Below are 57,671 nucleotides of genomic sequence, written 5' to 3' on the forward strand. Positions count from 1 at the left end.
TCGTTGCCGAACGAGCCCCAGATCACCCGCCGCGCGCGCCGCCGGCGGCTGGCCCGCCGCGGCCTGGTCGCCGCCGCCGCGGTCGGCACCGTCGGCCTCGGCGCGCTGGCGCTGCAGCGGATCGGGATCGACAGCATCGCCAACAGCTTCGTCCGCTCGTCGCCGGCCTGGGTGCTGATGGCGCTGGCCGTGTTCGCGATCTCGATGGCCTTCCGCGGGATCTCGTGGCACGCGATCCTGCGGGCCGCGATCCCCGACGCCGCGCTGCGCCAGCGCGACACCTTCCGCGCGACCGCGATCGGCGTGCTGATGTCGGCGACGCTGCCGGCCCGCCTCGGCGAGCCGTCGCGAGCGCTGATCATCGCCCGCCGCGCCGGCCGCCCGCGCGAGCGATTGCCGGTCGTGCTCGGCACCCTCGTCTCGCAGACGCTGATCAACGTCGCCGCGCTGGTGCTGCTGGGGACGGTGATGATCGGCTCGATCCGGCTCTTCAAGGACGGCGACGGGGCGCTGCTGACGCTGACGATCGCCCCGGTCGTGGTGCTGCTGCTGCTGCTCGTCGGGCCGCTGCTGCTGCGCCGCCACCGGCCGCGCTCGCCGAAGCTGCGCGAGCTGCAGGCGAAGGTCCGCGGCCTGGCGCACGCGCTCCGCAGCGGCCTGCGGGTCTTCACCAAGCCGCGCCACGCGGTGGTCGCGATCGGCGCCCAGCTGTTCGCCTGGGCGCTCCAGTGGCTCGGCTGCTACCTGCTGCTGAAGGCGTTCGGGATCCACGAGGGGATGGGCGCCGCGGCGGCCGTCCTGTTCGCGGTCAACGTGACCGCGGTGCTGCCGGCGACGCCGTCGAACCTGGGCGTCTTCCAGGCCGCCTGCGTGACGGTCCTCGGGCTCGGCTACGGGGTCAGCAACGCCGACGCGCTCGGCTACGGGATCGTCCTCCAGGCGGTCGAGATCGCCACCGCGCTGGCGCTCGGGATGCCGGCGATGCTGGCCGAGGGCGTCACCTGGCGCGACGTCCGGATGCGGGCCCTGCACGCCAGTCCGGTCGACCTGCCGCCGCTTCCCGCCGGCGCCCTCGCGGGCTCGCGGGTCGGCGCGGAGGCCGAGTCCTGACCGGACGCCGGGCGCCGCTGGCGCTCGCGGCGCTGGTCGCCGCGTCGGCGCTGGCCGGCTGCGCGACCGAGGTGATCGACGGCGGACGGGCCGGGGAGCAGGTGGCGACGGTCGTCGCCGACCGCACCGGCCGGCCGGCGCAGGCCCGCTGCAAGGGCGGGCAGGAGCTGCACGTCGGCACCCGCTTCCCCTGCGCCGTCCGCTACGACGACGGCCGCACGACGGTCGTCCAGGTGCGGGTGACGAGCGACGACGGCCGCTTCGAGGTCGTCGCCGGGCTGCCCGGCCAGCCGCCCGCCCCGACCGACGGCGCGCCCGATCCGCCGCGCCCGGCGGCCGGCACCCCCCGGTCGGGGGCCGCGGACGGCGGCGGCTGAGGGCCCCGCGCGGGACCTGCTCTACCGTCCAGGGGGATGCCCCCGCCCACCGTCGTCGCTGCCGATCGCGAGCCCCCGCGGGGGACCGACCAGCCCGACGGCGCGGCCCGGCTGCTGGGGCCGGCCGCGGCGACCGCGATCGAGCTGGCCGACGGCACCACCCGGACGGTGCTGCGGCACGGCGACGGCGTGCCGACGCTGCTGATCCAGGGGATGGCCGCCAGCCACGGCCACTGGGGTCGCTGGTTCCTGGACGGGCTGCTGGCCGCCGGCCGCCAGATCATCAGCGTCAACCACGTCGGCGTCGCCGGCTCGTCGCGGGCGACCGGGCCGTACGCGATCGCCGACCTCGCCGACGACCAGGCGGCGGCGCTCGACGTGCTCGGGATCGCCGGGCCGATCGACGTCTTCGGGATCTCGATGGGCGGCATGACCGCCCAGGAGCTGGCCCTCCGCCACCCCGAGCGGGTCCGGTCGCTGGTGCTCGGCTGCACCTCGCCGGGCCACGTCCTCGGCACCTGGACCGAGCCGCTGGTGATGCAGGGCCTGGTCGAGGCGCTGCAGAGCGGCGACGGCGCCCGTGCGCTCCGTGCCAGCTGGGAGATCAACGTCTCGGCCGGCTTCGCGGCCGACGAGCGGGCCTTCGCCGAGTTCGTCGCGATCACGACCGAGAACCGCGTCTCGCTGCGGGTGATCTCCCAGCAGATGCAGGCGATCGGCGAGCACGACACCGCCGGTCGGCTGGCCTCGATCGACGTCCCGGTGGCGGTCGTCCACGGCACCGAGGACCAGATGCTGCCCTACCCGAACGCGCCCGCGCTGGCGGCCGAGATCCCGGGTGCGCGGCTGGAGACCCTGTCCGACACCGGCCACCTGTTCTTCTGGGAGCACCCCGAGGTCGCCGTCCGCGTGGCGCTGGAGACGGCCGCCCGCGCCGGCTGACGGCGCGCGGTCGCGACTGGACGACGGACGACGAGCGCGAGACGATCGATCGGTGCGGATCCTCTCGATCGACGGCGGCGGCATCCGCGGCCTGATCCCGGCGCTGGTGCTGGCCGAGATCGAGCGTCGCACCCGGCGGCCGATCGCCGAGTGCTTCGACCTGATCGCCGGCACCTCGACCGGCGGGATCCTGGCCTGCGGGCTGACGACGCCGGACCCGATCGCCGGCGACCGCCCGCGCTACGCCGCCGCCGAGCTGGTCGGCCTCTACGAGGTCGAGGGGCCGGAGATCTTCGCCCGCACGCTCCTGCGCCGGGTCCGCACCGCCTGGGGCGCGCTCGACGAGCGCTACGCCGACACCGGCCTCCGCGAGGCGCTGCAGCGGCGGCTCGGCGACGTGCCCCTGAGCGGGATCGTGCCGGGGACGGAGGTCCTGCTGACCGCCTACGACCTGGAGCGGCGCAAGGCGACGCTGCTGCGGTCGGCCCGCGCCCGCCGCGATCCCGCCCACGACTTCCGGCTGCGCGACGTGGCCCAGGCGACCTCGGCCGCGCCGACCTACTTCGAGCCGGCGCTGATCCGCGACGTCGAGGGCCGCTCGACCTACGCCCTGATCGACGGCGGCGTCTTCGCCACCAACCCGGCGCTGGTGGCGCTGACCGACCAGCTGCGCGACGACCGCGGCCGCCGCACGGGCGGGGCGGGCGAGCCGCCCGAGCGGCCGGTCGACCTGGCCGACGTCGGCGTCGAGCTGCTGCTGTCGCTCGGCACCGGCAGCTCGACGCGGCCGATCGGCTACGAGGACGCCAAGGACTGGGGCGCGCTGGAGTGGGCGCCGCGGATCGTCGACGTCGTCTTCGACGGGATCTCCGACACCACCGAGTTCCACTGCCAGCGGCTGCTCGGCCAGCGCTACGTGCGGCTGCAGACCACGCTCCAGGAGGCGTCGCCGGGGATGGACGACGCCTCGCCGGAGAACCGCGCCGCGCTCCGCCGCGAGGCCGAGCGGCTGCTCGACGAGCGGTCGGACGAGATCGACCGGGTGGTCGCGGCGCTGACCGGCTGAGGGCCGGCCGGCGCCGCCCGCCCGTTCAGCGGGCCCCGGCCAGCGACGCCTCGAGCGCCAGGGCGAGGTCGGCCGAGGCGGTCGTTCCCGCGTCCGCCAGCTGCTCCAGCTCCTCGACCGCGCGGTCCCGCACCAGGTCGCTGCGGATCGCGGCGCCGATCCGCTGGGCGGCGGCGTGGATCCCGGGATCCTGGAGCACCCGCCGGACCGCCTGCGCGATCCGCTGCGGGGAGGCATCGGCCGGCAGCCGCAGGCCGGCCCCGGCGACCTGCACCCGGGCCGCGACGTCGTGCTGGTCGCGGCCCATCGGCAGGCAGACGACCGGGATCCCGTGGGCGAGCGCCTTGATCACGGTCCCGTGGCCGCCGTGGGTGACGACCGCCCCGGCGGCCGGCATCACGCGGCCGTGCGGGGCCGACTCGAGCACCGTCACGTTCGGCGGGGCGGCGACGTCGCCGGGCGCGAACGCCGGTCCGGTCGTGATCAGCCCGCGGACCGGCAGCGTGCCGAGCCCGGCTGCGATCCGGTCCAGCAGCGGCCCCTGGTCCATGAAGGTCGAGCTGAGGCTGGCCAGGATCAGCGGCCCCTCGCCCTCGGGGGCCGACCAGTCGGCGGCCCAGGTCGGGTCCATCAGCCGCGGCCCGACGTAGCGGAACGACGGCGGCAGCTGGGGGCTGGGGAAGTCGAACGCGCGGGTGGTGGCGACGAGGATCCGGTCGGCGCGGTGGATCTGGTCGACGACGTGGCGCAGCGGCGCCAGGCCGACGCCGGCGCGGGCGGCGTTGAGGGTCTCCAGGCCGCTGTCCCACATCCGCTCGGCGATCCCGGCGACGACCCGGTCGCGGAGCCGCCCGAGCGGTCCGCGGGCGGGCAGGAAGCCACGGCCGGTCGGCGGGATCCCGGGGGCGCCGAGCACGTTGACCGTCGGCAGCAGCACCGCCGAGCGGGCCGACGACGCCTCGGCCGCGATCAGGCTGCCGGCGACCATCGGCGGGCTGACGACCACGTCGGCGGGCCGCCGCGCCAGCTCGGCCAGGACGTCGGCGGCGTAGCGGCCGGCGGGACCGATCGTGACCGCGTCGCGGGCGCGGGAGAACGACTTGGCGCCGCTCTTCAGCTCCCAGTCGCGGACCAGGTCGCCGTCGCGGCCGCGGTCGGTGCGGCGCGGGGCGGTGGTCCAGGGCACGAACTCGATCCCGGCCGCCCGCACCTCCTGGGCCAGGCAGGGATCGCCGATCGCGCGGACGCCGTGGCCGCGGTCGCGCAGCGCCACGGCGACGCTGAGGGTCGGCGGCACGTCGCCGCCGACGTCGAAGAGGGTCAAGAGGAACTCGGACACGTCGCTGCTCCGGGTGGAGGGTGTGGAGGCCGGCGGCCTGGTACCCGACCGGAGCAGTTGTACGGCGGACCCCGCCGCGGCGCGACGGGGTCGGGGCCCGAGATCGACCCCAACGTTTGCCGCCGAAGCGCGCTCCCGGCGTTGGGGTGCCGGGGCGCGCGGGGCGGCTCGACCTCAGGCGGTGGCGCCCTCGGTCTGGACCGACTCGCCCTCCTCGACCTCCTGCTCCAGGAAGTCGGCCTCGATCCGGGTCGCGTCTCGCGAGGTCCCGCGGATCACCTCGTCGGGCGAGCCGTTCTCCAGGAAGCGGCCGTTGCGCATCCCGTAGTAGACCGCCTGCGGGTGGTGGAGGACCATCGCCAGCGTCGACTGCTCGGGCGTGGGGGAGTAGCCGTCGGTCAGGTCGACGCCGATCCGCGACAGGTCGAGCAGGTCGCGGACCTTCTCGTGCTCGGACTGGTCGGGGATCGCGGGGTAGCCCCACGAGAGCCGGCGGCCCTGGGTCTCGGGGATCCCGAACCAGTTGCGGACCTTCCAGTGCAGCCACTCCGACAGGCCCTCGGCGGTCTGCACGCCGAGGCCGTGGACGAACAGCTGCTCGGCGTACTCGCCCTCGGCCTCCAGCTTCGCCATCAGCTGCGTGACCTCGTCGCCGACGGTCAGCGCCTGGACCGCGATCACGTCCAGCTCCTCCGGCGCGACGACCGTCCCGTCCTCCTGGCGGACGCCCGGGCGGAAGAAGTCGGCGGTCGCCATCCGGTCGCCCTTCTGCTGGCGCGGAGTGACGAAGCGGTTGATCTCGGTCGTGCGGTCCTCGGGGTCGAGGACGACGATCTCGTTGCCGTCGGCGTAGCAGGGGAAGAAGCCGATCAGCGCCCGCGGGTGCAGGTAGGTCTGCTCCTTCCACATCCGCTCGAGCTTGTGGCGGAAGCCCTCGCCGGCGTCGGGATCGGAGGGGTCGCCCTCGACGAGCTTGCGCCAGGCCTCGCCCTTGATCCCCTTGCCGCCCCAGTGGAGCTTGAAGAGGACGTGGGTGTCGAGGTGGTGGTACAGCTCGTCCATGTCGACCGGGACCTCCTGGACGCCCCAGAACGGCGGCTCCGGGACCGGCGCGTCGGTCGCGACCGGCGAGCGCACGGAGTCGTCGTCGGTCGGCGGCAGGCTCTCCTCCTCCTTGGCCGCGTCGCGGAGCTTGATCGCGCCGGCCTTGATCTCCTCCAGCATCTGCGGATGGGCCTGGTCGTCGACCATCCGGTCCATCACGCCGAGGCCCTCGAAGGCGTCCTTGCAGTAGAAGACGCCGCCCTCGTAGACCGTGTCGTCGTCGAGCCCGTTGGGGTGCAGGGCGCGGTAGGAGAAGTTGCGGTTGATCGCCGCGCCGCCCACCAGGACCGGGTACTTCAGGCCCTCGCGGTGCAGCTCCTGGACGGCCAACGGCATCTGCTTCGAGGTCGAGACCAGCAGCGCCGAGAGCCCGATCGCGGTCGCGTCGTGCTCCTTGGCGGCCTCCAGGATCGTGCCGACCGGGACCTGCTTGCCGAGGTCGACGACCGTGTAGCCGTTGTTCGACAGGATCGTGTTGACCAGCGACTTGCCGATGTCGTGGACGTCGCCGAAGACGGTCGCCAGGACGACGGTGCCCTTGGTGTAGTCGGCCGTCCGCTCGAGGTAGTTCTCCAGCTGCTTGACGGCCTTCTTCATCACCTCGGCCGACTGCAGCACGAACGGCAGGATCAGCTCGCCGGCGCCGAACTTGTCGCCGACCTCCTTCATCGCCGGCAGCAGCACGTCGTTGAGGGTCGGGACCGCGCCGATCTTCTCGACCGCGCGGTCGATGTCGGCCTCGACGCCGTCCTTCTTGCGCTTGAGGATCCGGAAGTGCAGCGCCTCCTCCGGCTCCATCTCGGCGGTCGGATCAGAACCCGGCCCGCCCGCCCCGGCGTCGGCCTCGGGGCCCTTCGACTCGAAGTGGTTGATGAACTTCTCGAGCGCGTCCTCGCTCTTGTTCCAGACCAGGTTCTCGGCCAGCTCGCGCTCGACCGGGTCGATCTCCCCGATCGGGATGATGTGGGCGGGGTTGACCATCGCCAGGTCGAGCCCGGCCTCGACCGCGTGGAAGAGGAAGACCGAGTTGAGGACCGAGCGGGCGGCCAGGCCGACGCCGAAGCTGACGTTCGAGACGCCGAGCGAGGTCTTGACGCCGGGCAGCCGGTCGCGGATCCCGCGGATCGCCTCGATCGTCTGGATCGCCGAGTCGCGCCACTCCTCGTCGCCGGTGGTCAGCGTGAAGGTCAGCAGGTCGAAGATCAGCGCCTCGGGCTCCAGCCCGTGCTCGTCGCAGGCGATCTGCTTGATCCGCTCGGCGATCTCCAGCTTGCGCTCGACGGTCTTGCCCATCCCGATCTCGTCGATCGTCAGGGCGATCACCGCGGCGCCGTGCTCGATCGCCAGCGGCACGACCGTGTCCATCTTGTCGCGGCCGGCCTCGAGGTTGACCGAGTTGACGATCGCGCGGCCGGGGATCTGCTCGAGCGCGATCTTGATCACGTCGGGCTCGGTCGAGTCGATCTGGATCGGCGCCGGCTGGGTCAGCGAGATCTTCTTGACGACCTGCCGCATCTGCTCGGCCTCGTCGGAGCGCTCGGTCAGCGCGACGCAGACGTCGAGCACGTGGGCGCCGCCCTCGACCTGGCCCTCGGCGATCGTGACCAGCGAGTCGTAGTCGTCGGCCAGCAGCAGCTCCTTGGCCTTGCGCGAGCCCTGCGAGTTGACGCGCTCGCCGACGATCGTCGGCCGCGGCTCCTGGACCAGGTCGGCGGCCCCGATCATCGACGAGACCTGGATGTTGCGCTTGACGGTCCCGGCAGCGTGCGCGGTGGCGCCGGCCGGCTTGCCCGCGACCCGCTCGGCGATCGCCGAGATGTGCTCGGGGGTGGTGCCGCAGCAGCCGCCGACGATCGCCACGCCGTAGTCGTCGACGAACTCGCCGAGCGCGTCGGCCAGCGGCTGCGGCTTCTCGGGGAAGACCGTCTCGCCGTTGACGCCCTGCTGCGGGATGCCGGCGTTGGGGATGCAGTGCACCGGGACCGACGCGTTCTCGCCCAGGTAGCGGATCGCGTCGCGCATGTCCTCCGGGCCGGTCGAGCAGTTGAGGCCGATCACGTCGACCTTCAGCGCCTCGAGCGTGGTGACGACCGACGCGATGTCGGTGCCGAGCAGCATCTTGCCGCCGTTCGGCAGCAGCGAGACGGAGATCTGGAGCGGGACCCGGCGGCCGGTCGCCTTGAACGCCTCGCGGGCGCCGAAGATCGCGGCCTTGACCTCGAGGATGTCCTGCGCGGTCTCGATGATCAGGAGGTCGGCACCACCCTGGATCAGGCCCCGCGACTGCTCCTCGAAGACGGTGACCAGCTCGGGGAAGAGGATGTTGCCGAGGGTCGGGTCGTCGGAGGAGGGGAGGAACCCGGTCGGGCCGATCGAGCCGGCCACGAAGCGGTCGGGACCGGCGGCCTTGCGGGCGATCTCGGCCGCGCGCTGGTTGATCTCCAGCGTGTGGTCGGCCAGGCCCCACTCGTCGAGCTTCAAGCGCGAGGCCTGGAAGGAGTCAGTCTCCAGCACCACGGCGCCCGCGTCGAGCATCGTGGTGTGCAGCTCCTCGATGACGTCGGGACGGTTGAGGACCAGGACCTCGTGCGCGCGCCCGGGAAGACGGTAGTCGTCCTCCAGGGAGAGGTTCTTGTCCTCCAGCAGCGCCCCCATCGACCCGTCGAAGACGACGACCCCATCGCGCACGGCTGCCAGGTAGTCACGCTCGGCCATGGGGCGAAGGCTAGCAGCGATCGGACCAACCTTGCCACAGCTTTGTCAAGGTTGGGACGTGCCGGCGGGCTCCGCCGTTCGTCGACCGCGGGACGCTCCGCGGGGTGGGGGAGGGCGTTCGCGCCGATGGGACGGACGATGCTCGCCCGGACGCTCCGCTGGCTGGCCCCGGGCCGGCTGCACCCGCTGCTGGCCCTGCTGGCCGGCTTCGTGACGGTGCTGCTCGCCCACCGGCTCTGGATCGAGGATCCGGGGGTCGAGTACGGCGGCGGCCCGATCGGCGCCCTGGCCCAGCTGGCGCACACCGTGAACCTGCTCTTCCACGAGGCCGGCCACCTGCTGCTGATGGCGACCGGCTGGCGCCCGGCGATCCTGCTGGCGGGGACGGCGATGCAGCTGGCGGTGCCGGCCCTGATGCTGTTCCTCGCCGTCCGCGAGCGGCGGACGGGAGCGGTGGTCGTGGTCCTGAACCTGCTGTCCGCCTCCTGCTACTCGGCGGCCGTCTACGTCGCGGACGCGCGCGAGCGGGCGCTGCCGCTGCTGACCGGCGACAGCGACCACCACGACTGGGGCCAGCTGCTCTACGAGGTCTGGGACCTGCCCGGCGCCGAGGACCCGATCGCGCTGGTCCTGCGGGTGGCCGGGATCGCCGCCTTCGTCGCCGCGCTGGCCGCCTGCGTCGTGGGTGCTCGCCGCTGGAGCGGGGCCGCGGCCGCGCCCGGGGCGGGCGGCCGGCCGCCGGCGACCGGGCCGTACGGGCGTTGAGGGTGGCGGACGGGCAGCGCCTCGGCCAGCTCCAGCACCTGCTCCAGGCGGGTCGCACGCTCCGCGAGCTGGGCGGGGGTGGGCTGTGGCATCGGGGCGGCCTCCAGGCGCCAGCCCGCGGCGCGGAGCAGGCGGTCGAGCGTCGCGGCCGAGGGGTCCTTGCGGGCGCGCTCGTAGAGCGAGACCGTGGCCTGCGAGGTGCCCGCGCGCGCGGCCAGCTCGGCCTGGGTGAGGCCGGCGGCGGTGCGGGCGCGGCGGATCAGCGTCGCGGCGGTCACCCTTCGATGATATCCGAACGGATATCGTCCCGGCCACCCTGGTTTGGCCCGCCGCCCACCCGCCTACTTGAAGAACATTGTCTTTACGCGTCTTGCACTAGAGCAAGGTAGGGTGGTCGAATAGGAGCGGGAAGGGCCACGAGCGCCGTCCCGCCAGAGTCCCCATCGCCACCCGGAGAGAGCATCCGTGTCCGAGACCCCTGACGCCGTCGTCGGCGAGATGAACGAGGAGCACCCGACCGGCTGCCCGGTCGCCCACGGCGGTCGCGCCCCGCACCCGACCCAGGGCGGCGGCAACCGCGGCTGGTGGCCGGAGCGGCTGAACCTGAAGATCCTGGCGAAGAACCCGGCGGTCGCGAACCCGCACGGGGCCGACTTCGACTACGCGAAGGCGTTCGAGTCGCTCGACCTGGCCGCGGTCAAGCAGGACATCGAGCAGGTCATCACCACCTCGCAGGACTGGTGGCCCGCCGACTTCGGGCACTACGGCGGCCTGATGGTCCGGATGGCCTGGCACAGCGCCGGCACCTACCGGATCAGCGACGGCCGCGGCGGCGCCGGCGCCGGCCAGCAGCGGTTCGCTCCGCTCAACAGCTGGCCCGACAACGGCAACCTCGACAAGGCCCGCCGGCTGCTCTGGCCGGTCAAGCAGAAGTACGGCCGCAACCTCTCGTGGGCCGACCTGATGGTCCTGGCCGGCAACGTCGCGCTCGAGTCGATGGGCTTCAAGACCTTCGGCTTCGCCGGCGGTCGCGAGGACGTCTGGGAGCCCGACGAGGACGTCTACTGGGGCCCGGAGCAGGAGTGGCTCGGCGACGAGCGCTACACCGGCGACCGTCAGCTGGAGGAGCCGCTCGGCGCCGTCCAGATGGGCCTGATCTACGTCAACCCGGAGGGCCCGAACGGCAACCCGGACCCGATCGCCGCCGCCCGCGACATCCGCGAGACCTTCCGCCGGATGGCGATGAACGACGAGGAGACCGTCGCGCTGATCGCCGGCGGCCACACCTTCGGCAAGACCCACGGCGCCGCCGATCCCGACCAGTACGTCGGCCCCGAGCCCGAGGGCGCCCCGCTCGAGGAGCAGGGCCTGGGCTGGAAGAACAGCTTCAACAGCGGCAGCGGCCCGGACGCGATCACCAGCGGCCTGGAGGTCACCTGGACCTACCACCCGACCCGCTGGGACAACGAGTTCTTCCACATCCTCTTCGCCTACGAGTGGGAGCTGACGAAGTCGCCCGCCGGGGCGAACCAGTGGCGGCCGAAGAACGACGGCGGCGCCGACCTGGTGCCCGAGGCGTTCGGCGAGGGCAAGCGCGAGCCGCGGATGCTCACCACCGACCTGGCGCTGCGCTTCGATCCGGCCTACGAGAAGATCTCGCGCCGCTTCAAGGACGACCAGGAGGCGTTCTCGGACGCCTTCGCCCGCGCCTGGTTCAAGCTGACCCACCGCGACATGGGCCCGGTCGCCCGCTACCGCGGCCCCGAGGTCCCGAGCGAGACGCTGCTCTGGCAGGACCCGCTGCCCGAGGCGCCCGCCGGCGGCATCGGCGACGCCGAGATCGCGACGCTGAAGGAGCAGATCCTCGCCTCCGGCCTGAGCGTCTCGCAGCTGGTCTCGGCGGCGTGGGCCTCGGCCTCGTCGTTCCGCGGCAGCGACAAGCGCGGCGGGGCCAACGGCGCCCGCGTGCGGCTCGCTCCCCAGAAGGACTGGGAGGTCAACGACCCGCAGCAACTGGCGACGGTGCTGGCGGCGCTCGAGCAGGTCCAGCAGGGCTTCAACGAGGCCGGCGGCCCGCAGGTCTCGCTGGCCGACGTGATCGTGCTCGCCGGCACGGCCGCGATCGAGCAGGCGGCGGCCGACGCCGGGGTCGACGTCGTGGTGCCCTTCACCCCGGGTCGCGTCGACGCCACGCAGGAGCAGACCGACGTCGAGTCGTTCGAGGCGCTGGAGCCGGTCGCCGACGGGTTCCGCAACTACCTGTCGGGCAAGCAGCGGCTGACCGCCGAGTACCTGCTGATCGACCGCGCCAACCTGCTGAACCTGAGCGCGCCCGAGATGACCGTCCTCGTCGGCGGCCTCCGCGTGCTCGGCGTCAACACCGGTGGCTCGAAGGACGGCGTCCTGACCAACCGCCCGGGCCTGCTGACGAACGACTTCTTCGTCAACCTGCTCGACATGGCGACCGAGTGGAAGCCGCTGTCCGACGACGCCGGCCGCTTCGAGGGCCGCGACCGCGCGACCGGCGAGGTCCGCTGGACCGGCACCCGCGTCGACCTGGTGTTCGGCTCGAACTCCGAGCTGCGCGCCCTGGCCGAGGTCTACGCCAGCGACGACGCCAAGGAGACGTTCGTCCGCGAGTTCGCCGCCGCCTGGGCGAAGGTGATGGACGCGGACCGCTTCGAGCTGCGCCGCTAGCTCGACCTGCCCGCCGCCCGTCGGCGGTGACGTTCCGGTCGTCTGGAGACCGGAACGTCACATCCGACGGGCGCCGCGGGGCGAGCATCGGGTGGTCCCCGTCCCCCATCCGGAGACCACCATGCCCCGCAGCACCCGGCGCGTCCGCGCCACCCTCCTGCTGACCACGGCCGTCGCGACCGGCGGCCTGGCCGCGACCGCGGCCCCCGGAGCGTCGGCGGCCACGGTCACCACCACGCTGAGCGCGGCCACCGCCGCCCTGCCGGTGGCGGCCGAGAACCGCAGCGGCTACTCCCGCGACAAGTTCCGTCACTGGATCGACGCCGACGGCGACGGCTGCAGCACCCGCAACGAGGTCCTGCTCGCCGAGGCGACCACCCGGCCGACGGTCGGCAGCGGCTGCGCCCTCAGCGGCGGCCGCTGGACGTCCTACTACGACGGCGCCGCCTGGACCAGCCCCTCCGACCTCGACATCGACCACCTGGTGCCGCTGGCCGAGGCCTGGGACTCCGGCGCCTCGGCCTGGACGGCGAGCGACCGCGAGCGCTTCGCCAACGACCTCGGCGACCCCCGCTCGCTGGTCGCGGTCACCGACGACGTCAACCAGGCCAAGGGCGACCAGGACCCGCGCGAGTGGCTGCCCCCGCTCGCCAGCGTCCGCTGCCGCTACGTGACCGAGTGGGTCGCGGTCAAGACCCGCTGGCGGCTGAAGGTCGACAGCGGCGAGAAGTCGACCCTCGGGTCCTGGGCCAGCAGCTGCCCGTCGACCTCGATCACGGTGACGACGGCGCGCTGAGGGCCGGGGCCGGGCGGGCGCTCACGAGCTGGAGGGCACGACGGTGATCCGGCTCCAGCGCCCGTCCCGCAGGTCGCGACGCGCGATCACGAAGCTGACGTCGCCGGCGTCGAGGAAGTCGCCGCCGACGGTGTAGGGGATCGCGGTCAGCAGGCTCAGCTGGTCGCGGTCGCGCGGGTCGTCCTGGCTCGTCATCGGGATCCCGAGGATCTGGTTCATGCTCAGCTCGGCCGCCGCCTGCTGGGCCTCGGACTCGTCGTCGAACCCGTCGCCCTTGGGCCACGGCGGGACGCCCCAGCGGCGGTCCCACGCCAGCGACGCCCGGTCGTAGGCCCGGCTGTCGCGCGGGCCGAGGCCGATCCGCCGGTCGTAGCGGGCCGACCAGCTGTCGAGCAGCGTCAGCTTCGGCCGGAAGGCGAGCGGCACCGACCGCATCCCGACCGGCGAGGCGTCGGCCGGTGCCGGTCGCGTCGGCTTCGGCGGCCGAGCCCGGTCGAGCGGCGTCGTCGCCGGCACGTGGAGCACCCGCAGCGGTCCGCCGGGCCGGTTGCCCGAGACCGGCTCCCACAGCTTCTCCATCGCGGCGAAGAAGAGCAGCGTGCCGCTCGCCGGGAGCAGCCCGCGGTCGGGGAAGCCGGGCAGCTCGGCGAGCGCGATCGCCGCGACGAAGGTCAGCGGTCGCCCGCGGCGGACCGGCCACGCCGTTCCACGGGGGAGCAGCGCCGGGCCGCCGATCCGGCTGACGCCCGGGCCCTCGCGCCGGAGGGCGAACAGCCCCCACTCGGCCCGGGGCACCAGCCGCCGCCGTCCGCGCTGCGAGACGCCGTGGCGGCGCAGCACGCTGGCGAGCTCGCGACGGGCGGTGGCGTCGTCCGGGACGGCGGCCGGGGGCGGGACGGCGGCGGCTGACGCGGCCCGTGCGGTCGCGGCCGGCCGGTCGGGCGCCGCGATCGGGTCGGCCGTCGCGACGACAGCTGCGCCGCCGGCGGTGAGCAGGACGCCGAGCAGCGCGAGCAGGGAGCGGCGAGCGGTCATCGCCGGCTTCTACCACCTGCTCGGCCGCGCCACCGCCCGGCTCGACGTCCGCCCGATGCGACGTTTCGGTCCCGCAGCGACCGGAACGTCACATCCGGCGGCCCACCGCCTACTTGATGAACAGCATCTCCTGGTAGTGCGGCAGCGGCCAGAGGTCGTCGGCGACGATCTTCTCCAGCTTGTCCGCCACCTCGCGGACCGCGGCCATCGCCGGGATCACCTGGTCGCGCAGGAAGCGGACGTGCTCGAGGTCGCCGAGCTCGCCCTCCTTGGCGTTGAGCTTCTCCAGCTCCAGGATCCGGGTGTAGAGGTCGTCGGCCAGGCCCTTGGCCTCGGCCGCCGGCGCCTCGAGACCGGCCTCCTGCAGCCGCCGCAGGTGGGCGACGGCCGCCGGCAGGATCAGGGTGCGGGCGATCGAGGCGGCGGTCTCGGCCTCGATGTTCAGCTTCACGCCGTACTGCTCGAGCAGGACCTCGTAGCGGGCCTCGACCTCGCGGGCGCTGAGGACCTCGTACTTCTCGAAGACCGAGATCACCTCGGGGGCGACGATCTCCGGCAGCGCGTCCGGGGTCGTGCGCAGGTTCTTGAGGCCGCGCTGGGCCGCCTCGTCCTGCCACTCCTGGGCGTAGCCGTCGCCGCCGAAGACGACCTGCTTGTTCGCCCCGTAGACGTCGCGGACGACCTCGGTGACCGCGGCGGCCAGCTCGGCGCCGGCCTCGATCTTCGCCTCGAGCTGGTCGGAGAGGGCGTCGATCGCCTCGGCGGTGATCGTGTTCAGCACCGTGTTGGTGAAGCCCAGCGACTGCGACGAGCCGAGCGCGCGGAACTCGAACTTGTTGCCCGTGAACGCGAACGGCGAGGTCCGGTTGCGGTCGCCGCCGTGGCGCGGCAGCGGCGGCAGGACCGGCGTCCCCAGGCCCAGGAACGAGCCGGGGGAGGAGGGATCGCCCTCGCCGGACTCGATCGCCTCGAAGACCGACTCCAGCTCGGCGCCGAGGAAGATCGAGATGATCGCCGGCGGCGCCTCGTTGGCGCCCAGGCGGTGGTCCTGGCCGACGTTGGCGGCGGTCGCCCGCAGCAGGCCGGCGTGCTCGTTGACGGCCTTGATCACGGCCGCGCAGAAGAACAGGAAGACCAGGTTCTCGTGCGGGGTGTCGCCCGGATCGAGCAGGTTGCCGCCGAGGTCGGTGCCCATCGACCAGTTGTTGTGCTTGCCCGAGCCGTTGACGCCGGCGAACGGCTTCTCGTGCAGCAGCGCCACCAGGCCGTAGCGGGGCGCCGTCTGCTCCATCACCTGCATCACCAGGTGCTGGTGGTCGGCGGCGACGTTCGAGGTCTCGAACAGCGGGGCCAGCTCGTACTGGCCCGGCGCGACCTCGTTGTGGCGGGTCTTGACCGGCACGCCGAGCTTGTTCAGCTGGCGCTCCGTGTCCATCATGTACGCCAGCACGCGCTCGGGGATCGAGCCGAAGTAGTGGTCGTCCAGCTCGTGGCCCTTGGGCGGCTGGGCGCCGAACAGCGTCCGGCCCGTGATCTGCAGGTCGGGGCGCTCGTAGTAGTACTGCTCGTCGATCAGGAAGTACTCCTGCTCGGCGCCGATCGTGGTGAAGACCCGCTGCGGATCGGTGTCGCCCAGCAGCCGCAGGCCGCGGATCGCCGCCTTCGACAGCGCGTCCATCGAGCGCAGCAGCGGGATCTTCGTGTCCAGCGCCTCGCCCGTCCACGAGGTGAACGCGGTGGGGATGCAGAGCAGCGCGCCGTTCGGGTTCTCGAGGATGAACGCCGGCGAGGTCGGGTCCCAGGCGGTGTAGCCGCGGGCCTCGAAGGTCGCGCGGATGCCGCCGGTCGGGAACGACGAGGCGTCCGGCTCGCCCTGGATCAGCTCCTTGCCGGAGAACTCGGCGATCGCGTTGCCGTCGCCGGTCGGGCTGAAGAAGCTGTCGTGCTTCTCGGCTGTCGACCCCGTCAGCGGCTGGAACCAGTGCGTGTAGTGGCTCGCGCCCTTCTCCAGCGCCCACTCCTTCATCGCCGAGGCGACGGCGTCGGCGAGCGTGACGTCGAGGGCCTCGCCCCGCTCCAGCGTCCGCTGCAGGCGCTTGTAGACGTCCTTCGGAAGCCGCTGCCGCTGCACGGCAGGGCTGAAGACGTCCACGCCGAAGATGAGGTTCTGCGGCCGGGTCAGGTTCTCGGCGCCGAACGCGACGTCATCGGCGGTCCAGCGCGCGGCGGACACGTTCCTCTGGCGGGACTGGGTCATGGGGTGCGAGAGCTCCTCGGATTCGGTGACCGATCGACGCGGGCGAGCACGAGCGTGCCCGCGAACGCGGACCGGGTGGCGAGCGTAGGTCCGTTCCGCCGCCGCAGACCTTATCCCGATGTCCAAACGGCCGGTGGTCCCGTACGCCACGGCGGACGGGTGGCGCCCGGGTGGAGCATCCGCCCGACCGGGCTTTCGCCAACCGGACAGCATTCGCCGAGCCGCCGGCCCGCACGATCGATGGCGTCCGATTCAAGGAGGAACACGGATGTCACGGACCCTACGCAGCCGGAGCGGCGCCGCCGCACCACCCGAACGATCCACCCGCGCCCATCGCGCGCCGACCCGCTGGAGCCTGCCGTCGCGCGGCAAGCTGCTGCTGGCCGCCTTCACCTCGTTGCTGACGAGCGCGATCGCACTGCCGTCGGTCTCGTCGGCGCTCTACCCGCCGGAGGCCTACAAGGGCAACACCGGCGACGGCGCCGGGCAGATCGGCGGCGACCTGCTGTCGCTGGTGAACGAGGTCAACGCGCTCTGGCTGGTGCTTGGCGCCGCGCTCGTCTTCTTCATGCAGGTCGGCTTCCTGGGGCTGGAGATCGGCTTCTCACGCGGGAAGAACGTCGGCTCGGGGATCGCGAAGATCATCGTCAACCTGGCGATCGCCGCGATCGTCTGGTGGGCGGTCGGCTACGGCATGGCCTTCGGGTCGGACGCCGGCCGGATCATCGGCGGCGGCGACTGGTTCTACTCGCTGGACTTCGTCGAGGCCGGCAAGCCGACCCCGACCGGAGGCGCCGACGGCTTCGCGTTCTTCTTCTTCCAGTTCACCTTCGCCGCGGTCTCGCTGGCGATCGTCTGGGGCTCGACGCTCGAGCGGATCAAGTTCGTCGTCTACCCGATCTTCGCGATCGTCTTCATCGCGGTCATCTACCCGCTGGTGGCGCACGCCGGCTGGTCCGGCGCCGGCATCTTCGGCGGCGACCACGGGCTGACGATCGGCGACGCGGCCGGCGCGCTCGACTACGCCGGCTCCGGCGTCGTCCACCTGACCGGCGCCACCGCCGCCCTCGCCGCCACGTTGCTGCTCGGGCCGCGCCGCGGCAAGTACGGCCCCGACGGCAAGCCGCGGGCGATCCCCGGCCACTCGATGCCGATCTTCGGGATCGGCGTGCTGGTCCTCTGGCTCGGCTGGTTCGGCTTCAACGGCGCCTCGTCGCTGAACACCGACAGCGGCTTCTTCGTCCACGTGATCTCGGTCACCAACCTGGGCGCGGCCGCCGGCGTCGTCGGCGCCGGCCTGATGATGTGGCTGAAGACGCGGACCTTCGACGTCGGCATGCTCGGCAACGGCGCGATCGCCGGCCTGGTCGCGATCACCGCGCCCGCCGGCTACGTCGAGATGTGGGCGGCGCCGATCATCGGCCTCGTCGCCGGCCTGATCGTCGTCTTCGGGATCCTCTTCATCGACCGGATCGGGATCGACGACCCGGTCGGGGCGACCTCGGCCCACGGTCTCGCGGGCATCTGGGGCAGCCTCTCGATCGGCCTCTTCCTCTCGCCCGACCTGGCCAAGTACAACGCCCTCGGCGGCAACCCCAACGGCGGCCTCTTCACCGGCGGCGGGATCGACCAGCTGATCGTGCAGGCGCTCGTCGTCCTGATCACCTTCGCCTGGGTCTTCGGCGCCTCGTTCGCGGTCTTCTGGCTGATCAAGAAGACGATCGGGATCCGCGTCAGCGAGGAGAAGGAGATCGCAGGCCTGGACATCTCCGAGCACGGCATGTACGGCTACCCGGAGCAGTTCATCCCCGAGGCTGAGCTGGTCGGGTACACCGCCGTCGCACCGGCGCCCGCTCCGCTCACGCCCTCCGCCGTCAAGGAAGAGGTCAAGACATGAAGATGGTCGTTGCGTACATCCGGCACGAGGCGTTCGAGCCGATCCGGGGTGAGCTCCTGAACCTGGGCTTCCCGAGCCTCTCGATCACCGAGGTCAAGGGCTCGGGGCGGCAGAAGGGCGTGACCGAGCGCTACCGCGGCGCCGACATCACGAACTACCTGCGGCCGAAGGTCAAGCTGGAGACGGTCGTCGACGACGGCGACGTGCAGACGATCGTCGACACGATCCTCAAGCACGCCCGCACCGGCGCGGTCGGCGACGGCAAGGTGTTCGTGATCCCGGTCGAGGAGTCGTACCGGATCCGCACCGGCGAGTCGGGCAGCGACACGCTCCAGGCCCACACCCCGGACGAGCTGCCCACCTAGGCCGCTCCTCCCCGGACCACCGTGACGCGACGGGCGTCGCCGGCACCGCCGGCGGCGCCCGTCGTCGTTGCGGGACCACGGCGAAAAGTCTCCACTTGACCACGCTGAGGTGCCAACTGTACGTTTGACCAATGATGCATCCGCTCGACCCGCTGACCGCCGACGAGATCCGCGCGGCGGTCGCGATCGCCCACCGCGACCAGCGGCTCGACGAGCGGGTCCGGTTCGTGACGGTGATGCTGCGCGAACCGCCCAAGGACGTCCTGCGGGCGTGGACGCCGGGCGTCGACGTCGAGCGGCTGGCCGACCTGGTGGTCCTCGACCCGACCCAGGAGGCGACTTTCGAGGGGCTGGTCTCGCTGACCGACGGCGCGGTTCGCGCCTGGGAGCGGGTCGAGGGCGTCCAGCCGGCGCTGATGGTCGAGGAGTACGAGGAGTGCGAGCGGCTGGTGCTCGACGACCACGAGTTCCGCGCCGCGCTCCGCCGTCGCGGGCTCGAGGATCAGCTCGACCTGGTCTGCGTCGACCCGGTCCCGCCCGCCAACTGGGAACGGACCGAGCGGCGGATCTGCCGCGCGCTGGCCTGGATGCGGCCCTACCCCGGCGGCAACTCCTACGCCCGGCCGATCGAGGGGATCGTGGCCGTCGTCGACCTCCACCGCGGCGAGGTGATCTCCGTCAGCGACCACGGCGAGGTGCCGGTGCCCGACGCCGACGCGGGCGAGTACCGGGCCGGCCACCCGGCGTCCGTCGCCCCGCGCGAGCCGCCGAAGCCGCTCGAGATCAGCCAGCCGGAGGGCCCGAGCTTCGTCGTCGACGGCTGGCAGGTGCGGTGGCAGAAGTGGCGGCTGCGGGTCGGGTTCAACGCCCGCGAGGGGCTGGTGCTGCACGAGGTCGGCTACGAGGACGGCGGCGAGCTGCGCTCGATCCTGCACCGGGCCTCGATCTGCGAGATGGCCGTGCCCTACGCCGATCCGACGCCGACCCGCCACATCCAGGGGCCGCTCGACATCGGCGAGAACCTGGTCGGGACGCTGGTCAACGCGCTCGAGCTGGGCTGCGACTGCCTCGGCCTGATCCACTACTTCGACGTCGACGTGAACGACTCCCGCGGCGAGGTCGTCCACCACCCGAACGCGATCTGCCTGCACGAGGAGGACTACGGCGTCCTCTGGAAGCACTGGGACTTCCGCAGCGACGAGACCGAGGTCCGGCGCTCGCGGCGGCTGGTCGTCTCCTCGATGTCGACGATCGGCAACTACGAGTACGGGTTCTTCTGGTACCTGTACCAGGACGGGACGATCGAGCACGAGGTCAAGCTGACCGGGATCGTCTCGACCGGTGCGATCGCCCCCGGCGAGACGCCGCGGCACGGGTCGCTGGTGGCCCCCGGGCTGCAGGCGATGTACCACCAGCACTTCTTCAGCGCGCGGCTGGACTTCGACCTCGACGGCGAGCGCAACGCGGTGCTCCAGGTCGACAGCGTGCCGACGACTGAGGAGGAGGACCCGTACGGCAACGGCTTCGCGACCGTCCGCCGGCTCTACGAGTCCGAGCGCGACTCGCCCTCGGACATCGACCCGTTCTCCGCCCGCGCGTGGCTGGTGGTCAACCGCGAGCGGACCAACGCCGTCGGCCAGCCGGTCGGCTACAAGCTGCTGCACGGCGAGAACACGCGGCTCTTCTCGCGGCCGGGCAGCCCCCAGCACCGGCGGGCCGGCTTCGCCCACCACCACGTCTGGGTGACCCGCTTCGACGAGCGCGAGCGCTACGCCGCCGGCGAGTACCCGAACCAGCACGACGGGATGGACGGCCTGCCGCGGTGGGTCGCCCAGGACCGGCCGATCGCCGACGAGGACGTGGTCCTCTGGTACTCGTTCGGCCACCACCACGTCCCCCGGCCCGAGGACTGGCCGGTGATGCCGACGGCCTACATCGGGTTCGCGCTCAAGCCGACGGGCTTCTTCGACCGCAACCCCGCGCTCGACGTGCCGCCCTCCGCCGGCGGCCACTGCCACGCCGGCGACCACTGAACCGCGGACGCCGACGGCGCCGCGCAACCACCCCAGGACGAGGAGCAGGACCATGGCCCAGGCCGACATCGACGTCGTGCGCGAGCTGTACGACGCCTTCAACGCCGGACGGATCGAGCGGGTCCGCGAGCTGCTGAGCGACGAGATCGAGTGGGTCGAGCCGGCCGGGTACTTCGTGCCCGAGGCCGCCGGCACGACCCGCGGGCTCGACGCCGTGCTGGCCGTCTTCGACCGCTACCCGGAGATCTGGGAGCGGTTCGCCCCGACCGCCGAGGAGTTCCACGACGCCGGCGGTGGCGTGGTCTTCGTGATCGGCACCCAGCACGGGCGGACCCACGGCGGCCACGAGGTGGCGGGCTCGTTCGTCAACTGCTGGCAGGTCGAGGACGGGCGGCTGACCGTGCACCGCTCGTGGTCGGACACGAAGACGATCGCCGAGACGATCGCGCGGGGCTGAGATGGCCGACGGGACGCTGCCGGCGGCGACCGTCGACGCGATCCGGGCGGCGGTCGCGGCCCGGCGCGACGACCTGGTCGACCTGACCACGGCGCTGATCGCGGTCGACAGCACCAACGCCTCCTACGCCGAGGCGCGGCACGCCCCCGGCGGGGAGTCGCGGGTCGGCGCGGTGCTCGGCGAGCGCTGCGCCGCGATCGGGATGCGGGTCGAGCGGGTCGGCCCCGACCCGGCGCGCCAGAACGTCGTCGCGGTCGCGCCCGGGAGCGGCGGCGGGCGCTCGCTGCTGCTCAACGGCCACATGGACACGGTGCCGCCGGCCGATCCGCCGGCCTGGACGACCGCCGACCCGCGTCGGGCCGAGCAGCGTGACGGGCGCCTGATCGGGCTCGGCGCGGCCGACATGAAGGGCCCGCTGGCCGCCGGCTGGGCGGCGATCGCCGCGCTCCGCGACGCCGGGGTGACGCTGGCCGGCGAGGTCCAGCTGCACGGCGTGGTCGGCGAGGAGGCGATGGAGCACGAGATCGGCACCAGCGGGGTCCTGCGGGCCGGCTTCGTCGCCGACGCGGCGATCAACCTGGAGCCGACCAGCGCGACCCTGGCCGTCGCCTCGCCCGGCTACCGGTCGCTGACGATCCGGGTCCGCGGGCGCAGCACCCACCACGGCAACCGGCGGCTGACGCTGCTGCCGGGCGGTGAGGCGTTCGGCGTCAACGCGCTCGAGAAGGCGGTGCTGGTGGTCCGCGCGCTGCAGGAGCTGGAGCGGCGCTGGGCGGCCGAGCCGCTGCACCCGTCGTTCCGGGCCGAGGCGTTCACGCTCCACCCCGGCAGCTTCGAGGCGGTCGGGGCGCCGGGGCTGCCGGCGCCGGTCTTCTTCCCCGCCGACGCGCGGCTGGAGTACGGGCTCTGGTACCCGCCGGGCTGGAGCGGCCGCGAGGTCGAGCAGCGGGTCGAGGCGTTCGTGGCCGAGTGGTGCGCCGACGACGCTTGGCTGACCGCCCACCCGCCGAGCTTCGCGTGGGGCTACGACTGGCCCGGCTTCGACACGGCCTGGGAAGCGCCGATCGTCGGTGCGGTCGCGGGAGCGATCGAGACGGTCACCGGCACGCCGGTCCCGCGCGCGACGCCGGCCACGCCGGCCGCGGTCGGGGCCTCGGTCGACTCGACGTGGATCGAGCGGGCCGGGATCCCGGTCGTGACCTTCGGTCCCGGGGCGATGCAGGTGGCCCACAGCCCCGACGAGCACGTCGACGTCGACGAGCTGGAGCGGGCGGCCACGGTGCTAGCGGTGGCGATCGCCGGCTGGTGCGGGGTGGAGGAGGGGAGACGCTAGGACGCGGGGCCGGCCCGGGATGCGACGCGTCCGCGGGCGATGCCTGACGTCCGCGGACCGAGCAGGTCGGGTTGGACGGGGCGAGAGCCGTACGCGGTACTGCCGAGCGCCGGCCGGCCCGAGATGCGACGCGTCCGCGGGCCATCCCTGACGCCCGCGGACCGAGCAGGTCGGGTTGGACGGTGCGAGAGCCGTACGCGGTACTGCCGAGCGCCGGCCGGCCCGAGATGCGACGCGTCCGCGGGCGTCAGGCGCCGTCGGCGGGGACGACGCGCCCCGTGTCCGGGTCGATCGTCGTCGCCGCCGGGGTGTCGTCGATCCGGACCTTGAACGAGCCGGAGGCCTTGCCCCCGAAGGCCTGGACCGGGCCGTTCTCGTCGAGCGCGGCCGCCACCCGCCAGGTCACCTTGTGGGTGCCCGCGACGGTCGGGGTCAGGCGCCAGCGGAAGGTCTTCTCCTCGCCGGGGCCGAGCTTGCCGAGCGCCCAGGTGTCGACGTAGGCGGTCTGGCCGCCGGCCGGCGGCTCGTCGAGGACCCAGATCGGCCGCCGCGGGTCGGCGACCCGGCCGGCGCCGTTGTCGGCCTCGGGGATCCGCCGCTGGAGGCCCTGCAGCACCACCGCCACGTCGGGCAGGGTGCGGTGCTCCTCCTCGTTGCGGACGGTGATCTTCAGCGTCCGCGTGCGGGCGAGGTCCTGGCGCTGAGCGAACGAGGCGCGGGCCGAGACCCGGAAGTCCTTGCCGCCCGAGGCGTCCTCGATCTTGGGGTCGTCGCCGCCGCATCCGGCGAGCGTCACCAGCAGCCCTGCGGCCACGGCCAGCGCTCCGACCTGTCGATGGCTCCCGATCCCCGGCATCGCGCGGCAGGCTAACACAGCGGCCGGCCTCCGCCGGGGCCGTTTCCTACCGACGGACGCGCGAGCGGCCCGCTCGCGACCTACCGTCGGTCGCATCGATCTCGCCGTCGCGCGCCGGACGGACAGTGTGGTGGCTGGCACACATCTCAGGCATGGCGTAGGCTTGCGCCGTCCGGCCGCCTGCAGGGGTGGCCCCTGGGAGTCCGAGGATTCATGGCCAGCACGATCACCGCCCGCATCTTCGACCCCGCGAAGGGAGCGCTCGAAGAAGTCGGCGACATGATGATCCTGACCGGCAAGACGCTGGTCTCGGCCGTCCGACCTCCGTACTCCTACGGGGACGAGTTCGTCCATCAGTTCCTCTTCGCGCTGCGGCTCTGCTGGTTCCCGCTGCTGATCTCGACGGTCGCGTTCGGCTTCGGCGCGCCAGGTCTGCAGGCGGCCAACTTCCTGGTCCTGTTCGGCGCGCTCGACCGCCTCGGCGGCTTCTTCGTGCTGGCGTCGATCCGTGAGTTCGCGCCGTTCGTGACCGCGATCGTGCTGGCCGGCGTGGCCGGCACCGCGATCACGGCCGACCTCGGCGCGCGCAAGATCCGCGAGGAGCTGGACGCGCTCCAGGTGCTCGGCGTCGACCCGGTCAAGAGCCTGGTCGTCCCGCGCTTCCTGGCGCTGATGATCGTCACCGGGCTCTTCGACGTCTACGCGCTGCTGTTCGGCATCTTCGGCGGGATCGTCGCGACGCTCGTCAACGGCGCGCCGCTGGGGCCGTTCTGGGCCACCTTCTTCAGCAACGCGTCGGTCACCGACCTCTGGGGATCGTTCCTGAAATGCACGTTGTTCGGCGCGATCATCGCCGTGGTCTGCTGCTACAAGGGCATGACCGCGAAGGGCGGTGCAGAGGGCGTCGGCAGAGCCGTCAACCAGGCGGTCGTGATCGCCTTCCTCGGCGTCTTCGCCTTCAACTACGTCTTCACGCAGACGCTGCTGGCGACCAACCCCGAGATGCTGGTGATCAAGTGATCGCCGCCCTCGTCCCGACCGCCGCCGACCCGTCCGCCCGCCGATGAGCGCCTGGTTGAGCCAGCCCAAGGAGATCCTCGCCTCCGTCGGCGAGCAGGGGAAGTTCTCCGCCCGGATCCTCGGCCAGGTCCTCTCGCTGCGGGTCCTCCGCTTCCTCGGCGAGACGCTGCGCCAGGCCGGCGTGCTGATCACCAGCTCGACGGTCGTGATCTGGGGCCTGGTCTTCGTGATCGGCCTCCAGTGCGGCCTCGAGGGCGCCTACTTCACCCGCTCGATCGGCTCGCCCGCCTACGCCGGCGTCTTCGCCGCCTGGTGCGACCTGCGCGAGCTGGTGCCCTACGCCTTCGGCTACATGATGGCCGCGAAGGTCGGCACCGGCATCGTCGCCGAGCTCGGCTCGATGCGGATCTCGGACGAGATCGACGCCCTCGAGGTGATGGGCTTCGACTCCGTCCTCTTCCTCTGCGCGACCCGGCTGCTGGCCAGCTGGCTGGTGCTGCCGTTCATGTACGTCGCCTCGATCGGCGCCGGCTTCTTCGCCAGCTACCTGACGGTCGTCGAGCAGGTCGGGGACGTCTCGTCCGGCGGCTACCTGCTGATCTTCTGGATGTTCCAGAACCCGCCGGACCTGCTCTACAGCTTGATCAAGGCGATGGCGATGGCGACCATCATCGTCCTCGTCGGCTGCTACTACGGATACAACGCCGGCGGTGGTCCCGTCGGAGTCGGGACCGCGACGGCCAAGTCGATGGTCGTCAACATCATCATGGTGCACGTGATCGGCATGCTCGGAACGCAGTTGTTCTGGGGCGCCAATCCGCGAGCCCCGATCGGAGGCTAGAACGATGCCCTTCATCCCCCGCCGTCGGAAGGACGGCCAGGACGAGCAGCCGGCCGGCGAGGTGCGCGAGGAGGCCGTGGCCCCCGAGGAGCCGGCCCCCGCCGCGGCCGCCGGTCAGACGGCCGACACCGAGCTCGACCTGCCCGACGAGCCGCAGGCCGCCGCCCCCGCGGGCGACGACTCCTGGGGCTTCGACGACCCGGCCGCCGAGGTCGAGGTCGCCCGCGAGCCGCAGGCGGCCGCCGAGGCCGAGGCCGAGCCGCAGCCGGGCACCGTCTCGGTGGTCCGCGAGGAGGCCCCGCTCGATCCCGACGACGAGTACCAGTGGCACACCGGCGTCCGGCACCCGACCGGGCAGCCGGACGCGGTCGAGTTCGTCGAGACCCACAAGGCGTTCGGCCGCAACCGGATCCTCCGCGGGCTCAACATGGGCCTGCCGGAGGGGATGATCTCGATGATCCTCGGCCCGTCCGGCACCGGCAAGTCGGTCTGCATCAAGCACATGGTCGGGCTGCTCTACCCGGACGACGGCGACATCCTCGTCCACGGCGAGTCGGTGCCGTCGATGCCGCTCGACACGCTGCTGGCGATGCGCCGCAAGTTCGGCGTCCTGTTCCAGGACGGCGCGCTGTTCGGGTCGATGAACATCCTCGACAACGTCGCCTTCCCGCTCCGGCAGCACACCGACAAGGGCGAGGACGAGGTCCTCAAGATCGTCAACCGGCGGATGGACGAGGTCGGCCTCGGCGACGCCTGGGACAAGTTCCCGAACGAGCTCTCGGGCGGCATGCGCAAGCGCGCCGGCTTCGCCCGGGCGCTGGTGCTCGACCCCTCGATCGTGCTCTTCGACGAGCCCGACTCCGGCCTGGATCCGGTCCGCACCGCCCTGCTGGGCGAGCTGATCATGGAGATCCACGCCGAGATGATGGGCGAGGCGACCGAGAAGCGGAACGAGCACACGCCCGCGTTCACGCTGATCACCCACGACATCATGACCGCGCGTCGCGTGGCCCAGTACATCAACGTGCTGTGGAAGGGCCGGATCGTCGAGGCCGGTCCGGCGGAGCAGCTGTTCAACTCCGACAACGCCTTCGTCAACCAGTTCCTCGCCGGCGCCTCCCGCGGCCCGCTGGGGATGAACTGAGCGTCGCGGCGGCCGGCTGCCGGTCGCCGTCCCGATCGTTCGCGCGAGGCGCTTCCAACGGGAGCGCCTCGCGTCGTTCTGTGCTGTTCATCACAGGGGGACACTGGGCCGTGGGTCGTAACATCAACGGAACCTGAACCGGCCATCCTCCCCACGGTTCGGCCCCCAGAGCACCCCTTCCCCGGCCCTGCTGCACGCCCCTGACAGCCCCCGCCGGTCGGCCCCCACGGAGCCGGCCGCATGAAGTCCCCGTCGCCCTACGCTCGCGCGGCGCTGATCGTCGTGCTCGCGCTGGTGGTCGTGGCGCTCGGCGTGATCCTGCTCGGCGGCGGCTCGGGCAGCCACCGCTACAGCGCGGTGCTGCCGAACGCCGGCCAGCTGGTCAACGGCGACGAGGTCCGGGTCGGCGGCCGCCGGGTCGGGACGATCTCCGACATCCGCCTGACCGCCGACGACCGGGCCCAGATCGACCTCGAGGTCTCGGACGACGTCGGCCCGGTCCACGAGGGCACCACGGTCACCGTCCGCGCGCCCTCGCTGTCGGGGATCGCCAACCGCTTCGTCTCGCTCGACCTGGGGCCGAACAACGCGCCTACGCTGAAGGACGGGGCGACGATCCCGGCCGACCGCGTCGACCAGATCGTCGACCTCGACCAGCTGTTCGCGACCTTCGACGCGCCGACCCGCAAGGGCATCCAGCGGCTGCTCCGCGGCGGCGCCCGCTCGCTGCGCGGCAAGGAGCAGCAGGCGAACGAGGCGCTGCGGCTGCTGAACCCCTCGTTCGGCGCCGGCCAGCGGCTGATCGCCGAGGTCACCCGCGACCAGCCGGCGCTGCAGCGGTTCCTCTCCAGCTCGGCCGACGTGGTCACCGCGCTGGCGGCCGACAAGGCCTCGCTGACCGGGCTCGTCGACCACGCCCGCAGCACCTCGTCGGAGATCGTCGCCGAGGAGCAGGCGCTGAACGCCGCCCTCGACCGGCTGCCCGGCACCCTCCGCAAGGGCAACACGACCTTCGTCAACCTGCGCCGGACGCTCGACGACCTCGACCCGCTGGTCGCCGCCTCGAAGCCGGCCACCCGCCGCCTGACGCCGCTGCTGCGCGACCTGCGGCCGCTGGTCGCGAGCGCGCGGCCGACGATCGCCGACCTCCGCCGGCTGGTCCGCCGCGGCGGAGCCGACAACGACCTGATCGACCTGCTGCGCAAGACGCCCCGGCTGGCCGACGTCGGCGTCCCGGCGCTCGACCACAGCGTCCGCGCCGCCGCCGACACGCGGCCGGTGGCGGCCTTCATCCGCCCCTACACGCCGGACGCGATCGGCTGGCTGCGCGACTTCTCCCAGGGCTCGGCCGGCTACGACGCCAACGGCCACTACGCCCGGATCCAGCCGATCATCAACGAGAACGCGGTCGTCGCCGACCCGCTGCTGGGGCCGATCGTGCGCCAGCTCGTCGCCGGCCTCGGCGGCGCCGGGATCGGCAGCGAGAACGTCGGCGCCGCCCGCTGCCCCGGCACCGCCACCCAGATCCGCCCCGACGGCTCGAACGGCTTCCGCGACAGCGACGGCAAGCTCGACTGCGACCCGAAGGCGGTGCTGCCCGGTCCATGAGCCGCCGACGGTGGACAGCGACGGGGGTCGCGCTGCTCACGGCCGCCGCCACGGCGATCGGGTTCAGCGGCTGCGGCGGCTCCGACGGGGACGGGACCTACAAGGTCCGGGCGACCTTCGACAACGCCTTCGCGGTGATCCCGGGCGAGGAGGTCCGGATCGCCGGCGCGCGGGTCGGGACCGTCGACGCGGTCGACGTCGACCGCGACCGCCGGGCGGTGCTGGTGCTGCGGATCGACGATCCCGGCTTCCGCGACTTCCGGGCCGACGCCGAGTGCTCGATCCGGCCGCAGTCGATCATCGGCGAGCGGTTCGTCGAGTGCCTGCCGACCCAGCCGCGGGCCGACGGCAGCACGCCGCCGCCGGCGCTGCGGACCGCCAGCTTCGACGGCGAGCGCCAGCACGTGCTGCCGGTCGACCGCACCAGCAAGCCGGTCGACCTGGACCTGATCGTCGACATGATGCGGCTGCCCGAGCGGCAGCGGATGGCGATCATCCTCAACGAGCTGGGCGTCGGCCTGGCCGCCCGCGGCCCCGAGCTGCGGCGGGCGATCCGCGCCTCGCTGCCGGGCCTGCGCGAGACCGACAAGGTCCTGGCCCTGCTCGGCGACCAGAACCGCCAGCTGCGCTCGCTGGTCCGCGACAGCGACGTCGCGCTGGCCCCGGTCGCCCGCGACCGCGCGACCCTCGGCCGGCTGCTCCAGCGGGCCGCCGACCTGCAGGGCGCGGTCGGCGAGCGGCGGACCGCGCTCGACCAGGACCTGGCGAAGCTGCCGCGGACCCTGCGCGAGCTGCGGCCGACGATGGCCTCGCTCTCGCGGCTGGCCCAGGAGGGCACCCCGGCCGTCCGCGACCTGCGGCTGAGCGCGCCCGCCGGCCTCCAGGTGCTGCAGGCGCTGCAGCCCTTCAGCCGCGCCGCCGTCGGTCCCGTCCGCGACCTCGGCCGGACCGCCGACATCGGCCGGGTGGCGCTGCGCAAGGCCGACCCGGTCGTCGGCCAGCTCGACACGCTGGCCCAGGAGACGAAGCCGGTCGTGCGCGACGCGAAGGCGCTGACCGCCTCGCTCGACAGCTCCGGCGGCTTCAAGCGGATCCTCGACTACATCTTCTTCCAGGTCCTGGCGATCAACGCCTACGACGACGTCGGCCACTACCTGCGGATCAACGTGATCCTCAACCAGTGCGCCAGCTACGCGACCGAGCCGACCCAGGGCTGCTCGGCGGCGCTCGGCGGCGTCGCCGGCGCCCGCTCGGCCGCCGGGCCGCGGCGCGCGGGGGAGAGCACCGAGCTGGCGCTGACCCGTCGCGTGCTGGCCGGCGAGGATCCCCAGAAGGTGCTCGACAGCGTCAAGGGCCAGGCCGCCTACGCGCCGCTGCTGAAGCGGATCCGGGCGATGGAGGCGCTGCAGCGCCAGGGCGAGAAGCGGGCCGCCCGCAGCAGCGCGACGCCGGCGCCGGCCGGCGACGACACGCCGATCACCGTCACCGGCGGCGTGCTGCCCGGCGACCGCCGCGACGGCGGGTCCGCGCGCGGCGGCGACCGCACGCCCCGCAACGGCCTGCTCGACTACCTGATGGGAGCCGGCTGATGCGCCGCCGCTCCTCGCTGGCCGCCAACCCGACGCTGATCGGCGCCGCCACCGTCCTGATCGCGATCGTGGCCGTGATCCTGGCCTACAACGCCAACTCCGGCCTGCCGTTCGTCCGCACGTACGACATCAAGGTCGAGCTGCGCAACGCCCAGAACGTGGTCCCCGGCAACGACGTGCGGCTCGGCGGCGCCCGGATCGGCCAGGTCTCCGACGTGGTGCCGAAGATGCAGCGCGACGGCTCGATCGTCGCGATCGCCAGCCTCCACCTGGACCAGGTGGCGAAGCCGCTGCCGGCCGACACCACCGTGCTGGTGCGGCCGCGCTCGGCGCTCGGCCTCAAGTACGTGGAGCTGACCCGCGGCCGCTCGCGGCGGACGCTCGACCCGGGCGCGACGATCCCGCTCCGCCAGGCGACCCCGGAGCCGGTCGACGTCGACCAGGTGACCCAGGTCTTCGACGACCGCACCCGGCGCGCGTTCCAGCAGAACAACCACGAGTTCGGCGACGCGCTCGCCGGCCGCGGCGAGGACCTGGGCGCGGCGATCGAGGCCTTCTCGCCGCTGCTCGAGCGGCTGGTGCCGGTGATGGGCAACCTGGCCGACGCCCGCACCCAGCTGGCGCCGACGATCCAGGCCTTCGCCCGCACCGCCGGCGAGGTCGCCCCGGTGGCCGAGACCCAGGCGTCGCTGATCGGTCACCTGGAGGCGACGCTCGGCGCGCTGGCCGCGGTCGCGCGGCCCTACGTCCAGGACGCGATCAGCGAGGGCGTGCCGCTGCAGGACGCGATCGCCCGCGAGCTGCCGACCACCCGCCCGTTCCTGACCCGCACCGGGCTGCTGCTGCGCGACCTCCGTCCCGGCGTCCGCGCGCTGCGGGCCGCCGCGCCCGACCTGGCGTCGGCGCTGCGGGTCGGCACCCGCACCGTCCGCCGGGTGCCGGCGCTCGACCGGCGGCTGCGCGACGGCCTGCGCTCGATCGAGCGGCTGGCCGACGATCCGCTGGTGCCGCTCGGGCTCCAGCAGTCGATCCGCACCAGCCAGCTGCTGCGGCCGACGCTGGAGCAGCTGACCCCGACCCAGGTCACCTGCAACTACATCACCCTCTTCGGCAAGAACCTGGCCAACCACCTGTCCGAGGGCAACCGCTACGGCACCTGGGAGCGGGCGCTGCTGATGCTGGCCCCCGACCAGATGCTGCCGACGGCGAAGCCGGCCGGCCACCTGCACTACAACGCCTACCCGAACACCGGTCAGCCGGGCGCCCCGAACGAGTGCGAGTCGGGCAACGAGGGCTTCGTCGGCAACCAGCTGCTGGGCAACGTCCCCGGCAACCAGGGCACCCAGACCGACCGCAGCCAGGGGCTGGAGAAGTAGATGGCCATCCTTGGTCGCAACCGCCGCCCGAAGAGCGCCCGCGCCCGCGGCATGAACCCGGTCGCCGCCGGCGCGCTGCTGATCGTGCTGGCCGTGATCGGCCTCTACCTGGGCTTCAGCAAGGGCCACGTGCCCGGCTCCCACGGCTACCGGCTGAACGCGGTCGTCCAGGACGCCCAGTCGATCAAGTCCGGGTCGCCGGTCCGGATCGCGGGGATCGCGGTCGGCAAGGTGACCGCGGTCGAGCCGCACGGCGACGGCCGCACCTCGGTGGTGCGGATGGACCTGCGCGGCGACGCCCCGGCCCTGCGCCAGGACGCGACGCTGAAGATCCGGCCGCGGATCTTCCTCGAGGGCAACTTCTTCGTCGACCTCCAGCCCGGCACCCCCGGCGCCGCCAAGCTGGCCGAGGACTCGACGCTGCCCGTCACCCGCACCTCCTCCGCCGTCCAGTGGGACCAGGTGCTGAGCACGCTGCCGGCCGACGTCCGCCGCGACCTCCAGCGGACCGTCACCGGGCTCGGCGACGCGCTCGGCGAGGACTACGGCGACGGCACCGCCGCGGCCGCCCTCAACCGCACGCTGCTCGACGCGCCGGCCGCGCTGCGGACCTCGGCGATCAACGCCGACGCGCTCCACGGCACGGAGCGCCACGACCTCTCGCGGCTGATCGCGGCCACCGCCTCGGTGACCTCGAGCCTGGCCCCGCACAGCCGCCAGCTGACCGGCGCGATCCGCGGCCTCGACCGCACGACCGCCGCGCTGACCGCCGACCAGGGCGCGCTGCGGGCCGCGATCCGCGAGCTGGCGCCGACGCTGATCCGCGCCGACGCCTCGTTCGACCGCCTCAACGCGGCCTTCCCCGGCACCCGCCGGCTGGCCCGCGAGCTGCTGCCGGGCGTCCGCGAGACCGGCCCGACGATCGACGCGGCGCTGCCGTGGGTGCGCAGCGCGCGGGCCCTCAACGCCCGCACCGCGCTCCGCGGCTGGGTCGCCACCGTCCGCCCGGCGGTCCCCGACCTGGCCCGCTTCGTCGACGAGGGCACGATGCTCTTCCCGCAGCTCGACGCGGCCGCCCAGTGCACCTCCGAGGTCGTGATCCCGGCCGGCAATGCGAAGATCGAGGACGGCCGCTTCACCACCGGCCGCGAGACCTACAAGGGCTTCTGGTACGGCATGGTCGGACTCGCCGGCGAGGGCCAGAACGGCGACGGCAACGGCCCCTACGCCCGCGTCCAGACCGGCCTCGGCCCGAACACGCTCGACTTCGGCAACGTCGGCAACGCCGGCCAGCTGCTGGGCAGCGCCTCGCGGGCCCCGATCGGCGTGCGACCGGTGCGGCCCGCGTCGCGGCCGCCCTACCGCGACGACGTGCCCTGCGACACCCAGCCGGTGCCCGACCCGAACAAGGCCAAGTCGGCGCCCGGCGACGCGGCGGCCGTCGTCGGCCAGGCCCGCGGCGCCGCCGCCCGCGACCGCGCGACCAGCGGCGTCGATCGTCCGACCCCCGGGATCGCCGGCGGCGAGGACCGCCTGGCCAGCGAGCTGGTCCAGCGCCTGAACCCCTTCCGCGGCGTCGACGGGGAGGACGGGCGATGAGGCGCGTGCTCCGCTCCTACGGCCGCTGGGTGGCCGTGATGGCCGTGATGGCGGCGATGGCGCTGGCCGTCACCGTCTACATGCTCGCCCACCAGCGGGTCGCGTTCCCCTCCTGGATGCCGGGGGTCGGCAAGGACCTCGTCTCGTACCGGGCCGCCTTCCAGACCTCGCAGTCGGTCACCCCCGGCCAGGGCCAGACGGTCACCATCGCCGGGATCGACGTCGGCGACATCACCGCCGTCGAGCTGCACGGCGGGCGCGCGATCGTCGACTTCCGGATCAAGCGCAAGTACGCCGGGATGATGCGCCGCGACGCCAGCGCGCTGCTGCGGCCGAAGACCGGGCTCAACGACATGGTCCTGGAGCTCGACCCGGGCACGCCGTCGTCGCCGCCGGTCAAGGCCGGCTACACGATCGCCGTCTCGCGGACCGCCCCCAACGTCAACGTCGACGAGATCCTGGCCTCGCTCGACACCGACACCCGCGGCGCGCTCCAGATGCTGCTCCAGGGCGGCGGCCAGGGGCTCGGCGGCGCCGGGGCCAAGCGGCTCTCCGGCGGCCTGCGCGAGATCCAGCCGGTGACCGCCAACCTGCGCCGGATCGGCGAGGCGCTGGAGGACCGCCGCCGCAACACCGCGCGCGCCGTCCACAGCATCCGCCTGATCACCGAGGAGCTGGCCGCCCGCCGCGGCGACCTGGTCCGCGCCGTCGACGGCACCGACGCCGTCTTCTCGACGATCGCCGGCCGCGACCGCGAGCTGCGCCAGGCGCTCCGCGACCTGCCGCCGACGCTGCGCACCACCCAGGCGGCGCTGCGCGACAGCGAGTCGCTGGCCGAGGAGCTGCGCCCGGCGACCGCGGCGCTGCTGCCGGTCGCCCGCCAGCTGCGGCCGTCGCTGGCCGCCACCCGCCCGTTCCTGCGCCAGACCGAGCCGGTGCTGCGCAAGCAGCTGCTGCCCTTCACCCGCGAGACGCTGCCGACCGTCCGCAAGCTGCGGGCCGCGGCCCGCGACACGGCCGAGATCGCGCCCGACGCGACGGCGACGCTGAAGGAGCTGAACAAGGCGGCCAACATGCTCGCCTACGACCCGCCGGGCGAGGAGCAGGGCTACCTCTTCTGGGCCCAGTGGCTGACGCACCTGGCGCCGTGGATCTTCAACACCCAGGACGCCCACGGCCCGATCCGCCGCGGCAACCTGATGATCACCTGCTCGACGCTCGGCTCGTTCGGCGACATCGCGCAGGTGAACCCGGTCGGCGGGCTGCTGACCGGCATCTTCCGCGGGCTCTCCGGCTCGGGCCTCTGCCCGATCGGTCCCGGCGGCCCCGACGGCGACGTCGACGGGTCGACCAGCGGACCGCGCGCCCAGCGCGGCGGCGACGCCGCGAGCAGCCGCGGCGGCGCCGGCGAGCGCCGTGCGACCCCGCGCACCAGCACGGAGGACCGCGCGACCGCCGCCGCGGCCGCCGGCGCGACGACCGGGGGTCAGCGATGAGCACGCGCTCGCCGGGCCTCGGCCGGATCGTCCTGATGGTGGCGTTCGCGCTCTCCTGCTTCGGGCTGCTGCTGTTCCTCTGGAGCTCGTTCGGCGGCCCGGTGCCGCTGCAGCCGAAGGGCTACCGCGTCCACGTCAGCTTCGCCGAGGGCGCCCAGCTGGCCAGCGAGGCCGACGTCCGGATCTCCGGCGTGCCGGTCGGCAAGGTCAAGACGGTCGACGCCGACAAGCGCTCCGGCCGCGCCGAGGCGGTCGTCGAGATCCAGCCGCGGTTCGCGCCGCTGCCGGCCGACACCCGCGCCGTGCTGCGGGCCAAGACGCTGCTGGGGGAGACCTACGTCGAGCTGACGCCGGGCGACCGGCGCGGCCCGAAGCTGCCCGACGAGGGCCGGATCGGCAACGCCAAGGTCAGCGAGACCGTCGAGTTCGACGAGGTCCTGCGGACCTTCGACCGCCCGACCCGCGAGGCGCTGCGCGACTACCTGCAGCGCTCCGCCGCGGCGCTGAAGGGCCGGGGATCGGACCTCTCGGCCGCGATCGGCACGCTCTCGCCCTTCGCCCAGGACGGGGCGACGCTGCTGCGGATCCTCGACGGCCAGGCCGGCGACGTCCGGCGGCTGGTCCGCAACGGCGGCGAGACGGTCGGCGCGCTCAGCGCTCGCCGCGGCCAGCTGTCGGGCCTGATCGCCGACGCCGACCGGCTGTTCGCGATCACCGACCAGCGGCGCCAGGCGCTCCAGCAGGCGATGGTCGCGCTGCCGACCTTCGAGCGCGAGTCGCGGCGGACGGTCTCGCGGCTCGGCTCCTTCTCGCGCGAGACCGACCCACTGGTCCGCCAGCTGCGGCCGGCCGCGCGCGAGCTGAGCCCGACCCTGCGCGACCTCCAGCGGCTCTCGCCCGACCTGCGGGCGCTGTTCCGCGACCTCGATCCGCTGATCGACGCCTCGCGCGAGGGGCTGCCGGCGCTGACCCGCGTGACCGACGCGCTGCGGCCGGCGATCGACGAGCTCGACCCGCTGCTGCGCGAGGTCAACCCGGCGCTCGACCTGGTCAGCCGCTACCCGCAGGAGAGCCGCGCCTTCTTCGCCAACGCCGCGATGGCGCTGAACGCCAGCGCCCCCGGCGTCGACGGCAAGCGCTACGGCTACCTGCGCGTGATCAACCCGATCAACCTCGAGAACCTGGCGATCTGGAAGCGGCGGCTGTCGAGCAACCGGCCGAACGCCTACACGAAGCCGGGCGCCTTCAGTCAGCTGTCGCAGGGGATGCCGGTCTTCGAGGACCGCCAGTGCGGCCGCACGGTGACCGGCTCGGGGCTGCTCGGCGACCTGCTCTCGGCGCTCGGGCACACGCTCGACGGGGCGGCCGGACCGTGTCGCAAGCAGACGCCGTACGTGAACCCGAACGGCAAGACGAGCGACTTCCCGCAGGTCGCCCGCGATCCGCAGACCGGCCCCAGCGGCGGACGCTGAGGCCGGGGAGCCCGTGGCGCGCCTCGTCGCAGCGACCCTGCGTCACCCGCGCCGCGTCGCGGCCGTCGCGCTGCTGCTGCTCGCGCTGGCCGTCGTCGGCCTGACCCAGCTCGGCACCTCGGCCGCGGTTCGGACCGTGGTCGGGACCGGGTCGGAGGCCTACCGCGCCGACCGCGAGTCGGCCCGCCTGTTCGGCGACGAGGCGATCGTCGTGCTGGTCAAGGAGAAGGCCACCGACCTGACCCTGACCGACGACATCGGCCGCGTGATCTCGCTCGAGGGCTGCCTGGCGGGCAAGATCCCGGCCGACGCCCCGACGGTCCCCGGCGGCGCCGACGGCCCCTGCGCCCAGCTGCGCGAGCTGGCGCCGGCCAAGGTCGTCTACGGCCCCGGCACCTTCGTCAACTCGGCGCTGGCCGAGCTCGACGCCCAGATCCAGGGCCAGGTCCGCAACCTGCCGGCCCAGCAGCAGCAGGAACGCGAGCGGGCGGAGGCCGCCGCCCGCAAGCGCGGCCTGAGCGCGGCCGCGGTCCGCAAGGCGGGGGAGGAGGCGGCCTCGCGGCTGACCAGCGACCTGCTCGGGCTGGCCCAGCAGTACGGGATCAACCCGCTCCAGCCGCAGTCGGTCAGCAACACCGCGCTGGTCAACCGGATCCTCTTCGACACCAGCGCCAAGCAGCCCGGGACCCCGAAGCAGCGCTTCGCCGCGGTGCTGCCGACGCCCGACGCGGCGCTGATCTCGCTGCGGCTGCGGCCCGACCTCGACGACGACGGGCGCCGGCGGGCGGTGGCGCTGGTCCGCCAGGCGGTCGCGCTCGACGACTTCCGGCTGGCGCGCGGCGGCAGCTACGTGGTCAGCGGCTCGCCGGCGCTGGTCGACGGGGTCGCCCACGAGCTGGAGCAGGCGCTGCTGGCGCTGCTGGCCGTCGGCGTGCTGGTGATGGCGCTGGTGCTGGCCCTGACCTTCCCCGAGCGGCGGCGGCTGCAGCCGCTGCTGCTCGCCCTCGGCACGCTCGGCGTGGTCTTCGGCGGGATCGGCCTGCTGGGGCTGTCGGTCAACCTGGGGACGATCGCCACCCTGCCGGTGCTGCTCGGCCTGGCCGTCGACTACGGCGTCCAGCTGCACGCGCGGGTCGAGGAGGAGCGGCGCCGCGGCCTGACCGGCGAGGACGCCGTGCGGGCGGCCGTCGTCCGTGGCGGCCGGCCGGTGCTGATCGCCGCCGGCGCGACGCTGGCCGGGTTCCTGGTGCTGCTGGTCTCGCCGACGCCGCTGGTGCGCGGCTTCGCGCTGGTCCTGCTGACCGGGGTCGCGCTGGCCGTCGTCGCCTCGTTCACCGTCGGCCTGGTGCTGCACGCGCTGGTCGGCGGCGGACGAATCGGCGCTGACGGCCGCGATCGCGGTCCGCGGGGACGCGGGGGACGGGCGCTGGCCACCGTCGGCCGGCGGCTGCGGCGGCCCGCGGCGCTGCTCTGGACCCTTGCCCGGCCGCTGCGCTGGCTGGCCGCCCGGATCGCCACGCTCGGCCGCCGGCCGGCCACGGCGCTGGCCCGGCGGGCGCGGGCGATCGTGGTCAGCGACCCGACCCCGGCCGCCGAGCGCGGCGGCGTCGGCGGCGGACCGGTCGTGCGGCGGGTCGCGGCCTTCTCCCACCGCTGGCCGGTGCCGGTGGTGGCCGTCGGGGTGGTGCTGGCGATCGGCGGCGCGATCCTCGGCGCCCGCGAGCCGGTCGAGACCGACCTCCAGCGGCTGGTCCCGAGCGACCTGCCGGCGCTCCGCGACCTCCACGAGCTGGAGCGCTCGAGCGGCGTCGCCGGCGAGATCCAGGTGCTGGTCGAGGCCCGCTCGGTCACCACCCCGGCGGTCCTGCGGTGGATCGCCGACACCCGCCGCAAGCTGCTGGCCGACGCCCGCTACGACGCCGACGCCGGCTGCCGCGGGGCCGACCTCTGCCCGCTGGCCTCGCCGACCGACCTGCTCAGCCCCGACCTGGCGAAGACCCAGGCCCAGGCCGACGAGCTGGTGCGGACGATCCCCGACTACTTCCTGCAGTCGACGGTCGCGCCCGGCGGCCGGGCGGCGATCATCAGCTTCGGCCTGCGGCTGGGATCGCTCGAGCACCAGCGGGCGATCGTCGAGCGGATGCGGCGGGCGCTGCGGCCGCCGGCCGGGGTCCGGGCGACGGTCACCGGGCTGCCGGTGCTGGTGGCCGACGCCAGCGTCGAGGTCTCCTCGTCGAGCCGCCGGCTGCTGACGCTCTTCGGCAGCCTGATCCTGGTCGGCGGGCTGCTGGTGGCCTTCGCCCGCTCGTGGCGGCGGGGGCTGGCGCCGCTGGTGCCGGTCGCCCTGGCCGCCGGCTGGTCGGGCTTGCTGACCTGGCTGCTGGGGCTGCCGCTGAACCCGCTGTCGGTGGTGCTCGGCGCGCTGGTGGTGGCGATCGGGACCGAGTTCAGCGTGCTGCTCTCCGAGCGCTACCAGCAGGAGCGCCGGGCCGGCCACGGCGACGCGATGGCGATCGCCCGCACCGCGCGCTCGACCGGACGGGCGGTCGGGGCGTCGGCCGCGACGGCGATCGCCGGCTTCGCGGTGCTGGCCGTCAGCGACATCCCGCTGCTGCGCCAGTTCGGCCTGGTGACCGTCCTCGACCTGCTGGTGGCGGTCGCCGCGGTGGTCCTGGTGCTGCCGGCGCTCGCCGCGCTGGCCGAGCGACGGCGTACCGTCCGGGCATGAGCGACGACGATCGGCGCGGGGAGGAGCGGCCCGGCGGCGGCCCCGGGGACGGGGATCCGTTCGGCTTCGCGCCGGACGAGCGCGACCTGCGGCCCGACGACGTCCCGCCGCCGGCCGTCGCGTCCGACGAGGCGCCGGCCGATGAGCCCGCGACCGAGGAGGCGGAGGAGGAGCGTCCGCGGACGCCGGTCGACGCCGGCCTCCGCCCGATGCCCGGGCCACGGGTCCAGCGCGGGGTCCGGATGGGCACCGTCACCCGCGCCGTCGGCGGCCGCTACATGCTGCTGGTGATCGGGCTGCTGCTGGGCCTGGTGACGATCTCGCTGCTGACCCGGCGCAACGACGACGACGGCGCCGGCACGATCGCGATCGGCAGCGCGCTGCCGCCGTTCGCCGCCCCGATCGCCACCGAGCCGAAGCTGCCCGGCGGCCGCGAGGACGTCAACCTGGCCTCGCGCTCGGGCCAGGGCCAGGCGGGCAAGCACCCGGCCTGCTCGATCCGCAACCGCTCGGTCGTCACCTCGTGCGCGCTGCTCCGCGGCCACCGGCCGCTGGTGCTGGTGCTGTTCACCCACGGCATGGACCAGTGCGTGCGGACCGTCGACGAGGTCGACCGGCTGCGCCGCCGCTGGCCGCAGGTGGCGACCCTGGCCGTGGCCTTCGGCGGCGAGCACGACGGCACCGCCGAGCTGGTCCGCCAGCGCCGCTGGACGCTGCCGGTGGCCTACGACCGCGACGGCGGGCTCGGCGCCCGGCTGGGGATGCCGGTCTGCCCGTTCGTGCTCTTCGTCGGCCGCGACGGCCGGGTCGCCGCGCGCGAGATCGGTGCGATCGCCCCCGACGCGCTCGAGCGGCAGATGGCGCGGCTGGCGGCGCCGCCGCGACGGCCGGCCCCGGCGACGCCGGCGAACCCGTCGCCGCCGTCGTCGTCGTCGGATCCGAGCTGAGCCCGGATCCAGGCTAAGCTCTGCGCGTGGCGGGGACCAGCAAGAAGCGCTCGCGCGCGAGTCGCAAGAAGCGGGTGGCGGCGCGGCGCGAGGCGGAGGCCCGCCACGGCGACAGCGGCGCGCCACGGACGGTCGAGGCGCCGGCCCGGCCGCGCAAGCGCAGCGCGCCCCGGGCCGACCCGGTCCGCGGCGGCAAGCAGCTGTCGATGAAGGCCCACCGCGACGAGGCGCCGAAGCCGATCTGGGCGCCGGTGCCGGTGACCGAGATCCTGATCCTGGCCGGGATCGTGCTGGCCACGATCGGCATCTTCTCCAAGAGCGGCCAGATGATCGCCGGCGGCCTGGTGGTGCTGGGCGCCTCCTCGACCGAGCTGGCGATCCGCGAGCACTTCGCCGGCTACCGCTCCCACAGCGCGATGATCGCCGGCGTGGCGGCGGCGATCGTGACCGTCGCGGGCACGATCGGGCTGACCGCGCTCGACGTCGAGGTGCCGGTGTGGGCGGTGCTGGTGATCGCGGCGGCCGTCTTCGGCGGGGCCTTCACCGCCCTCCGCCGCGCCTTCCGGGCGCGGACCGGCGGGCTCTCGTTCCGCGTCTGAGCCCGCCGCGGTCGCGCTCAGGCGGCGGCTGAGTCGGCGCAGGCGGCGGCGCGGCCACCGCCCTCGCCGCGCGGTTCGGCGTGCAGCGGCGTCGTCGACCCGCCCAGCAGCTCGACCAGCGCCCGCCGCTGGCGCGGCGTGAGGTTGCCGATCGCCTTCGTCTCGGGCACCGGGATCCCGCGCAGCAGCCGCAGCGAGCGGGCCTCGCCCCAGCGGTGCTGGGCGACGAGCAGCTCGCCGATCGGCATCGAGTGGGCCTCGGCCGGGCAGCGCGCGACCACGTCGGCGGCGCGGGCGCGGCCCTCCTGGACCGCCCGCTTGAGCGCGGCGCGGGCCAGCCGCACGGCGTTGGCCCGTTCGAGCGCGGCGAGTCGCTGCTGCTCGCGTGGCATCACGTCGGCGGCGACGGTGGGGGGTACCGGCGGCACGGCGTGGTCGGGCATGTCGAATCTCACCTGCTGCACGTCAGGCACGGGTGAATCACTCCCTCGGGGCTGCGTCCTGCTGCGTCGAGACGCGGCGGGCACGTGGACGGCCGGGGGAGGGTCGCCGGTGCCCGCTCGGCCGCCCCACCGCGGCCTCGCGTTCGTCGTCGAACCTACGAGCGTCGGGCCGGCCGGTCAACGGCAGAATCGAGGTTCACCCGCTCGTAGCGGGAAAAACCTGATCGACGATCGCTCAGCCGTGGCTGCCCGGACCGGGCAGCTCGCCGTGCTCGGCCTCGAACTCGCGCTTGACCCGCTCGAAGGCGCCGAGCGCCCGGTCGAGGTCGGCCCGCGAGTGGGTCGCCATCACCGAGGTCCGCAGCAGCGCGCCGCCCGGCGGCACCGCCGGGTGGAGGGCGGTGTTGACGAAGACGCCGCCGTCGAACAGCGCCCGCCAGAGCAGCGCGGCCTTCCAGTCGTCGCCGACCAGCACCGGCACGATCGGGGTCACGACGTCGCCGCCGCCCGGCAGCGGCTGCGGCTGGACGACCGCGTAGCCCAGCGCCTCGAGGCCGTCGCGGAGGTAGCGGGCGTTGTCGAGCACCGCGGCGCAGAGCACCGGGCCCTCGTCGGAGCGCACGATCCGCAGCGCGGCGAGCGCGGCGCCGACGGCGGCCGGCACGGCCGAGGCGGTGAAGAGGAAGGCCCGCGAGCTGATCCGCAGGTAGTCGATCACCTCGGTCGAGCCGGCGATGAAGCCGCCGCAGCTGGCCAGCGACTTCGAGAAGGTGCCCATCCGCAGGTCGACTCGGTCCTCGACCCCCAGCAGCTCCGAGGTCCCGGCCCCGCGAGCGCCGAGCACGCCGGCGCCGTGGGCCTCGTCGACCATCAGCCGCGCGCCGTAGCGCTGGCAAAGCTCGACGATCTCCGGCAGCGGGGCGATGTCGCCCTCCATCGAGAAGACGCCGTCGACCACCACCAGCACGCCGCCGCCGTCGGTCGCCGCCCGCTGCAGCTGCTTCTCCAGCTTGTCGAGCTTGTTGTGGCGGAAGGGCCGCAGCTTGGCCTTGCTCAGCAGGCAGCCGTCGAGGATCGAGGCGTGGTCGCCGGAGTCGGCGACGACGGTGTCGCCGGGGGCGAGGATCGTGCCGAGGGTGCCGACGTTCGCCTGGTGGCCGGTGGTGAAGGCGATCGCCGACTCGGTGCCCATCCAGGCGGCCAGCTCCTCCTCCAGCTCGATGTGGAGCGGGATCGTGCCGTTCAGCAGCCGCGAGCCGGTCAGGCCCGAGCCGTAGGCGTCGATCGCGTCGTGGGCGGCGCGCAGCACCCGCGGGTCGGAGGTCAGCCCGAGGTAGTTGTTCGAGCCCAGCTGGACCCGCTCGGCGCCCTCCATCACGACCACCGGCTGGGCGGCGGACTGCTGGACGTGGAAGTAGGGCAGCAGGCCGGCCTCGCGGGCGGCGTTCAGCTGCTCCTCGCGCTCGTGCCCCCGCACCTTGGCGAAGACGTCCACGGGGGAAACGGGCTGGTTCACGGTCCTGAGGGTACCGCCGCCCCCGGCTCGCGTGGCGGGCCGGCCCCGCACGCCGGGGGTCAGCCGCCACGCGAGGCCGGCGGCCCAGCCCGACTCCCCGGTAGGGTCCGTTCCGTGACCGTGCAGATCCGCCCCGTGCGCACGCGCGGTGACCTCAAGGCCTTCGTCGACCTGCAGTACCGGCTCTACGACCGCAAGGCGCAGCCGCACTGGATCCCGCCGCTGCGGCTGATGATCCGCCAGCAGCTCGACCGCAAGAAGAACCCCTGGTTCGAGCACGCCGAGGCCGAGTACCTGCTGGCCGAGCGCGACGGGCGGGTCGTCGGGCGGCTGAGCGCCCACGTCGACCAGGCGCTGCACGAGTTCCAGGGCAACCGCTGGGGCCAGTTCGGCTGGTTCGAGTGCGAGGACGACCAGGAGGCCGCGACGGCGCTGCTCGACGCGGCCTCGGCGTGGGTGAAGGAACGCGGCTGCGACCGGGTGGTGGGGCCGTTCAGCTTCACCACCAACGACGAGTGCGGGCTGCTGGTGGCCGGGTTCGACCGGCCGCCGATCGTCCTGACCGGCTGGCACCACCCCTACTACCGGCGCCTGATCGAGAACGCCGGCGGCTTCCAGCGGGCGATGGACGTGCTGATGTGGGACCTCCACGCCCGCGACCGCGAGGCGGTCCACCCGATGATCTGGCGGATCGCCGAGCGGGTCGAGAGCGACCACGGGATCGTCACCCGCCACTTCAAGAAGAAGGACCTGGAGGCCGAGGTCGGCCGCTTCCTCGAGGTGTACAACGCCGCCTGGGAGAAGAACTGGGGCTTCGTGCCGCTGAACGAGACCGAGGTCCGGCACTACGCCAAGGAGCTGGGCCCGATCCTCGACGAGAACTGGGCGATGGTCTCGGAGAAGGCCGACACCGGCGAGGTCGTCGGGGCCGCGCTCTCGCTGCCGGACTTCAACCAGGTGCTGGCGCGGCTGAAGAACGGCCGGCTGCTGCCCTTCGGCTGGCTGACCCTGCTCCGCCACCGCAAGGACACCGACCGGGTCCGCGTCTTCGCGCTCGGGGTCAAGCCCGACTACCAGCACACCGGGGTCGGGGCCAAGCTCTACGAGATGCACTACCAGTCCGCGATGCGCACGCCCCAGGGCGGCGGCGAGTGCGGCTGGATCCTCGAGTCGAACCTGAACATGAACAAGGCGATGTCGAAGATGGGCGGGACCGTCGCCCGCCGCTACCGCTTCTACGAGCGGCTGCTGGAGGACGGCGCCGAGCCCTCGGCCCCGAAGGACTCGAAGTTCACCGGCGACTGGGTCGACGAGCAGTCGAAGCTGGCCGCCGGGCGGGTCGAGAACGCCTGACCGCGGCCGGTCCCGCCGCCGCCCCCGTTAGCCTGCGGGACGTCATGTCGTCCCCGCTGCCCGACTCCGAGCTGGACGAGTACGAGGAGGCGATCGGCGAGCTCGTCGACGGGGAGCTGTACGCCGTCGCGACCCCGATCGACGACGGCCCGACGACGCTCGCCGGCCAGCGCAGCGTCAAGACCGTCGCGGTCCAGGCCGCGGCCGTCGCGACCACCGGCTTCGTGGCCGGGGCGATCGCGACCGCCGTCGTCGCCCACCGCAGCGCCCGCAGCCGCCGCCGCTGGGCGCCGCCGAAGGGGCTCGACGTGGTCGACAGCCAGCGGTTCCTGGTCGACGTCCACCAGCTGCGCCCCCGCGGGCGCTGATCGCGGCCCGCTGCCGCCGTCCGGCGGCGTAGCCTGCTCGGCGATGGTCGAGCTGCGCGCCGAGCTGCTGCCGCCGGGCGCCTACCGGCTGCCCGGGCCGTCCGCCGACGGCCTGCTGCGGCGGCGCGGCGACGTGCTGCTGCGGCTGACCCACGTCGACGGCCAGCCGCTGCTGCTGCGGGCCGCCCGTCGTCGCGACGGGGCGGTGGTGCTGGGAGCGCGGACCGTCGGCGACGCCCCGCCGACCGACGACCCGCGCCGGCTCGCCGCCCGCGCGCTCGCCCGCTGGCGGCACGCGCTGGCCGTCGACCTCGACCTGCGGCCGTTCCTCCGCGCCCACCGCGACGACCCGCTGATCGGGGCCTCGCTCCGCGAGCGGCCGTGGCTGCGCCCCAGCCAGCGGCCGACCGCCTTCGAGGCGCTGCTCTGCGCCGTCTGCGAGCAGCTGATCGCGTTCGAGGACGCGGTCCGGATCGAGCGCCGGATCGTCTGGCGCCACGGGGCCGCGCTGGCCGTCCCCGAGCTGGCGGTCCCCGGTCGCGGCGGCGCCCGCGCGCAGCGGGCGGCCAGCCTCCGCGACGCGCCCTCGGCGGCCGACGTCGCCGCCCGCGTGACCCCGGCCCAGCTGGAGGCCTGCGGCCTGGCGCCGAAGCGGGCCGCCGCCCTCCACCGGGCCGCGCGCGAGATCGCCGCCGGCCGGATCGACGCCGAGCTGGGCGGCGACAGCGAGCGGGCGCTGCTGCGACTCGGCCGGATCCCCGAGATCGGCTCCTGGACCCTGGCGCTGGTCGCCGGCCAGGGCTTCGGGCGGGTCGACCGGCCGCCCTCGGGCGACCTCAACCTGGTCAAGGCGGTCGGCCGGATGCGGACCGGCGACCCGCGGGCGCGGGCCACCGAGGCCGACGTCGACGCGCTGCTGGCCCCCTACGCGCCGTGGGGCGCGCTCGCCGCCGCCCACCTGATGGCGACCCGCGGCGACCGGCTGCCGAGCGGCCGCGCGGCGGCGGCGCTGCTGGCGGCGCGGCCGCCCCTGGCTCCGCCGCCGCCCCGCCCGCGGACGGTCGCCCCGCCGCGGTCGGTGCGGACGCTGGAGCCCGGGCGGGCCGCCGCGACCGCCGCCACCGCCGCCGTCTGAGCGCTACTCGCCGCGGTAGCCGGGCAGCTTCTGGGCCGGTCGGTCCTGGGCGCCCGGCGTCTTGCGGCCCTCGCCCGCGCCCTCGCCGGCCAGGAAGTCGGTGGTCAGCACGTTGTCGAGCGGCATCTGGCGCTTCAGCAGGCCCTGGTCGAGCATCCACTGCGCGTAGCTGGCCCAGTCGTCGGTCTCCATCCAGCCCCACGGCTTCTTGGCGTCGGCGGGGAAGAAGGCGTCGACCGACTTCGCGACCGCCTCGCGCTGGAGGTCGGCGTCGAGGTCGCGGTTGGCCTTCAGCAGCGGCTCGGTGCCCGCCTCCGGGTCGCGGCGGACGGCCTGGTAGCCCTGGCCGATCGCGCGCACCAACCGCCGGATCGCCGACTCGCGGTCGATCAGCGTCCGGTTGCGGGCCACCAGCACCAGCTCGTCGTAGGTCGGCACGCCGAGCCGGTCGACGGGGACCACCACCGGCTTGCGCTTGCGGCGCTCCAGGTCGACACCCTCGTAGTTCCAGAACGCGCCGAGCGTCGCGTCGACCTTGCCCGACAGCAGCGCGCCGTTGAGGTTGAAGCCGACGTTGACCTGCTTGACGTCCTTCGGGTCGACCCCGGCCTTCTTCAGGATCGTCTGCAGGTAGGCGGTCTGGTACGGGATCCCGGCGGTGCCGACGGTCTTGCCCTCGAGGTCCTTCGGGCTGTCGATCTTCGCCTTCGGCAGGCTGATCAGCGAGGTCAGCGGGCGGCTGACGACGCTGGCGAAGGCCACCAGGTCGCGGCCCTGGGACCGCGCCAGCAGCAGCTCGGGCTCGTAGGTGATGCCGACGTCGACCTTGCCGGAGGCGACCAGGCCGAGCACCGACGCCGGATCCTGCGGCGTCTGGAGGTCGACGTCGAGGCCCGCCTTCTCGAAGTCGCCGTTCGCCTGGGCGGCGTAGAGCCCGGCGTGATCGGCGTTCGGCAGGTAGTCCAGCAGCAGCGAGATCCGCTCCTGCGGGGGCCGCTGCGCGCCGGAGACGTCCTCGGACTTCTCCCCGCAGGCGGTCAGCCCGAGGGTGGTCAGGACGGCGGCGAGCAGCGGCAGGAGTCGGCGAAGGTTCATGGAGCGTCTCCGGGTCGGCGGTGTGCCCAGGGTGCCAGGAGTCGCTGCGCGAGGGCGAGCGCCCCGGTGGTGAGGATGGTGAAGGCGGCCAGGATCGCGACCGCGGCGAAGGCCCGATCGGTGGCCAGGCCGGACTGCGCGGACTGGATCACGTGGCCGAGCCCGCCGGCGCCCTGCTCGGTCCCGGCGTACTCGGCGAAGACCGCGGCGATCGCCCCGATCGCGACCGAGATCTTGGCCCCGGAGAGCGCGGCCGGCAGCGCGGCGGGCAGCTCGACCCAGCGCAGCCGCTGCCAGCGGCCGGCGCCCATCGTCCGCAGCAGCCGGGTCAGGTCGGGGTCGACCCGGTCGAGCGCGTCGAGGGTCGCGACGACGACCGGGAAGAAGCAGATGATCGCCACGATCGCCAGCTTCGGCGCGATCCCGAACCCGAGCCAGAAGACCAGCACCGGCGCCAGCACCGGCAGCGGGATCGCCTGCGAGCCGACCACCAGCGGGCCGAGCGTCGCCCGCACCACCCGCGAGAGGTGCATCGCGATCGCCAGCAGCAGGCCCAGCAGCAGCGCGACGGCGAGCCCGAAGACGATCTCGCGGGCGGTGATCAGGAAGGTCTCCCAGAGCAGCGAGCGGTCGTCCCAGAGCGCGGTCGCCACGTCGCTCGGCGGCGGCAGCAGCAGCGCGTCGACGCCCGAGATCCGGCAGTAGCCCTCCCAGGCCCCGAGCAGCAGCAGCGGCCCGAGCGCGCCGAGCGCGATCCGGGCGGCCAGCGGCAGCGGCGGACGGTCGCGGGCGCTCACGCCGGCCCCGCCTTCGCCTCGGCCGCGCGGCCGGCGGCGATCGCGGCGTGGAGCGCGGCGTGGATCTCGCGGCGGGCGGCGACCACCGGCGGGTCGGTCGGCTCGCGCTCGAGCGCCGGGCCGGCGTCGACGGCGACCTCGGCCACCACCCGCGCGGGCCGCGGGCCGAGCACCACCACCCGGTCGCCGAGCAGCGCCGCCTCCTCGACGTCGTGGGTCACCAGCAGCACGCTCCGCGGGCGCTCCCGCAGCCGCGCGGCCAGCCACCGGCGCAGCTCCTCGCGGGTGATCGCGTCGAGCGCGCCGAACGGCTCGTCCAGGCACAGCAGCTCGCGCTCGGTGGCCAGCGCGCGCAGGAACGAGACCCGCTGCCGCATCCCGCCCGAGAGCTGGTCGGGGCGGCTGCGGGCGAACCGCTCCAGCCCGACCCGCTCCAGCAACTCGCCGGCGGCGGCGCGGGCGGCGCGACGGTCGCGGCCGGCCAGCCGCAGCGGCAGCCCGACGTTGTCGCGGGCGTCGAGCCACGGCAGCAGCAGGTCGCGCTGCGGCATCAGCGCCGCCGGCCGAGCCCGCAGCGTGCCGCCGTCGGGGGCCTGAAGGCCGCAGACCAGCTCCAGCAGCGTCGACTTGCCGCAGCCCGAGGGGCCGACCAGCGCGACCAGCTCGTGCGGGGCGACCCGCAGGTCGATCCCGTCGAGGACGGGCAGCGGGCCGCGGCGGCGGACGACGCCGCGGGCGCTGAGGGCGGGGGCGGGATCGGCCGACCCGTCGCGTGAGGTCGGGTCGCTCACCGACCTCCCAGGCTACCCACCGCTACGGCGCGATGATCAGCAGCGAGCTGGAGCCGGTGGCGACGACCTTGCCCGCGCCGTCGCGGACGTCGGCCTCGGCGAAGGCGACCCGGCGACCGGGCTTCGTCACCCAGCCGCGGGCGGTCAGCGCGCCGGAGTCGGCATGGACCGCGCGCAGGTAGTTGACCTTCATCTCGATCGACGTGTAGCCGACGCCGGCCGGCAGCGTGCTGTGGACCGCGCAGCCGAGCACGCTGTCGAGGATCGTGGCCACGAAGCCGCCGTGGACCACGCCGATCGGGTTGTAGACCGACTCGTCGGGGACGCCGGTGAACTCGACCTCGCCGTCGCCGATCTTGGTCACGCCGAAGCCCATCAGGCTGGCGATCGGCGCCGGCGGCAGCTCGCTGTCGGCCATCGCCTGCAGGTACTCGCGGCCCGAGAGCGCGGCGCCCTTGGCCGCCGTCGCCAGCGGGTCGAACCAGGTGACCGTCCGTTGGCGCGGGGCGCCCCAATCGGCCGGCGGCGCGGCGGGGTCGGTGATCGGCTCGGGCGTGCTCATGGCGGGGACGCTAGCACGCTGAGTTCGCAAATTGAACGCTGAACCTGCGAGACTGGCCCCATGGCCACGCCGCGCGTCTGCTCCGTCGCTCGTTCGCTCGAGGTCGTCGGCGAGCGCTGGTCGCTGCTGGTCCTGCGCGAGGTCTTCCTCGGCGTCCGCCGCTTCGACCAGATCCAGCTCCACACCGGCGCGCCGCGGGCGGTGCTGGCCCAGCGGCTGCGGACGCTGGTCGAGGCCGGCGTGCTCGAGCGCCGCGACTACCGGCCGCCGGAGGGGCGGACCCGCCAGGAGTACCGCCTGACCGCCGCCGGCCGCGAGCTGCAGCCGGTCCTGACCGCGCTGATGCAGTGGGGGGACCGTCACCTGGCCGGCCCCGAGGGCCCGCCGCTGCGCGTCCTCCACCGCGGCTGCGGGGCGCCGGTGCGAGCGCGGCTGGTCTGCGACGAGGGCCACCTGCTGGCCGACGACGGCCGTGAGCTGGAGCCGGTCGGTCCGGGTGCGGCGGGGCCGGCGTCGTCGCCGGCCGCCGCGGGCTAGTGATCGATCAGATTCGATTGCACGATTGGATCTGATTTTGATACATATCGCTGTGCGTCTTGCCGGGGGACGGGCGCTCGAAAGGACTGGTAGCGATGCACCTGACCAGAACGCGCGTCGCGGCCGGCCTCACCGCGATCGCGCTCACCGGAACGGCCGCGGCGATCGTCTCGACGAGCGCCGGCGGGGCCACCCAGGATCTCGTGCAGGTCGCCGCGACCGAGGAACGTGCCCCGGTCGCGCTGAGCGCCGAGCAGCGCCGGGCGTTGCAGGGCCCGGCGGTCGCGTCGTTCGGCGTCGACCTGGAGCGGGTCGTGGAAGTGCCCGCACCCGACGCGGTCGGGCAGTGGCAGATCGTTCCCGGCGAACGGGGCGTCTGCCTGCGGCCGGCTGACGGAGCGGTGACCTGCGGATCGGCGGAGCAGCTGGAACGAGGACTGGTGTTCCTGGCCCGGATCGACCCTGGGTCCGGCCTGCCCGAGAAGCTGTCCGCGGAGCAGATGCCCGGCCCGGGCAGGACGCCGGCGCCGATCGAGAACGTCCCGATCACCGGCGACGCGACGATTCGCGGGCTCGCGCCCGACGGAGTCCTGAGCGTGGTCGCACGCGGCGCCGAGGGCCAGGAGCTGGCGACGGCGAGCGTGTCGGACAACGTCTACCGGATCGCCGGCCTCCGCCTGGAGCGGCTGGCGGGTCTGGAGCTCGTGCGCGCGGACGGGAAGCGGTCGCTGACCCCGATCGGCTGATCCTCGCCGGGGCCGGCGCCGGCACCGGCCCCGGCCCCGACCGCCGCGAGCTAGCGCCGCTTCGGCGGGGCGCTCGGCTCGACCGGCCCGCCGCGGGTGAGGGCGGCGACGAAGCCCTCCAGCTGGTCGGCGGTCCAGCACTCGTGGACCTGGCAGTGGGCGGCGTAGCGGCTGATCACCGAGTCGCCGTAGTCCCAGTAGAGGGCGGGCTCCGGGTTCAGCCAGAAGGTCCGGCCCGCCTGCTCGGCGATCCGCGCGAACGCCGCCTCGGCCGGGTCGCGGCCGTTGGTGCGGGCGTCGCCGAGCACGATCACCGTCGCCCGCGGGTGCAGCTCGTCCTCGGTCTGCTCCAGGAACTCGCGCCAGACGCGGCCGTAGTCGGTGTAGCCGGTGACGTCGGCGACCCCGGCGTCACGGCCGATCGCCTGGGCCACGTCCTTGAACTCGCGCTCGCGCTCGAACAGCTCCGTGACCTCGCTGATCCGCTCGACGAAGACGAACGAGCGCATCTTGCGGAAGGCGTCGTGGAGCGCGTGCAGGACCGAGAGGAAGAAGAGCGAGGCGCTGGTGACCGAGGTCGAGACGTCGCAGAGGACGAAGATCTCCGGCCGCCGCGGACGGACGGCGCGCTCCTTGACCACCACCGGCACGCCGCCGGTCTGGAGCGAGGCCCGCAGCGTCGCGCGCATGTCGACCTGGGTCCGGCGGCGTTGGCCGCGCAGCTCCTGGCCCTGGGTGTTCAGCCGCCGCTTCAGCTGCCGGACGACGCGGTGGACCTCGGCCAGGTCCTGGCCGGGGGCGCTCGGCAGGGCGCGGTCCATCTGGTTCAGCGGCCGCGCCGGCGGCAGCTCGCCGAGCCGCTGGATCCGGCGCCGCTCCAGCTCGCGCCGCAGCGCCTGCTCGAAGGCCCGGATGCCCTCGCGGGGGAGGCCCTGGCGGCGCGGGTCGTCCTCGGGTGCGTCGGGGTTGGGCTCCGGCCGCAGGTCGAGCGTGCGGCGGATCCGCTGGACGTCGACGCCGACCACGCCCGAGTCCTGGACCTGACCGCCGACGCCGGCGATCGCCAGCGCGGCGAGGTCGGCCATCCGGCTCGACGCGCCCTCGGCGATCGCCTGGGCGACCGCGTCGCGGATCGCGTCCAGGTCGAGCTCGCCCGCCTGGCCCTCCTGGTCGCTGAGGTCGCCGCCCTCCTCGGCGCCCTCGCCGCCCCCGTCGCCCTCCTCGGCCGCGCGCTGGGCGGTCTCGGCGTCGGTCGCGTTCAGCCGCACCGCCTCGGCCTCGGCGGCGCGGAAGAAGAAGCGGTCGAAGACCAGGTCGAAGACGTGGCGGTCCTCGGGCGACTTGGCGAGGGTCGCGGCCAGCGTCTCGCGGAACGCCTCGCGCGAGCTCCACGAGACCGCGCCGAGCGCCGTCGTCGCGTCGAGCAGCTCGCTGGTGCCGACCGACATCCCCTCGCCGCGCAGCTCCTCGCCGAACGCGACCAGCTGCCCGGCGAGGCCGCCGGGCACGCCGTCGGCGCCGTGGTGGGCGTGGATCGCCGCCTGCCGCAGCCGCCGGGCCTCCGGCCCCGAGGGCAGGTTGGGGACGCCGGGGCTCACGGCCGGCGGCTCGCTCAGTCGCTGGCCGGGGCGGGCAGGCGCAGCCCGACCCGCTCGGCGACCAGGTCGATGTCGGTCCGGTGCTTGACGATCACCGACAGCGTCTCGCGGAAGGTCCGCTGGTCGAGGTCGGAGGCGCCGAGCAGCAGCAGCGTCCGCGCCCAGTCGATCGATTCGGCGATCGAGGGCGGCTTCTTCAGGTCGAGGCCGCGGATCTCGCTGACCACCTCGACCAGCCGGCGGGTGATCGTGGCCGACAGATCGGGGACGTGCTGGCGGACGATCTCCAGCTCGTGCTCCAGTTCGGGGTAGTCGAGCCACAGGTAGAGGCAGCGGCGCTTCAGCGCCTCGGTCAGCTCGCGGGTGTTGTTCGACGTCAGCAGCACCACCGGCTGCGTGGTCGCCGCGATCCGGCCCAGCTCGGGGATGGTGATCTGGAAGTCCGAGAGCAGCTCCAGGAGCATCGCCTCGAACTCCTGGTCGGTCTTGTCGATCTCGTCGATCAGCAGGACCACCGGGCGCTCGCTGGCGATCGCCTGCAGCAGCGGGCGGGTGAGCAGGAACTCCTCGCCGAAGACGTCGTCCTGGACCTGGCTCCAGCCCTCGCCGTCGCCGCTCGCGGCCCCGGTCTCGGCCTGGATCCGCAGCAGCTGCTTGCGGTAGTTCCACTCGTAGAGCGCCTTCGCCTCGTCCAGGCCTTCGTAGCACTGGAGCCGGATCAGGTCGCGGTCGAGGACCGACGCGAGGGCCTTGGCCAGCTCGGTCTTGCCGACTCCGGCGGGGCCTTCGACGAGGACGGGCTTGTCGAGGTGGATCGCGAGGTGCGAGACGAGCGACGTCCGCGTGCCGGGCAGGTAGCCCACGCTGCGCAGGCCGGCGTCCAGGTCCTCGACGGTGGCGGGAGTATCGGACACGGGCGAGCAATGATAGGCCCGCGGGCTCCGGGGGCGGGCCGCTGTGGCACGATGGCGCGGTGCTCGAGGCCCGCACTGCGCCCGGGGGACCGCGCCCCGCTGCGTGGGTCGTCGGCGCGGTGCTGGTGGCGATCGCCTCGCTGCCGCTGGGCCGGGCGCTGGCCTTCGACGCGTCGGCCTGGGTGGTCTGGGGCCGCGAGATCTGGAGCCTCTCGCTCGACACCAACGCCGGGCCGTCGTTCAAGCCGTTCCCGCTGCTGGTGACCGGGCCGGCGGCCGTGCTCGGCGACGGCGCGGCGCTGGTCTGGCTGGTGGTGGCGCGGGCGGGAGCGCTGCTGGCGGTGGTCGGTGCGGCGCGGCTGGCGGGGCGGGTCGCCGGCGGGCCGGGAGCGCTGACGGCGGCCGCCGCGGTGCTGCTGTCGCCCTGGTGGCTGCCGAACGCGGCGCTCGGCAACGCCGACCCGCTGCTCGGCGCGCTGATCGCCTGGGCGCTGCTGGCCGCGGCCGACGGGGACCACCGGCGGGCGTTCGCGCTGGCCGCGCTGGGGGCGCTGGTGCGGCCCGAGGTGTGGCCGTTCCTGGGCCTCTACGGGCTGTGGGCGATCGGCCGCCGGCGGCTGGCGGTGGTGCCGGTGGTGGCCGCCGGGGCGGCGGTGCTGGTGCTGTGGATCGTGCCCGACCTGCTCTCGTCGGGGCTGGCGTCGACCCGCGGCGCGACCGGTACGGCCAGCGCCGGCTCGGCGGCGCTGACCGACGTGCCGTTCCTGACCGTCTGGGAGGACCTGGGGCGCCAGGGGCCGTGGCTGGTGCTGCTGCTGGCGCTGCTGGGTGGCGGCTGGGCGCTGGCGGCGGGCGGGGCGCGGGTCGTGGGCCGGCGGGCGGGTGCCTGGCGTCCGTGGACGCGTCGGATCTCGCCACCTGGTGCGCTCGGCGGTGCCGAGCGGCGGCGGGCGGGCGTCACGCGCGCGGTCGAGCCGGCCGCCTGGCTGCTGCTGACGCTCGGCTACGCGCTGCTGGTGGCGGTGATGGCCCAGGCCGGGTTCGCCGGCAACCCGCGCTACCTGGTGCCGGCGCTGACGCTGCTGGCCGCGACCGCCGGTGCCGCGGTGGCCGCGCTGCCGCGGCGGCCGGGGGCGGCCCCGCTGGTGGCGGTGGTGCTGGTGGCGGCGCTGGCCGCGCTCGGGCAGGACGAGCTGCGGGCCGGCGCGCGGCTGGTCGACGACCGGGCGACGGCGCGGCGGGCGCTGGAGCGGGCGATCGACGCCGCCGGCGGATCCGAGGCGCTGCGCCGCTGCGGACCGGTGCGGTCGGGACCGGGCCCGCGGACGCTGGTGGCCGAGCTGATCGACGAGTCGATCCCCGACGCCGCCGGCCGTCCCGGAGCGGCCGACGCGGCCGTGCTGACCGGGCGCGGCGGGGGCTGGATCGTTCGTCCACCGCGCTGCCGCTGAGCGGGGGACGCTCGGCCACCGGGGCGCGCCGGCCCGGTCGCTGTGGGATCCTCCCGGCTGTGTACGGAGTGCCGCCCCTGGGGGCCGTTTCGGCGTCGCTCGTGGTCGTGCTGATGGCGATCGCGATGATCGTCGCGATCGTCGGCCACCTGATCAAGCTCCGCGGCGTCGTCGTCGCCGGCCTCGCGCTGCTGTTCGTGGCGACCTTCGCGATGGTCGTCGGCGGCTTCGGCGCCTGGCGCGACAGCCCGGGCCCGGCGCCCGACCCGCTGCGCGGCGACGACCGCCGGCTGCCGCCGAACGAGTCGATCGGCGACGCCCGCCGTCAGCAGCAGCAGCGCCGCGACGGCCAGCGCTGAGCCGGGGGGGGGCGGGGCCGGGGGGCGGGGCCGCGCGGGCCAGGGCGGGGCCAACGTCGCACGCTCCGCCGTCGCCGGACGCCATGCGACGTTCGCCCCCGCCGGTGACTACGTGACGTTCGCCCCCTCGGCCCGGAGGACGGCCGCCGCATCGACGACCTCGCGGATCCGGCGGGCTAGTCCCGGCGGCGACCGCGACCGCGGCCCCGTTCGCGCCGCTCGTCGCGGGCGGGGGCGATCCGGGTCGGATCCTCGACCGGCGGCTCGCGGCGATCGCGCGCCCGGTCGTCGTCGCGCGGGACATGGCGGGTCGGATCGTCCTCCCGCGGCACACGGCGCGTGGGATCGTCCTCGCGGGGGATGTAGCGCGCGGGATCGTCCTCCCGCGGCACGTGGCGGGTCGGGTCGTCCTCCCGCGGCACGTAGCGCGCGGGATCGTCCTCCCGCGGCACGTGGCGGGTCGGGTCCTCGGCCGGATCGGCGGCCGGCCGCCGCGGCGGATCGGCCAGCTCGCCGGCCCAGCTGCCGTGCGGCGGCCGCTCGCGCTCGCGGCGCGCGGGCGGCGGCTGACGGCCGCTGTCCAGGCCCGACTCGCGCAGCAGCCGGGCGGCGTCCTCGCGACCGAGCGCGCGGGTGCTGTCCTGGCCGCCCGCGGGCCGCGGGGGACGCGGCCGCTCGGGCGCGTCCCAGTCGCGGTCACGGTCGCGCTCGCGGCGGGTCGACGCCCGCGGCCGCCCGTCCGGGGCCTGCGCCGGCGGGCCCGCGGCCTCCGGTCGCCGTTCGCGCCGCGGGGCCGTCTCCCAGCCGTCGGCGTCGACGACCGCGCGCGGGTCGACCACCGGCCGCTCCCGCTCGCGACGGCGCGCGCGGGACGGTGCGGCCGGCGCGTTGCGGCGCTGGTCGAGGCCGGTGGCCAGCAGCAGCCCGACCGCGGCCAGGCTGGCGAAGATCCCCCACGAGAGGCCGATCGTGGTGCTGATCCCCGAGCCGCCCGCGCCCGACGAGGTCTCGTTGGACGGGTGGTCGAAGAGCCGGTAGACGATCAGGAAGCCGACCCAGCCGGCGGCCGCCGTCACCAGCGTGCCGTCGCGGAAGGGCAGCGAGAAGCTGCGCTCGGTCGCCCGGCCCCAGACCAGCGCCAGCACGGCGGCGCCGACCAGCAGCACCGCGGCCTCGACGAACGAGAACGAGCCGAACGCCGAGAGGCTGCTGTCGCTCGTCTTCGGGCCCGGGAACGAGGTGACCGACTTCGTGTACCACGGCGCGCCGAGGCTGACGAGCACGACGACCGCGGCCGCCGCGGTCCGCTGCTGGGCCGAGCTGAGGTTCGACCACGCCTGCAGCAGGCCGTAGCGCGGTCGCCGCTCGCGGGCGCGGGGGGCCGGCTCCGGCTCGGGGGGAGGAGCGTCGGGCGTCGCCACGGTCAGCCGATCGGGATGTCCTGGACGCGGGCCTCGGCGGTGCCGTCGCCGGCGACGGCCGCCGGGCGCGGACCGGCGTCGAGGTGGACGACCCACCAGTCGATGATCGCCCGCACCAGGATCAGCAGCTCGCGGATCAGGGCGTTGACCTGGGCCTGCAGCTCGCTCGGCAGCAGATCGCGCAGCGACCGCAGCAGCAGCGCCAGCGCGTGGACCTCGTCCGCCTTCTCGCTCCGCGCGCGCGGGGTGTCCCAACCGGCCGGGGGGACCTCGCCGGCGGCGTCGGCGGCGCGGGCCTCGGCCGCGTCGCGGTGCAGCCGCTCGGCCGCCTCCTGGGTCGCCCGGATCCGCTGCCGCAGCTCCTCGAGCGAGTCGGAGTCGGTGGTGGTCGTGTCGGTCATCGGTCGGCGGGGGCCGGCGCGCGCAGCGCCACCTCGAGCGTGCCGTCGCGGAGCGCGGCCCCCGAGGGACGATAGTGCGCGATGGCCGCCGGCAACAGCACCGTGCGGCGGCGGCCGGCCACCTCGACGATCAGCTCGTCGCCGGCGCGCCGCACCGCCACCTCGTCGCGGTCGGCGAGCGGGACGGCGATCCGCAACCGCGCCTCGTCGCCGTCGACCTCCAGCTCGCGCGCCGCGCCGTGGTGGAGCATCGCCGCCGGGTCGACTTCGGCGTAGAGCGCGTCGCCGAGCCGGTCGAGCGCCGCCGCGCCGACCACCTCGGCGTCGAAGTAGGGCGCGTCGAGCACCGGCAGCGGGGCGAACGCGGCGTGGATCTCCTCCAGGTGCCGCTGCTGCTGGTCGCGCCAGCGGGCGAAGTACGCGCCGACGTCGTCGGGGAAGAGCCGGTTGACGACGATCGCGTCGGTCGCGATCCCGTAGAGCGACAGGTAGGTGTAGGTTCGCCGCGCCTCGTCGATCACGATCCGGTCGGCCGTCGTCACCAGCCGCACGCTGACCGCGTCGTGGTCGACCACCAGCTCGCGCATCCGCAGCAGGTTCTGCATCAGCCGCCCGATCTCGTCGAGCACCTCGCTGTCGGGGATCGTGACGTCGAGGACCGCCTTCGCGATCGGCCGCGCCGCGCCGAGCAGCTGCTCCTGGCGGGGCATGATCCGGTCCAGCCACCAGCGGGCGATGTCGGGGAACGACAGCAGCCGCAGCGTCTCGCCGGTCGGGGCGCAGTCGACCACCAGCACGTCGTGGTCGCCGGCGTCGCGCAGTTCGACCAGCCGCAGCAGCGCCAGCAGCTCCTCCATCCCCGGCGGGACGGTCAGCTCCTCGGCCGAGACCCGGTCGACGCCGCGGGCCACGAGGGTCCGTCCGGCCCAGGCGCGGACCGCGCTCCAGTGGCGGGTCAGCTCGGCGTGGGCGTCGACCTGGAGCCCGTCGAGGCCGTCGCCGAGCGCGGTCGGCTCGGGCCCGATCGGCGTCCCCAGCACGTCGGCCAGGCTGTGGGCGGGGTCGGTCGAGACGACCAGCACCCGCTGCCCGGCGGCGGCGATCCGGCGGGCGGTGGCGGCGGCGACCGAGGTCTTGCCAACGCCGCCCTTGCCGGTGTACAGGACGATCCGCGCGGCCATCGTGGCCGCGAGTGTATGCCGCGCCGGGGCGGGGGCCGCTCAGGGCTGGCTGACGGCGGGCCCGCCGACGGTGGCGCCCGGGTCGGCGACGGGGGCGGGCGGGACGAGGCCGCTGGCGTCGCCGCCCGGTCCGGCCCGGCGGCTGGTCGCGCGCGGCCCGGCCGGCGACGCGGCCAGGTAGTTCGTGAACTTCGTCGCCATGTCGCAGTAGGGCTTCGGCGGCGCCGGCGGCTGCGCGCCCGCCACCGGCTGGCCGCCGGCGAAGGCGATCTCGTCGGCCTGCAGCGCCTTGCAGAGGCCCCGCAGCAGATCGCGCGAGAGCGTGTGGTAGCTGACGGTCGCGTTCGCCCCGCCCAGCTGGTAGAGCGACCAGCGGCCGGTGTCGTAGGACCGTAGCTCGGCCCGCAGCTCGCGCTCGGCCCGCACGTAGCCGGCGGAGACCTTCGGATCGCCGGTCTTCGCCGCCACCTCGTGGAGGCCGGAGACGGCCTGGGCGAAGGCGTTGAGGACCCGGGCGCGGCTGAAGGTGTAGAGCAGGATGTGGTCGCCGGCCGGCCGCTTCAGCCGCGCGCCGCTGGTCGGGGCGCGACGCAGCAGCGCGACCGCCTGCAGCGCGGTCTCGCGGTACTTGGGGTCGTTGGTCCGCTCGCTGGTGCGGACGAGCGACTGCATCGCCGTCACCTGCGCCATCCCCGAGGCCCACGGCGGCGCGCCGCCGCCGAAGTCGAAGAGGTACTGCCAGGCCGGGCCGCCGGCGCGGCGCGAGGCCAGCCGCAGCGCCTCGTCCTCGATCGCCCGCAGCTGCTCCAGCTTCTCCGGCGTCTTGGTGGTGGCCAGCGCGTTGGCGGTGCCGAAGGTGCCGAGCCACTGGATCTGCAGGCCCTCGCCCCAGTAGTACTGCCAGGTCAGCGGGCTGCCGGGCACGACCGGCCGTGAGCCGACCGGGGGGACCGGCCGGGTGGTCCACCAGTCGCGGTTGACCTGGAGGGTCAGGAAGACGCTGGGGGCGAGCGACGCGTCGATCCGGCGGCGGGCGGCCATCTGCTCGGTGTTGCGGATCACGCCCTCCAGCTCCTTGCGGGCGGTGCCGTTCTTCCGCAGCCGCTTGGCCTTCGCCTGGGCGTCGCGGTAGAGGGCCCGCCAGGCCCGGTAGTCGGCGAGCGAGATCGACTTGGCGCTGCGCAGCTTCCGCAGCTCGCCCTCGACCGTGTACTTCGGCTTCTTCGGCTTCTTCTTCTTGCTCGCGGCGGCGGCCGGGGCGGCGTCGAGCGGGGACGCCGGCAGCGGCGAGGGCACGGCGGCGATCAGCGGCAGGGCGATGGCGACGCACGCCAGCGCGGTGGCTCGCCGCCGAAGAATCGTCGGATCGGGCACCTGACCGATGGTAGGCTCGCCGCCTTCCGGCGCGCGCAGGTTCCCACCCATTCCGGGCCGACCGCC

At 74.3% G+C, this 57,671-nt stretch carries 48 protein-coding genes and 1 pseudogene; 31 read left to right on the top strand and 18 right to left on the bottom strand.

All coding sequences use genetic code 11. The features are described from left to right. The 4 genes from SH587_RS20905 to SH587_RS20920 form a co-directional block, all read left to right on the top strand. Positions 1–1,110: lysylphosphatidylglycerol synthase transmembrane domain-containing protein (locus SH587_RS20905; RefSeq protein ID WP_320672591.1), on the top strand; the 1,110-nt coding region annotated here is incomplete at its 5' end. Positions 1,111–1,160: 50 nt separating this feature from the next. Next, complete coding sequence (locus SH587_RS20910; protein ID WP_320672647.1) at positions 1,161–1,487, top strand: DUF4333 domain-containing protein; 327 nt, start codon at positions 1,161–1,163, stop codon at positions 1,485–1,487. Positions 1,488–1,523: 36 nt separating this feature from the next. Next, positions 1,524–2,429, top strand: a complete 906-nt coding sequence (locus tag SH587_RS20915) for an alpha/beta fold hydrolase (protein WP_320672592.1) — start codon at positions 1,524–1,526, stop codon at positions 2,427–2,429. Positions 2,430–2,481: 52 nt separating this feature from the next. Further along, a complete protein-coding gene (locus SH587_RS20920) occupies positions 2,482–3,495 on the top strand; it encodes a patatin-like phospholipase family protein (protein ID WP_320672593.1) in 1,014 nt (337 codons plus the stop codon). A 25-nt stretch (positions 3,496–3,520) separates the two neighbouring features. On the opposite strand, the gene SH587_RS20925 is transcribed toward SH587_RS20920, so the two are convergent. Next, entirely contained in the window at positions 3,521–4,834 is a 1,314-nt protein-coding gene (locus SH587_RS20925) for a nucleotide disphospho-sugar-binding domain-containing protein (RefSeq protein WP_320672594.1), read from the bottom strand. A 174-nt stretch (positions 4,835–5,008) separates the two neighbouring features. Continuing rightward, positions 5,009–8,653: a methionine synthase gene (locus SH587_RS20930; protein ID WP_320672595.1), complete on the bottom strand. Its 3,645-nt coding sequence runs from the start codon at positions 8,651–8,653 to the stop codon at positions 5,009–5,011. A 138-nt stretch (positions 8,654–8,791) separates the two neighbouring features. On the opposite strand from SH587_RS20930, the gene SH587_RS20935 reads away from it, so the two are divergent. Next, positions 8,792–9,418 carry a hypothetical protein gene (locus SH587_RS20935; protein ID WP_320672596.1) on the top strand — a complete coding sequence of 209 codons (627 nt, stop codon included), beginning with the start codon at positions 8,792–8,794 and terminating at the stop codon, positions 9,416–9,418. 125 nt (positions 9,419–9,543) lie between these two features. Here SH587_RS20935 and SH587_RS24690 read toward each other — a convergent pair. Beyond that, positions 9,544–9,696: pseudogene (locus SH587_RS24690) on the bottom strand (helix-turn-helix transcriptional regulator); the annotation flags it as partial. A 187-nt stretch (positions 9,697–9,883) separates the two neighbouring features. On the opposite strand from SH587_RS24690, the gene katG reads away from it, so the two are divergent. Beyond that, positions 9,884–12,115: a catalase/peroxidase HPI gene (katG, locus tag SH587_RS20940; RefSeq protein WP_320672597.1), complete on the top strand. Its 2,232-nt coding sequence runs from the start codon at positions 9,884–9,886 to the stop codon at positions 12,113–12,115. 121 nt (positions 12,116–12,236) lie between these two features. Next, positions 12,237–12,911 (top strand): HNH endonuclease family protein, encoded by a 675-nt coding sequence (locus tag SH587_RS20945; protein ID WP_320672598.1) that lies wholly within the window; start codon positions 12,237–12,239, stop codon positions 12,909–12,911. A gap of 21 nt (positions 12,912–12,932) precedes the next feature. Here SH587_RS20945 and SH587_RS20950 read toward each other — a convergent pair whose 3' ends face one another. Continuing rightward, a complete protein-coding gene (locus SH587_RS20950) occupies positions 12,933–13,946 on the bottom strand; it encodes a DUF1963 domain-containing protein (protein WP_320672599.1) in 1,014 nt (337 codons plus the stop codon). Positions 13,947–14,055: 109 nt separating this feature from the next. Then, positions 14,056–16,203, bottom strand: coding sequence for a glutamine synthetase III family protein (locus tag SH587_RS20955; protein WP_320672600.1), 2,148 nt, complete (start codon positions 16,201–16,203; stop codon positions 14,056–14,058). A 268-nt stretch (positions 16,204–16,471) separates the two neighbouring features. Here SH587_RS20955 and SH587_RS20960 point away from each other — a divergent pair, with 268 nt between their 5' ends. The 5 genes from SH587_RS20960 to SH587_RS20980 all read left to right on the top strand — a co-directional run bounded on the left by SH587_RS20960 (position 16,472) and on the right by SH587_RS20980 (position 22,288). Next, on the top strand, positions 16,472–18,100 hold the full coding sequence (locus tag SH587_RS20960; RefSeq protein ID WP_320672601.1) for an ammonium transporter: 1,629 nt from the start codon (positions 16,472–16,474) through the stop codon (positions 18,098–18,100). Further along, positions 18,097–18,465, top strand: a complete 369-nt coding sequence (locus SH587_RS20965; RefSeq protein ID WP_320672602.1) for a P-II family nitrogen regulator — start codon at positions 18,097–18,099, stop codon at positions 18,463–18,465. Before SH587_RS20960 ends, SH587_RS20965 begins: the two co-directional genes overlap by 4 nt. 134 nt (positions 18,466–18,599) lie before the next feature. Beyond that, positions 18,600–20,498, top strand: coding sequence for a primary-amine oxidase (locus SH587_RS20970; RefSeq protein ID WP_320672603.1), 1,899 nt, complete (start codon positions 18,600–18,602; stop codon positions 20,496–20,498). Between the two features lie 52 nt (positions 20,499–20,550). Next, positions 20,551–20,955, top strand: a complete 405-nt coding sequence (locus tag SH587_RS20975; protein ID WP_320672604.1) for a nuclear transport factor 2 family protein — start codon at positions 20,551–20,553, stop codon at positions 20,953–20,955. 1 nt (position 20,956) lies between these two features. After that, positions 20,957–22,288 carry a M20 family metallopeptidase gene (locus SH587_RS20980; protein ID WP_320672605.1) on the top strand — a complete coding sequence of 444 codons (1,332 nt, stop codon included), beginning with the start codon at positions 20,957–20,959 and terminating at the stop codon, positions 22,286–22,288. A 247-nt stretch (positions 22,289–22,535) separates the two neighbouring features. Here the strand turns inward: SH587_RS20980 and SH587_RS20985 are convergent, their stop codons facing one another. Then, on the bottom strand, positions 22,536–23,102 hold the full coding sequence (locus SH587_RS20985; RefSeq protein ID WP_320672606.1) for a hypothetical protein: 567 nt from the start codon (positions 23,100–23,102) through the stop codon (positions 22,536–22,538). A 321-nt stretch (positions 23,103–23,423) separates the two neighbouring features. On the opposite strand from SH587_RS20985, the gene SH587_RS20990 reads away from it, so the two are divergent. From SH587_RS20990 to SH587_RS21045, 12 genes are all read left to right on the top strand, one after another. Continuing rightward, on the top strand, positions 23,424–24,164 hold the full coding sequence (locus SH587_RS20990; protein ID WP_007576290.1) for an MlaE family ABC transporter permease: 741 nt from the start codon (positions 23,424–23,426) through the stop codon (positions 24,162–24,164). A 43-nt stretch (positions 24,165–24,207) separates the two neighbouring features. Beyond that, positions 24,208–25,005 (top strand): ABC transporter permease, encoded by a 798-nt coding sequence (locus SH587_RS20995; protein WP_320672607.1) that lies wholly within the window; start codon positions 24,208–24,210, stop codon positions 25,003–25,005. Between the two features lie 4 nt (positions 25,006–25,009). After that, positions 25,010–26,149: an ABC transporter ATP-binding protein gene (locus SH587_RS21000; RefSeq protein WP_320672608.1), complete on the top strand. Its 1,140-nt coding sequence runs from the start codon at positions 25,010–25,012 to the stop codon at positions 26,147–26,149. Positions 26,150–26,389: 240 nt separating this feature from the next. Continuing rightward, positions 26,390–27,757 carry an MlaD family protein gene (locus SH587_RS21005; protein WP_320672609.1) on the top strand — a complete coding sequence of 456 codons (1,368 nt, stop codon included), beginning with the start codon at positions 26,390–26,392 and terminating at the stop codon, positions 27,755–27,757. After that, positions 27,754–29,346, top strand: a complete 1,593-nt coding sequence (locus SH587_RS21010; protein ID WP_320672610.1) for an MlaD family protein — start codon at positions 27,754–27,756, stop codon at positions 29,344–29,346. Before SH587_RS21005 ends, SH587_RS21010 begins: the two co-directional genes overlap by 4 nt. Next, positions 29,346–30,722, top strand: coding sequence for an MlaD family protein (locus SH587_RS21015; protein WP_320672611.1), 1,377 nt, complete (start codon positions 29,346–29,348; stop codon positions 30,720–30,722). The genes SH587_RS21010 and SH587_RS21015 overlap by 1 nt, the downstream gene beginning before the upstream one ends. Then, on the top strand, positions 30,723–32,321 hold the full coding sequence (locus SH587_RS21020; protein ID WP_320672612.1) for an MlaD family protein: 1,599 nt from the start codon (positions 30,723–30,725) through the stop codon (positions 32,319–32,321). Next, positions 32,318–33,817: an MlaD family protein gene (locus SH587_RS21025; protein WP_320672613.1), complete on the top strand. Its 1,500-nt coding sequence runs from the start codon at positions 32,318–32,320 to the stop codon at positions 33,815–33,817. Before SH587_RS21020 ends, SH587_RS21025 begins: the two co-directional genes overlap by 4 nt. Continuing rightward, positions 33,814–35,289: an MlaD family protein gene (locus SH587_RS21030; RefSeq protein ID WP_320672614.1), complete on the top strand. Its 1,476-nt coding sequence runs from the start codon at positions 33,814–33,816 to the stop codon at positions 35,287–35,289. Before SH587_RS21025 ends, SH587_RS21030 begins: the two co-directional genes overlap by 4 nt. Before the next feature lie 13 nt (positions 35,290–35,302). Continuing rightward, the gene (locus SH587_RS21035; RefSeq protein ID WP_320672615.1) at positions 35,303–38,017 is read left to right on the top strand and encodes an efflux RND transporter permease subunit; all 2,715 of its coding nucleotides are present in this window, start codon (positions 35,303–35,305) and stop codon (positions 38,015–38,017) included. After that, complete coding sequence (locus SH587_RS21040) at positions 38,014–38,964, top strand: thioredoxin domain-containing protein (RefSeq protein WP_320672616.1); 951 nt, start codon at positions 38,014–38,016, stop codon at positions 38,962–38,964. The genes SH587_RS21035 and SH587_RS21040 overlap by 4 nt, the downstream gene beginning before the upstream one ends. 26 nt (positions 38,965–38,990) lie before the next feature. Then, positions 38,991–39,563: a hypothetical protein gene (locus SH587_RS21045; RefSeq protein ID WP_320672617.1), complete on the top strand. Its 573-nt coding sequence runs from the start codon at positions 38,991–38,993 to the stop codon at positions 39,561–39,563. Positions 39,564–39,580: 17 nt separating this feature from the next. Here SH587_RS21045 and SH587_RS21050 read toward each other — a convergent pair whose 3' ends face one another. Together SH587_RS21050 and SH587_RS21055 are read right to left on the bottom strand one after the other, a co-directional pair. Next, positions 39,581–40,006 (bottom strand): hypothetical protein, encoded by a 426-nt coding sequence (locus SH587_RS21050; protein ID WP_320672618.1) that lies wholly within the window; start codon positions 40,004–40,006, stop codon positions 39,581–39,583. Positions 40,007–40,241: 235 nt separating this feature from the next. Further along, entirely contained in the window at positions 40,242–41,522 is a 1,281-nt protein-coding gene (locus SH587_RS21055) for an aminotransferase class I/II-fold pyridoxal phosphate-dependent enzyme (RefSeq protein ID WP_320672619.1), read from the bottom strand. A gap of 114 nt (positions 41,523–41,636) precedes the next feature. On the opposite strand from SH587_RS21055, the gene SH587_RS21060 reads away from it, so the two are divergent. From SH587_RS21060 to SH587_RS21070, 3 genes are read left to right on the top strand one after another with little or no spacing between them, the layout of a single operon-like run. Next, positions 41,637–42,875, top strand: coding sequence for a GNAT family N-acetyltransferase (locus SH587_RS21060; RefSeq protein WP_320672620.1), 1,239 nt, complete (start codon positions 41,637–41,639; stop codon positions 42,873–42,875). A gap of 44 nt (positions 42,876–42,919) precedes the next feature. Next, the gene (locus SH587_RS21065) at positions 42,920–43,243 is read left to right on the top strand and encodes a hypothetical protein (RefSeq protein WP_320672621.1); all 324 of its coding nucleotides are present in this window, start codon (positions 42,920–42,922) and stop codon (positions 43,241–43,243) included. A gap of 43 nt (positions 43,244–43,286) precedes the next feature. Continuing rightward, a complete protein-coding gene (locus SH587_RS21070) occupies positions 43,287–44,378 on the top strand; it encodes a DNA glycosylase family protein (RefSeq protein WP_320672622.1) in 1,092 nt (363 codons plus the stop codon). 3 nt (positions 44,379–44,381) lie between these two features. Here the strand turns inward: SH587_RS21070 and SH587_RS21075 are convergent, their stop codons facing one another. From SH587_RS21075 to SH587_RS21090, 4 genes are read right to left on the bottom strand one after another with little or no spacing between them, the layout of a single operon-like run. Then, the gene (locus SH587_RS21075; RefSeq protein ID WP_320672623.1) at positions 44,382–45,473 is read right to left on the bottom strand and encodes an ABC transporter substrate-binding protein; all 1,092 of its coding nucleotides are present in this window, start codon (positions 45,471–45,473) and stop codon (positions 44,382–44,384) included. Next, complete coding sequence (locus SH587_RS21080) at positions 45,470–46,270, bottom strand: ABC transporter permease (protein ID WP_320672624.1); 801 nt, start codon at positions 46,268–46,270, stop codon at positions 45,470–45,472. The genes SH587_RS21075 and SH587_RS21080 overlap by 4 nt, the downstream gene beginning before the upstream one ends. Further along, positions 46,267–47,061: an ABC transporter ATP-binding protein gene (locus SH587_RS21085; protein WP_320672625.1), complete on the bottom strand. Its 795-nt coding sequence runs from the start codon at positions 47,059–47,061 to the stop codon at positions 46,267–46,269. The genes SH587_RS21080 and SH587_RS21085 overlap by 4 nt, the downstream gene beginning before the upstream one ends. Positions 47,062–47,083: 22 nt before the next feature. Continuing rightward, positions 47,084–47,623, bottom strand: a complete 540-nt coding sequence (locus tag SH587_RS21090; protein WP_320672626.1) for a PaaI family thioesterase — start codon at positions 47,621–47,623, stop codon at positions 47,084–47,086. 60 nt (positions 47,624–47,683) lie between these two features. On the opposite strand from SH587_RS21090, the gene SH587_RS21095 reads away from it, so the two are divergent. Beyond that, positions 47,684–48,160, top strand: coding sequence for a winged helix-turn-helix transcriptional regulator (locus tag SH587_RS21095; protein WP_320672627.1), 477 nt, complete (start codon positions 47,684–47,686; stop codon positions 48,158–48,160). A gap of 59 nt (positions 48,161–48,219) precedes the next feature. Further along, positions 48,220–48,906, top strand: a complete 687-nt coding sequence (locus SH587_RS21100; protein WP_320672628.1) for a hypothetical protein — start codon at positions 48,220–48,222, stop codon at positions 48,904–48,906. 50 nt (positions 48,907–48,956) lie between these two features. Here the strand turns inward: SH587_RS21100 and SH587_RS21105 are convergent, their stop codons facing one another. Both SH587_RS21105 and SH587_RS21110 read right to left on the bottom strand, forming a co-directional pair. After that, positions 48,957–50,504: a VWA domain-containing protein gene (locus SH587_RS21105; protein WP_320672629.1), complete on the bottom strand. Its 1,548-nt coding sequence runs from the start codon at positions 50,502–50,504 to the stop codon at positions 48,957–48,959. Positions 50,505–50,518: 14 nt separating this feature from the next. After that, the gene (locus SH587_RS21110) at positions 50,519–51,418 is read right to left on the bottom strand and encodes an AAA family ATPase (protein ID WP_320672630.1); all 900 of its coding nucleotides are present in this window, start codon (positions 51,416–51,418) and stop codon (positions 50,519–50,521) included. A gap of 59 nt (positions 51,419–51,477) precedes the next feature. Here SH587_RS21110 and SH587_RS21115 point away from each other — a divergent pair, with 59 nt between their 5' ends. Together SH587_RS21115 and SH587_RS21120 are read left to right on the top strand one after the other, a co-directional pair. Next, positions 51,478–52,869 carry a hypothetical protein gene (locus SH587_RS21115; RefSeq protein ID WP_320672631.1) on the top strand — a complete coding sequence of 464 codons (1,392 nt, stop codon included), beginning with the start codon at positions 51,478–51,480 and terminating at the stop codon, positions 52,867–52,869. A 113-nt stretch (positions 52,870–52,982) separates the two neighbouring features. Then, complete coding sequence (locus tag SH587_RS21120; RefSeq protein ID WP_320672632.1) at positions 52,983–53,228, top strand: hypothetical protein; 246 nt, start codon at positions 52,983–52,985, stop codon at positions 53,226–53,228. Positions 53,229–53,404: 176 nt separating this feature from the next. Here SH587_RS21120 and SH587_RS21125 read toward each other — a convergent pair whose 3' ends face one another. Genes SH587_RS21125 through SH587_RS21140 form a run of 4 tightly spaced genes read right to left on the bottom strand, consistent with a single transcriptional unit; the run spans position 53,405 to position 57,605 of the window. Beyond that, complete coding sequence (locus tag SH587_RS21125) at positions 53,405–54,649, bottom strand: hypothetical protein (RefSeq protein ID WP_320672633.1); 1,245 nt, start codon at positions 54,647–54,649, stop codon at positions 53,405–53,407. Between the two features lie 2 nt (positions 54,650–54,651). Continuing rightward, positions 54,652–55,050 (bottom strand): hypothetical protein, encoded by a 399-nt coding sequence (locus SH587_RS21130; RefSeq protein WP_320672634.1) that lies wholly within the window; start codon positions 55,048–55,050, stop codon positions 54,652–54,654. Further along, positions 55,047–56,231, bottom strand: coding sequence for an ArsA family ATPase (locus SH587_RS21135; RefSeq protein ID WP_320672635.1), 1,185 nt, complete (start codon positions 56,229–56,231; stop codon positions 55,047–55,049). Before SH587_RS21135 ends, SH587_RS21130 begins: the two co-directional genes overlap by 4 nt. Positions 56,232–56,270: 39 nt before the next feature. Further along, the gene (locus tag SH587_RS21140) at positions 56,271–57,605 is read right to left on the bottom strand and encodes a D-glucuronyl C5-epimerase family protein (RefSeq protein ID WP_320672636.1); all 1,335 of its coding nucleotides are present in this window, start codon (positions 57,603–57,605) and stop codon (positions 56,271–56,273) included. Positions 57,606–57,671: the final 66 nt, after the last annotated feature.

This window comes from Patulibacter defluvii, assembly GCF_034096925.1.
Lineage (GTDB): Bacteria > Actinomycetota > Thermoleophilia > Solirubrobacterales > Solirubrobacteraceae > Patulibacter > Patulibacter defluvii.

Excerpts from the sequence above, each read along its gene's own strand:
- SH587_RS20945 (WP_320672598.1), top strand. The coding sequence starts at position 12,237 with ATGCCCCGCAGCACCCGGCGCGTCCGCGCCACCCTCCTGCTGACCACG.
- SH587_RS21040 (WP_320672616.1), top strand. The coding sequence starts at position 38,014 with ATGAGCGACGACGATCGGCGCGGGGAGGAGCGGCCCGGCGGCGGCCCC.
- SH587_RS21030 (WP_320672614.1), top strand. The coding sequence starts at position 33,814 with ATGAGCACGCGCTCGCCGGGCCTCGGCCGGATCGTCCTGATGGTGGCG.
- SH587_RS20990 (WP_007576290.1), top strand. The coding sequence starts at position 23,424 with ATGATGATCCTGACCGGCAAGACGCTGGTCTCGGCCGTCCGACCTCCG.
- SH587_RS21000 (WP_320672608.1), top strand. The coding sequence starts at position 25,010 with ATGCCCTTCATCCCCCGCCGTCGGAAGGACGGCCAGGACGAGCAGCCG.
- SH587_RS21070 (WP_320672622.1), top strand. The coding sequence starts at position 43,287 with ATGGTCGAGCTGCGCGCCGAGCTGCTGCCGCCGGGCGCCTACCGGCTG.
- SH587_RS21005 (WP_320672609.1), top strand. The coding sequence starts at position 26,390 with ATGAAGTCCCCGTCGCCCTACGCTCGCGCGGCGCTGATCGTCGTGCTC.
- SH587_RS21020 (WP_320672612.1), top strand. The coding sequence starts at position 30,723 with ATGGCCATCCTTGGTCGCAACCGCCGCCCGAAGAGCGCCCGCGCCCGC.
- SH587_RS21130 (WP_320672634.1), bottom strand. The coding sequence starts at position 55,050 with ATGACCGACACGACCACCACCGACTCCGACTCGCTCGAGGAGCTGCGG.
- SH587_RS20975 (WP_320672604.1), top strand. The coding sequence starts at position 20,551 with ATGGCCCAGGCCGACATCGACGTCGTGCGCGAGCTGTACGACGCCTTC.
- SH587_RS20965 (WP_320672602.1), top strand. The coding sequence starts at position 18,097 with ATGAAGATGGTCGTTGCGTACATCCGGCACGAGGCGTTCGAGCCGATC.
- SH587_RS21135 (WP_320672635.1), bottom strand. The coding sequence starts at position 56,231 with ATGGCCGCGCGGATCGTCCTGTACACCGGCAAGGGCGGCGTTGGCAAG.
- SH587_RS20930 (WP_320672595.1), bottom strand. The coding sequence starts at position 8,653 with ATGGCCGAGCGTGACTACCTGGCAGCCGTGCGCGATGGGGTCGTCGTC.
- SH587_RS20995 (WP_320672607.1), top strand. The coding sequence starts at position 24,208 with ATGAGCGCCTGGTTGAGCCAGCCCAAGGAGATCCTCGCCTCCGTCGGC.
- SH587_RS20935 (WP_320672596.1), top strand. The coding sequence starts at position 8,792 with ATGCTCGCCCGGACGCTCCGCTGGCTGGCCCCGGGCCGGCTGCACCCG.
- SH587_RS21015 (WP_320672611.1), top strand. The coding sequence starts at position 29,346 with ATGCGCCGCCGCTCCTCGCTGGCCGCCAACCCGACGCTGATCGGCGCC.
- SH587_RS20950 (WP_320672599.1), bottom strand. The coding sequence starts at position 13,946 with ATGACCGCTCGCCGCTCCCTGCTCGCGCTGCTCGGCGTCCTGCTCACC.
- SH587_RS20955 (WP_320672600.1), bottom strand. The coding sequence starts at position 16,203 with ATGACCCAGTCCCGCCAGAGGAACGTGTCCGCCGCGCGCTGGACCGCC.
- SH587_RS21120 (WP_320672632.1), top strand. The coding sequence starts at position 52,983 with ATGGCGATCGCGATGATCGTCGCGATCGTCGGCCACCTGATCAAGCTC.
- SH587_RS21075 (WP_320672623.1), bottom strand. The coding sequence starts at position 45,473 with ATGAACCTTCGCCGACTCCTGCCGCTGCTCGCCGCCGTCCTGACCACC.
- SH587_RS21065 (WP_320672621.1), top strand. The coding sequence starts at position 42,920 with ATGTCGTCCCCGCTGCCCGACTCCGAGCTGGACGAGTACGAGGAGGCG.
- SH587_RS20970 (WP_320672603.1), top strand. The coding sequence starts at position 18,600 with ATGCATCCGCTCGACCCGCTGACCGCCGACGAGATCCGCGCGGCGGTC.
- SH587_RS20960 (WP_320672601.1), top strand. The coding sequence starts at position 16,472 with ATGTCACGGACCCTACGCAGCCGGAGCGGCGCCGCCGCACCACCCGAA.
- SH587_RS21010 (WP_320672610.1), top strand. The coding sequence starts at position 27,754 with ATGAGCCGCCGACGGTGGACAGCGACGGGGGTCGCGCTGCTCACGGCC.
- SH587_RS21095 (WP_320672627.1), top strand. The coding sequence starts at position 47,684 with ATGGCCACGCCGCGCGTCTGCTCCGTCGCTCGTTCGCTCGAGGTCGTC.
- SH587_RS21050 (WP_320672618.1), bottom strand. The coding sequence starts at position 40,006 with ATGCCCGACCACGCCGTGCCGCCGGTACCCCCCACCGTCGCCGCCGAC.
- SH587_RS21025 (WP_320672613.1), top strand. The coding sequence starts at position 32,318 with ATGAGGCGCGTGCTCCGCTCCTACGGCCGCTGGGTGGCCGTGATGGCC.
- SH587_RS20980 (WP_320672605.1), top strand. The coding sequence starts at position 20,957 with ATGGCCGACGGGACGCTGCCGGCGGCGACCGTCGACGCGATCCGGGCG.
- SH587_RS20915 (WP_320672592.1), top strand. The coding sequence starts at position 1,524 with ATGCCCCCGCCCACCGTCGTCGCTGCCGATCGCGAGCCCCCGCGGGGG.
- SH587_RS21090 (WP_320672626.1), bottom strand. The coding sequence starts at position 47,623 with ATGAGCACGCCCGAGCCGATCACCGACCCCGCCGCGCCGCCGGCCGAT.